Here is a 45,659-nt window from a genome sequence, read left to right as displayed (position 1 = left end):
CTTGATGAATGGGCCTGCCGAAGAGGAGTTCGATTGCAATTCATTCGGCCGGGAAAGCCGGTAGACAATGCACATATCGAAAGCTTCAATGGCCGGTTTCGGGAAGAGTGTCTGAACCAGCATGTCTTTCGGAACCTGCATGATGCCAAGCAGAAAATCGAAGCCTGGCGCCAGGATTACAACGCCGCTCGGCCACATAGTGCGCTGGGCTACCTGACCCCGGTCGAATACCGGGAGAAAAACCATCCACAACCAGTCCTGATTGCTAATTTATGACTGGGATACCGGGCGGGGGAAGGTCAAGGCCAGCCGTGGATCATCGGTGCTGGTCGATAACATTCGCTGGCAGTCGTATCTGGCCGGTATGACGCAGGCCGAGGCCGAGGAATGGGGTGTTGATGAAGGACAGCGGGGGTTCTTTGTCCGCTATGGCGTCAGCAAAGCAAACTACGGTGCACCTTTTCAGGAATGTTGGTTACGGCGGCACGAGGGCGGCGTACTCAAGCCGGCTGTACTTGAGCGACTGAAGCGCCAGTCGCCCGCGAAGCTGAAATTCGTAGCGAGGGGCGGTAATGACAACTGGTAATCAGGTCGCCCCGACCAGCACGGCCTTGCAGGCACGAGTGATGATCTATCAGCCCAGCCAGCGCCCACGGGAACGTGCCGGGCAGTGGATAGACACCGGTTTCGGTCGATGCCGTGTAACCGGCAGGCTGGGTCAACGTCATGCCGATATTGTGGAATCCATGTTGTATGTGGCGGAGCGCCGCCGCGAAATATCGGACGGCGGCATCGAGCTGCTGATTGATCCGGCGAAGCTGCGCCGGATGCTATCCGATCACCAGTACAGCCACGACCGCATCAAGAAGCTGCTGACCGACCTGCGGGCTGCCACGGTAGAAATCGTGACGCCGAAAATGGAGAGCACCGGTGACAGCATCATTGGCGGCCTGATTGATCACGTTAGGCCATCACCCATGACACGCCGTGATCCGCTTACCGGCGGCGAGCGCCATTTGTGGCGCGTCCGGCTGGGAGTTGCCCTAGTGATGTTGCTGGAAAGGGATTTGTCTTTGTACTACCCGCCTGCCCCCATTGCCCGGCTACAACACGGGATCAGTCAGGCGCTTGCACGGCATGTGCTCACCCACAGACACGATCCGGCAGGAGGCTGGCACCTGGACACCTTGATTCGTGCCGTAGGAGGCGAGGCGATCAACAGCATGATGCTGCGAAATTATCGGCGACGCTTGAAGGATGATGCCGTCGGGTTGATCGAAATCGGTATCGAAATAGATGCCACAGACAGGGTAAAGCGTGTCACAGCGGCCCGATAGCGTGCCACACCGGCCCGAGGGTGTGCCACACCGGCCCGAGGGTGTGCCACAGCGGCCCGAGGGTGTGCCACAGCGGCCCGATATTTTGCGGTTTTGGCAGGATATTCAGGATATTTCAGGATATCCAGGCGGTGTAAGCGCCCGCTTGAGGCGGGCGCTTACACCTTGTCGGTCAAGCCCCGATGGGCTTGATCAATCGGCCAGAGGCCGATAGTTGAACGCCAGGAAGTGAAGGTAGCCGCTAAAGGTCACTGAGTTTCACCTGCTCCCCTTTCTGTTTATGTCTAGCCTAGCGAGGCGAACACTAGACCGTTCAGGAAGTGGAACGGTGTTAGTTTCAGGTTTATAGCTGGGCCTAAACATGGGAAACCTCTCAATCTCCCATGTGCAAGTCCGTCATCAAATCATTCACACTGGAGAGCTTCTTACCCCTGCCCGCCTCCAGTTCAGCAATGGCTTTTTTCGTGACGGTGTTAGGCACCTTCACGTTGAAAGGCAACCGACGTTCATCGGCGATGTGCTGCATCAGAAGGCGGATGGCATCGGAAATCGACAAGTCCATCGCTTCGAGCACACTTGCGGCACTCTCCTTAATCTGGGTATCAACACGGGCGCAAATGTAGGTGTCGGCAATGGTGCCCATGACAATTCTCCTGGGGGCGATTCAGAACCCTGTATTGTGAGCCTCATTGAGGCCACATTCCAAATCTTTATCCGTACAAACCTGCCTCTTCAACTTTGAAAAAATAGGGTTAAAAATGCCAGAGCCAAAATTTTCAAGCGTATACGGATTTTTTACCAGAGATGCACTCTCGGCTAACACTTCGGCTAAACCTTCCTTTTGGCGTAAACCCAACCTTGACTGGACCTACAATATAGAAGCCCGCTTCTGAGCGCATGCTCAGAAAAATTTTAGCGGCTAAAATACCAAGAGACCAGGCATACCGAGCAGCAGGCTGATCCTGAGGACAGGGCCGGGCCTCTCAAAAAGAGAGAGGGGGGGGCGATTTATCTTCTATCAGGCAATGGAGCAATCTATCAGGTAGTGTGCCCTACCCCAACTCAGGCCAACGCCAGAAAATGTCGAAAGCATAAAATATCAAGAGCGCGATAGGATTTAAAAATGCTGCCGTATGACCCGATCTTTACCCAATCCAATCCAGCTTTGACGCGAGAATATCCCATCTATCCTCTGCCAGCATCCGCTCCCCCTGCATGCCTACCACTGCAGCCAACTCTTCCCAAACACCGTCGAGCACACCAAGTCGTTGCAGTTTTTCCGCGATAGTTTTCTCTTCAAGGCACAAGCGAACACATCGAGCGACACCAGCCCCATCCATTCCAAGAGGGATGATTGCGCTCATTTCACGGTGTAATCGGTAAAGTGCAATTGACTCCGTCAAGTGACGGAACACAGGTGTCACTCCATAGAACTCGGCCAAGAGAAACTCCCCCTCAAACTCGGCCATCGTCAGTAGAAAGTCTCTCTCACTGCCGCACCCATTTTCGATTTTTTCCCAGATTCTGTCATCTAGAACTGGCCCCGCACTGATCAGACGTGTACGACATAGCTGCCATAGCATATGCACGTCGCCCCACATTGCCCGCCATAGATCATCCGGTCCGTTCTGATGCAAGTGAACCACATCCGCGTCAACTCTGGCCAACAGATAAAGCTGCTGAGCTGACAGTGCCTTATCACCGCTAAAATTTAACCGCCATTTTCCCGTAGCCTGCGTTGTCATCATTGTCAGTCGATCAAAATACCCTGCAAATTGATGTGGGTTTTCCGCCCCCACACGCAAGGCCAATTCATGCATGACTGCCGCAGCGCGCATTCCGTCACGACGGCGCTCAGTTTCACTCCGTGTAGGTCGAGCCATAGGGCAATTTCTCCTAGTAAGAAAACAACCGATAATTTGCACTATCACTTTAACCCAGTTCAGCCAATAATTCACGCATCAACCTCAGTTGTTATTAAGCAGGTCCACGCAATGAACTCGGCATTTGAAATTTTGAAAGAGCAGTACGGCGCGGTAATGACACTGGAGCAGCTAGCCATGGCCTTGAGCAGGAGGCCGGAAGGCCTTCGGATGGCTTTGCTTAACCCCAAAGAGGCATGGGCACACAAGCTAAATGCTCATAAATTCTATGTGGGACGCCGGATGTACTTCCCGGTCGAGGTAGTAGCCAGTGTGCTTATCGGCCAGAGAACCTAGAAAGGACATTGCCCCCAGGCATCCAGAAGGGGCTACCAAGAATATTTTTCGTTTTCCCGATTTTTCCCCGATTCCAGGGCAAACCAACCCCGACTATCACGGTTTCATCCCGATTTTCTCGCAATTCTTTGCTTCACTGACAAATCGGATGTTGGTCTGATTTTATTCTTGGCGTAATCGACGCTGAAAGGCGGGCAGGATGTGTGAAGTAGGCCCACCGGAAAGCCGGTGTTCCTACTTCACATCCCCTTATTCGCGCCGGAGGCACTCAACGGGTCTCCTGCTCTGCGAGGCTACCGGCTACCGCCGACAGGAGAGCTAATGAGCAATGAGAGAAAAATTACGCGGAAGAGCAGTCCAGCCATCAAGGTGTACTGCCTCCCTGAAGAGCGCGAAATCATCGAAGAAAACGCCAAGAGAGCGGGCATTAGTGTCGCTCGTTATCTACGCGATGTAGGTCAGGGATATCAAGTCAAGGGCGTCATGGACCACCACTACGTACGAGAGCTGATACGCATCAATGGCGATCTTGGCCGGCTTGGTGGCTTGCTCAAGCTCTGGTTGACTGACGACGTCCGCACTCTTCACTTCGGTAACGACACGATCCTTGCCCTATTGGATCGCATCAAAAAAACCCAGGACGAAATGAGCCAGACCATGAAATCTGTAGTTCTACCGAAAGCCAAGTCTTGAATATTTTAGCGGCTAAATAAAGAAAGGTAAGTACATGAGAAACCAGAACAAGTATGACCACAGTCACGGAAAACATTTGCAGACTCAGAGGATTCCGTTAAAACACCGATATACCAAGCTGGCCGCATTTACCATCGTGGTAGGTTGGCTTGCTGCTTGCAGCAACAAGCCAACCCCAGCGTCCTTACCGGACGTGAACGATGAAAACTGCAAATCGGCGAACTTTGCCAAGATCGAGGACAAGGGGAATCAGCAGGCGTTTGCCTCCTTGTGCCTGCGCCGTGGGGGAGCCTCCGCCCCCAGCAAGCCGCGTAAGTGGTGACTGACATGAAGATGCCAGCCAACCTTAAAACCGTCACCGGGCTGCTGATCACCTGGCTGGCGCTCTTCGCCGTCGATGCGCACGCCGCACTTGAGAATGCCGGGGTATTCGACAGCGTGCTGGACCGCTACTCATCGGCCGCCAGCAGTTGGGGAGGCGTCACGACCGCCGCCGCCTCGTGGCTGTTCTGGACGCTGGTTCTGATCTCTATGGTCTGGACATTTGGCATGATGGCCCTGCGTAAGGCGGACCTGCAGGAGTTCTTTGCCGAGTTCCTGCGCTTCACTATCTTTACTGGCTTCTTCTGGTGGCTACTGAGCAACGGGCCTGCATTCGCTTCGTCCATCTACTCGTCCATGCGGCTACTCGCCAGCAAAGCCACGGGGTTGAGCAACAACATTTCGCCGTCAGGCATCGTTGATGTGGGCTTTGCGATCTGGGACAAGGTTGCGGATCAGTCCTCGGTCTGGTCTCCGGTAGACAGTGGGATCGGCATGCTCCTGGCCCTGGCGATCCTGGTCATTCTGGCCCTGGTCGGCGTCAACATGCTGCTACTGCTCTGCTCAGCATGGGTACTGGCCTATGGCGGGGTCTTTTTCCTCGGCTTCGGCGGATCACGCTGGACGTCCGACATGGCAATCAACTACTACAAGACCGCGCTGGGGGTTGGTGCACAACTGTTTAGCATGGTGCTGCTGGTAGGTATCGCCAAAACGTTCCTCGATAACTACTACGGTCAGATGAGCGAAGGCATCAGCCTCAAGGAGATGAGCGTGATGCTGATTGTCACAGTCGTGCTGCTTGGCCTGACAGATAAAATCCCCCCCCTCCTTGCCGGGATTATCACTGGTGCAAGCGTAGGTAGTGGCGGCATCGGTAATTTTGGTGCAGGCGCAGCTTTCGGTGCCGCAATGAACGGGAGCAGTGTCGTAGCTAATGCAGCAAGCATGGCAGGGGCAGCCGCGATGAGTAGCGCATCCAGCATTGGTGGAGGCGCCTCAGCAATTATGGCAGCGTTCTCGAAGGCCAGCGAGAACGTATCGGCCGGCACCGACATCATGTCGACGTTCTCGGGAGCTGGCGGCAGCGGTGATGGTGGGACCGGTTATAGCGACGGAGACAATGCCAGCACCGGCGACACACCATTTGCACAAGCCGCAGGATTTGCCGGGGGCGGTTCTGACAGCAGCGATAGCGGCGGCTCCAGGGGTGACGGGAAAGGCATGTTTGCCTCGGCTGCAGCAGCCATGAGTAAGGCGGGACGCATTGCGGCCGATGCTGGCGCGAACTTGGCCAAGGGAACGGCACAAGTCTCAGGGGAAAAGGCAGCCAGCATGCGCGAGGCGGCTGCAGAACGGATTGCGGATACCACTGGCGGGAAGATCGCCGCTGCGATCAATGCACAAGGCTCGCAGAACAGCACTCAAAACAGCGACTCTGACGCTGATCAGGAACCGCCATTCGACGGCAACAGCGCGCAAGGCAGCAGAGAGGGTGGTGTCACCCCGACTTATCAAGAACACCTATCTGGCCGAGCTGCTGCGATGAAAGCAATGCAAGGCAGCGCCTCTTCACAAGGTAGGGATGAATCGAACGTCGCCCCTGAAGTGGCGAACTTCGTGAATCGCTCAGCATCAGCGTGAAAAAGTGCATTAACCGGGCATGACCGGCCGGTACTTCCACTCAGTTCCTGAAAGGAAAGGTGAACCATGACACCCACACATGTAACAGAAGCAACACAAGCAGTGCAGCACGCAGCAGCACTACTCATTACCCTGGACTGGATTGACCAGGACACGGCACAACAACTCGGGCCACTGGCCGAGGCCGTCGCCAATGTCTTCATGGTTGTGTTCTACCAAGCGGAGACGGGCCGAGTGACACGAGATGACTTCAGCAAGGCCTTGGGTGCAGTACGGCAGTCACTCTCCGCTGAGTAGGCTGCACATCAAAAGCAACAAGGGCGGCCAGCGGTCGCTCTTGTCATTTCAGAAGCGACAACTTCAGGCTGCATGGCCAAACTCGCCGCGAGCAGCTCAGCCAAGAGGAAACGGAGTAAAAAAATGACACGTCGCACATTCAATGCGGATGGCACGCTTACGCTGAAATCATTTTCTTGTTTCGGGGAGGGAAACGTCGAAGAGACATTCCGGCAGGAAGTGGCACAAATCGATGCACACAACCGTAAAGCGCGAGCCATATGGCGCAGCCTGCCGCCAGAGGAACGAGAGAGGCGAATGGCCGAGTTCGAAGCACAAAAAGTAGCCCAACGTTTTGCCACCGGGGAAGCGTGGAGAGCTGCATGCCCCGAGCCAGATGACGGACAGGATGGAGGCGGTCCCACATTTATTTGAAACGTCGCGGGTAGCTCTCAACTAGATGGCGGCAGTGGATTACTACTACGGTCCAACAAACGGTGGTTTCCTAGACACCGCTGGACTGCATGCTAACGGGCCGCCACAAACACCTTGATCTGTTAAAATTCCCATCAATTTTTCAACGTCCGGCAACTGTCAATGAATCAACGGATCGGCTACAGGAGAACGCGATGATCAGACAACTCAAGATCCGGGGATTCAAGTCCATTACCGAACTGGACATCGAGCTGGGCGTGGTGAATTGCTTCATCGGAGCCAACGGGGTAGGAAAGAGCAATATCCTTGAGGCTGTAGGCGTCCTCGGAGCAGCTGCCAATGGCACTGTCGATGACGAGGCATTGCTGCGGCGGGGCGTACGCCCGGGCCTGCCACGCCTCTTCAAGTCGTCCTTTCAGGACTTCCGCAGCCTGCCGCATATCGGACTTGAAGCGATTGGCCAAGCCGGCGCTACCTACCGGGTCAGCTTGCTGAATCCACTGGAATCTCCTGAGCCAGCCTGGTCCTTCAAGACCGAGACCTTGACCGATGGCGTCGAGACCATCGTGACAGACGGTGTGCGCAGCCGAGGCAACCTCAATCCAAAGGCCGGTTTGGCCGCCGTGAGCATGGTGACCCTGCCCACCGACAGTTCGGCCACTCGCCTCTTACAGCAGTTGCAGCAGTTCGCGATCTACTGTCCCAATACGCCAACGCTCCGCGGCCTGGTACCTGACCCGCAAACACGCGAGCCGGTGGGCCTGGCTGGTGGGCGATTGGCCGAGGCCGTGGCCAACCTGCGGAAGTGGAGCGACGAAGCCCAGAACGAGGTCATGGACGATCTGCTGGGCCTGGCCGACTGGGCTGTTGATGTCACCGCATCGCGCAGCGTGCAGTCCTTGCTGTCCCCATCGGTGTCACGCAGCCAGGAAGTCCTGAAGTTCAAGGACCGCTTCATGGCGAGCAATCGCAATGAGCTGACGGCTTTTGACGCCAGCGAGGGCGTGTTGTACGTGCTGTTCACCGCTGCGCTTTGTCTGTCTGCTCGCGGCCCTGGTCTGATTGCCATCGACAACCTCGACCAGGCCTTGAACCCCAGGTTGGTGACCGCCTTGACTTCGCGTCTGGCTGGTTGGCTCGGCAACGCCGCCGCGCCCCGACAGCTGATGTTCACCGCTCACAATCCAGCGGTTCTGGATGGCCTGGACCTGGAGAACGACGACGTGCGGCTATTTGCCGTGGATCGAGACAGCAACGGGCACACCGTCTACCAGCGGCTGGTGCCAACGCCTGAGCTGAGGGCGCAGAACCGCGAGTACCCGCTTTCACGCCTGTGGATGATGGGCCACCTGGGAGCGGTGCCCAATGTCTAACCCGCTGCGGATTGCGCTTGTCGCGGAAGGCGCGACAGAACGCGAGGTGATCGATGCAGCGCTGAAGGTCATTCTTGCCCCACGTAGCTTCGTACTGACGCAGCTGCAGCCTGAAGCGACCAAGCCCGATATGGGTGCCGGCTGGGGCGGCGTCTTGAAGTGGTGCCACCAGCTTGCCGCACGGTGCCAACCAGGCGGTCGGCCAGTCGAAGCCGATCCCACCTTGTCGAACTTCGATGGCGTGGTGCTGCAACTGGACGCCGACGTGGCGACCTTCGCGTACAGCCAACTTCGCCCGCCCTTCACGGATGCCGAGGCTGCAGCCCGTGGCTGGGGGCCCTTGCCGTGCGCAACTGTTTGCCCACCGGCGTCGCTCCCTCAAGATGCCTTGTTTACGGTGCTTCTGTCTTGGTTGAGCCCCGCCACACCCGGCGCGAAGACCGTGGTGTGCATCCCAGCCATGAACACGGGTGCCTGGCAAGCCGCAGCCAAGTTGCCAGAGGGCCACCCGCTCCAGGCAGATCTGGAATGTTGCGCCGACATCGAAGACCGACTGCGACGATTGCCCTTGGCACTGAAAGTCGACAAGAAAAAGCGGGAGAGCCGCTTGAATGCTGCAGCAGCGGTGACCCAGCACTGGACTACTGTGACCGGACTCTGTTCGCGCGCCCATACCTTTGACCTGGCCATCCGAGCCGCCTTCCCTTGACAACACATGAGCATGCAAAGAATTGAACCCGGGGCACCTGAAAGTCAGAGTGCTGATCTGACGGCCGCCAACGTAGCCCAGCTCAAGACCCTGTTCCCGGAGCTGGTGACCGAGGGGCCGAACGGCCCGACCGTCAACTAGGACGTGCTGAAGGCGCTGGTGGGCGACGCGACGGTGACCGACGCCGAAGAGAAGTACGGCTTGAACTGGCACGGGAAGCGTGCTGCGCGGCAACTGGTGACCTCCTCCCGAAAAACCGTAGCGGTGAGAAGTAGAGATTTCTGGCAAATTTGAGCCCATCCGGGCAGGAGATTTGTCATGAAAAAATCGAAGTTCACGGAAGAGCAGATTGCCTTCGCGCTGCGCCAGGCGGAGTCGGGCACCACGGTCGCGGAGGTCTGCCGCAAGATGGGCATCTCCGAGGCCACAGGCCACCTTCTACAACTGGAAGAAGAAGTACGGTGGCCTCGGCGTCAGCGAGCTGCGCCGCTTGAAGCAGCTGGAAGAAGAGAATGCCCGGCTCAAGCGCATGGTGGCCGACCTGAGCCTGGACAAGCAGATGCTGCAGGAAGTCATCCAAAAAAGCTGTGAAGCCGGCTCGCAAACGCGAGCTGGCCAACTTCCTGATCGACGCGTACCGCGTCAGCATTCGCCGCGCCACCGCTGTCGTTCAACTGCGGCAAGGCACTTATTTTTATCGCCCTCACCCTCGTGACGATCGTGCGGAACGGCAGCGAATCCGCGAGATTGCCGCTACGCGCATTCGCTACGGCGCGTGCCGCATCCATGTCCTGCTGCGGCGCGAGGGCTGGCTGATCAATCACATGAAGACCTACCGGATCTACTGCGAGGAAGGTCTGAACCTGCGGCGCAAACGCCCCAGACGACGCGTGACCGCTGCGCATCGCCAGGCGCGGCCGGCCGTCTCCAACGTGAATGCGTGCTGGAACATGGATTTCGTCGCCGATCAGCTGTTCAACGGCCAAAAGATCCGGGCGTTAACTGTAGTGGATAATTTTAGCCGGGAAAGCCTGGCGATCACGGTGGATTTCGCCCTGAAAGCCGCGGACGTAGTCGCGACGATGCAGCATGTGCAAGCCTTGCGCGGGACGCCGCAACGGATTCAGGTCGACAACGGCAGTGAATTCATTTCGGTGGTGCTGGACCAATGGGCGTACGAACAAGGCGTCACGCTGGACTTCTCGCGGCCCGGGAAACCCACGGATAATGCCTTCATCGAGTCGTTCAACGGCAGTCTGCGGGATGAGTGCCTGAATGTGCATTGGTTTCTGTCGCTGGCTGATGCGCGTGACAAGATCGAGCGTTGGCGGCAGGATTACAACGAATTCAGGCCGCACAGTTCGCTGGGCGACCGGACTCCCAGCGAGTTCCGGCTAGCCCATCTTGAAGCCGGAAATCTCCAGCTTAGACCGCTCGGTTAGTCGGGTGGAGGTCATTAAATGATTGGATAGAAAAGATGATTGCTTCGCATAAGGGTAAGGTCGTCAGCCTGCTGCTTGATGCCCTCAAGGCAAAAACAACCGTGAGCTACAGTCAGTTTTACAAACTCTTTGACGACCTTAGCCCTAAAGAATTTGGGGGGGAGAATCTGTTTAAAGCAGACATCCATCGAACGCTCGAAGCTGCCGGAGAAAAACTTGCGGACCTTTCCGACGCCATTGTTACCTGTGTAATGAGGAACAAGGACGATATTCCCGGCATCGGTTTCTTCGATGTATATCGGAATCGTCGCCCGGTGGAATATGAGGCTGTAGCGGGCGAGACCATCTTGCAGCGACTGAGCATTGACCAAAAAAGAGAGATGCTCAAGCTCGAACGGTTGCGCACCTATGAGTACGCAGACAGATACCTGTAACAAAATGACCAAATCACACAAGGCACCTTTGGGTGCTGTTTTTATTGCCATGGACAAAACAGCAAACGAAAAATGCGACGTCACCCCGGATTCAGTAGCACTCAGCTTTAGAGCCCGGGGATTAATGTAGCCGGTTTTCCGGCTAACTGCTTCGCATAGGCTGACGGTGTCAGCCCACCCAAACACCTCTTTGGTCTCTCGTCGGGAATGCTTGATTTTGATGCCAAGAAGAAATTTTCTTAACATGGTGTTTTTCGTGGCATCGAAAGCAATTCCGTCTTTACTCATTGACGGATAATGGCTTTTGTTTCTCGTTGATGACTGAGTGGGAGTGAGGGTTTTTTATAACCACCTGATTTAAATAATATTTAACGTGCCATTGATGATGTTTTTTGCGTTATCAATGGCATTTTTTATGGCATCGAGTCAGGTGTCACAAGTTGGGTAACGCTGATGCCAAGAGCACATCCAGTGACTGGCATGGTATTTGTCAAAAGCCTGCAAATTGGGGACAATTTGCGCTGTGTCCTGCTGTTCTGTAAGTGGAAGGCACTGACTATTCTGCAATGTTTGCTGCCCATCGCCTCTGCAATATGAATGCCCGCTCTTTGCCGACGAGCAGTCCTTTTAGTGAAAGTGATGAAGCAACCGCGTGAAGTCAGAAATCATCTAGGAAATGAATCGACGAGCCTTTCCTAGACGGCACAGGATTACGTCTCTCGAACTCTATCGGAGACAGACCATCCGCAGACGAATGTCTGCGAATGAGCCAATCCGAACCTGCGCAGTTTGAGGCTGGCATATTCAAACTCATCATGCCCCCAGCATAGTGCTCTCAGATTACAAAAAGGCCCGCCAGTTGTTTTGGCAGGCCTCTTTATTTTGCATAGTGGCTTTCTGCTACTTGGGGCCGACCAGCTTTAGCACCAACTTTGATTTGTTTTGCTCGAACGTGTAAATCGCGGCCAAGGGGACAGCGGTGACAATCACCCCTGACAGGACTGAGGAGACTTGCGAGTTGAATTTATTCAGTAATGGCACTGCGGCAATGCCTTGGCTAATAACCCGTTGGGCGTAAATGCCGGCAACAGCCGATGCCGCGCCCATAATCACGACTTGCAAGGCCACCAATTTGTCTGGCTCATTGCTGGTAACGATACGGATTGCACGCACAACGCTGAGGGTGCTCTCACGAATCAGCGCAAAGACAAATGAAGGCATCTTCAATACCAAAGAAATGAGAATCTGAGGTATCACGCTCATGGCGCCTGCTACGCCAGCCTCGATGCCCAGCGATTTCGCACGCGACCAAATTTGACGTTCTTCAAAACGCTTGGCGAGTTCAGCGCTCAGGCGATTCTTGCTGAGCTTCATCTCCTCAACAATTCCTTCTTCGGAGACAAACTTCATGCGTTTCAGTTCGTCCATGAACACGTCAATGGTCTCCACCACAATCAGGCCCACGACCTGTTGTGCGGCCATGGTCGCGCCAGTGAGGGCAACAGTGGTACCGATCTCTTTGACGGCTTGGATTTTTGCAGAGCGGATAACCTGCTTGCTCTCTGCATAAATTTTATCGATCGCCTTTTTGTCGATGACATGCTCTTTACCTGTTCCCTTGACCGTCACGATCAACTTACCGTCATCGGTAGGATGTGGCTTGGAATTCGCGGACAGCCAGTCATACAGGTCAGCCTCACCCTTTTGGCTGTTGATGCTTCGGTGCATGTACTTCAGATTGCCGGGGTCGTTCACGACCTTACCCAACTGTTCATCGGTCAGGCCCATTTTCAACAGCTGAGAAGAGAAGATTTCTTTTCTTGATGTGATGTGATCGACCGAGACAATAGTAGCCTTATCTCGTTCATAGACCAAAGGTTCATCCGGGTTGTAGTCATTCTGGAAAACCGTGTCGTTCGGCGTTTTATCAGAGGGCTTTGCGTGGGAGTAGTCACCAAACGTGCCCTGTTTTTCGTGTCGATAGGTATCGTAGTCGTCAGTCAGCTTGCCATATTTAGCTGCACTTTTTTCATCTAGGATGCCTCCTAGCATAAAAGCAGCGATCGCGCGTCGAATTGATTCTTTGCGGCATTGCTCGTAGATGTCGTCCACGGAGCTCGCTGGGGTAGGTAGACGTTTTTTAACGTCGTTGACCATGTCGAACGTGGTCTTATCCAGTTCTAGCGTATCGCGGAACATGCGGTTGAGCTTGCTTACTGATTGCTTGGAAAGTTTTATAGCGGCTTCTGTTGTTTCGTTCAGGTCGAAATTCTGTACGGCATCGACTGCACTGTCTTTCATGTTCGCAACGCCATAGCTCGCCTTGACGGCCTGATCTGCAAGATAGTCACGAGTGCCCGCATAGTCATGTTCCATGACTGCATCGATAGCCTTTGTTGTAGCATTACCCGCCTGGTCCGCAATGTTTGACGCAGTCCGCTTAGCAGTTGCTTGCGCTTCTTGATAATCGAAGTCTTTGACCATTTGTGACGCGGCGGTTGCCGCCTCTGCGCCTTTGGCCGCAATTTCGCTTGCTGCGTCATCAAGCTTCTTTTTGGCAGCTGCAGCCGCATCTTTCAACTTGTCCGCGCTGAATTTATCGAAGAAACTCATGCTGCACCTATTCCATTATTTTACAATTTGAATCAAATATAGCATAGGACGCTGGCAATTAGATCCTTATCAAAAAGGCGTTGTTGCATAAATCGTTGCCCTTCAAGCGGTAGGCTTGCTGCATGAGTCAGCCCCGCAAGCCCTGCTATCGAGCTATCAACTGGAAACAGTACAACGCAGCCCTTAAAGCTCGGGGGTTCTTTGACAGTCCGCTACGATGCTGCTCATGCTCTGATGTGCTTTTTCTTTGCATGGTATTTTTAATGGCATTTGATAGTGGATTGTTTGTAACCTGTTGTTGTATAAGGGTTGTTACTGTTTATTTATCATTAAGTGGGAGTGAGGCTGTTTTCTAAGTATTTGATTTTAATTGATATCTATCGTGCCATTGATGATGCTTATTGCGTTATCAATGGCATTTTTTATGGAATCGAGTCAGGTGTCACAGGTAAGGTGGCGCCAATACCAAGGGCGTATGCATCAACTGGTATGGTATTAGTCCGAAGCCTACGAATTGGGGGCAATTTGCGCCACGCCCTGCCGTTCTTTCAGTGGAAAGGCACTGGCTGTTCTGCAGCGGATGTGATCTGTCGCTGTCGCGGAACGAACTCACGCTGACGGCCATCAAGCGGTCGCTGACAATCGTAAACAGGGGCGAGCGCGAACGCGACCTGTCGGCAGTGCATCGACTGAAGGCGACGCTCACGGCCGTCAGCGCCGCACTGGTGACCACGGATAGCCGGCTCGAACCGTCGCATTCCCTCTCAGTCCGCGGTGTGGAGCTCTAAGGTGTCTGCTGACCCCTGGAGCGATTTACCCTGAGTCCCACTGTCACTTTTCCCTGTTCTTGGGCTGCATGAACTGGAGCACCTGGTCGACGCAAGCCGGGTCGCCCAGGTCATCCAGCGCGGTATCGCGCAGCTTGCCCTCGCTCCCGGCCAACGCCCAGGAAACTCCCACACTGCCGGGGGGCAGCATCCGTCCAACGCGTTCTGCCAACTGCTGGTCCCGCCCCCGAAGCACCCAGATAGCGAGGAGCAACAGCACGCGCCGGCTCGAACTGGTTGAGAGCATCTCGGCGGCCTTGAGCATTGCATCCTTGTCCCCAGCGCGCGCCAGCAACAGCAGCAGCCTCGACACTACGCGCGGAATCTTGCCCGTCAGGACCTTCGGCGTGATGCGCTGCAGGACCGACGGCGCGACGTGCTCGTGCGCGGCTGCCAAAGCACGTGCTGCCAACTGCCGAATCCACTTGTCGCCAGGACTAAGCGCAATGTCCAGCAGTGCCTCTTGGAAGCGCTCCTCCGCCTGCTTAACGAGCAAGACGAAGATGGCGTAGCGAAGATCCGAGTCGCGGGTGTCGATGGCCAGGCTGTACAACTCATCGGCAGTCGCTGGGTCGAGTGCGCCCAGCTTGCCCAGCGCATCAACAGCGGCCTGCGCAATCGGGAGGTTCTCCTCCTCGCCGTAGTAGGCTGATCGAGTGGACCACTCGTTCTTGGAAAGCCGCAAAAGCGTAGTGTGATGATCCGGATGCGGCTTCGCGTCGAGCAGGGCAACCAGCGTTCGACAAACGCGGCTGCCCTTGTTCTCGGCAAGAGCAAGAATCGACGGCGGCAGCGGAGCCGGCAGTGGCGTCGCCACAGCAGTCAATGCCGGCGCGACGACATCTGCGAACCGATGGGTTAGGCCAGCCTGAACATCCTCAGTCATGCCGTGGCGAATGGCGAAGTCAATCGCGAGCTCTGCGGCCTTTTCGTCATCAGAATACGCCAGGAGCCACCGGGCGTCTTCCGCAGAGCCAACGGGAACGTACGCATCTAGCTTCATTCGAAAAACTCGCACATCCTCGCTGGACGAGCTGATTCGACCGACCAAAGACTGCGCTTCGGTGGAGAGAACAGGTACCTGCTTCTTCTCTAACACATAGGCAGCCTCGCTGACTTCGTCGAACGGGCTCAAGAGCGATGGAGCAGTCCAGGGCGTTGCGCTCTCCTTGTGATGCTTCTCGAAGACATCGCGCCGGTCGCGCAGGTCGCCAAGTTCCACCGCAATCTCGACCAATCGGGCCTCTTTGCCCTCCCGGACGAGCTGGGCAATCACGCCAGAAAAGCGATCGGCCGCGTTTTCAACCAAGCAAGTCAGTGCGCTGATCCGAACACCGGGGTCTTTATGGCCTGCCAACACCAGATCCACAAGATCCTGTTTGACCTCCGGCAGCCAATGCTTGGTCAAGACGAACCAAAGTGTGGCCTCGCCGGCTCTGTGGCGCGTAACCTGATAAACGCCCCTCAGCTCGTCGGCCGGCACCGGCGCGTCCCCACCAAGGCGATTCAGCCAGAGCGGAAGCAGTCGATCGCGGTGGCGGTGCTCAAGCAGTAGCTGATACCCGGACGTTGCACGCACCTTGTCGATGTAGCTAGAAAGAAACTCGCCGGCGGTCCAGCCGCTGTCATCCTCAGAGCAATGCTGGGCGTAGTCCTCGCTGAACTCCTCGTTCTTAAGACCGAGCGAAAACTCCGCCGCCCGCCGTAGCTTTTCCTCGCTCGGGGTGAGCTCTGCCACTGCCAGGTCGACGATTGCCTCAAAGCCTTGAAGATCCCTCAGCGCGCCCGTCGAAATGGCGTCCTCCGAGCTGATGTACCCAAAGTACACCGCCGTAGAGGCTGCATCAAGGAACGCGGGTGTCAAACTCGGAACCAGGCGCTCGATGGCCGCCACGAAGTCAGCGCTGAAGTCATCACGGCTATGGGGCAGCACGTCACGGATGAACGTCTCAACCACCATCCTGACCGATGCGTCTACCCGCATGCGTTCATACCAGGCCTCAGGGTGGGTGGGTTCTCCCCAAACAATGAGCCACCCGAAACTCAGGTCAGCCCGGTGCAGGAGGAAGCGTGCCACCTCCGCGACATTGCAGGCACTGGATCCGACGGACTCAGCAAGCCGGAGGTTTCGCTCGAACTCCTTGCCACCCTCGCAGACCGCGCCGACCAACCACGCGTCAATCTTTGCCTGAACCTCAGCCGAGGGCTTTGGCCGCAGTTCTGGCGTCCTATCCAGCGCGTAGAGCAACCTGGCGGAGGCGGCAATGCCCCACGATTCGTCTGGCCCATTTGAGGAAGAGAGCGTCTCAACGAGAAGCCGCAACGACTTGACCGTAACATTTTCGGCCCGCTTCAGCGCCTGTTCAATCCCGGCCTCAACCCGCGGATGGTAGTAGGACACCGTGCCGTCGGACTGGCGCAGGTTCCGCGCAGCTACGAAGAAGTTGACCAGCAGCATCGTCCCCTTCTCAAAGGCTTCGTGCGCGTCGGCAAGTACACCGTCGACCTGGCGCAACAGCTGTAACGCCACCTTGTCATTGGCCTTCAGCAGCCCCCACAGCACCGCCGCGGCGCGTACATCGTTGCGCTCCTCAATCTGGTCCACCACCGTACGTTCAATGGAGTCCTGATGGGCGCGCTGAATAGCGTCGCTTATGAACTGGGAGTCTGAGCGCTTTTTCCTGTCCGCAGGCGTGGCCATCACGTCGAAGAATTTCTGAATTTCGAGCGGCGTTGCAAGCTCAGCCAGCACGACCGCCTCGTTTTCCTTAGCCAGCGTTTGGACGTTGCGGGGCAAATTGCCGATGCGGGTACGGTAGAGGTGTTGACGCTCGCGCACGCCGTAATGCTCAGCCTCAAGGCTCACTTCCCAACGCTTGACCGTGTGTAGCGCGCCGGAGCTTCTGGCGACGTCCAAACGCGAGGTCGCAACGACCAGCCGATCGGGCCGGGCATGCGCGAAGTGCTGGGCGAGCTGATCGTTCCAAGGGCGACTTCTTGGATCGAAGTCGTAGCGCCCCCACGGGTCCTCGATGTCATACAAAACCGGCTGTGGCGTCCTGTCGTCCCGTATTTGTTCGGGTCCGAATTTGATGGGAACCCGTGTGAGCCCCGGAATTTCCTTGCGAAGCTCGTCGTAGAGCTTCAGCGTGGCCATCGTTTTTCCGGTGCCCGACTGGCCAGTGATCAATGCCGCATTGCGCTCGAGCATTGCCGCCTTGATCTCTCCCCAGTTGATTGGCTTTATGTAGTGCTCGAGCTCAGGAGAGCTGGCGATGTAGCCGTCGTGAGCGCGGATGATTTGCTCGAGCTCCGCGCGCGTCCAGCGGCCGCCACCGGCCCCACCCATGCGGGCCCGGGCTTCGTCCCGCAGCTTTCGCCGGCACTCTTCCAATTTCGCGTTCGGCACGCGTAGCTTCTCCGAGAGCAAGGCCTTGATGTCCCGCTCGAGCCGCTCGAAATCCTGGTTCCCGACGATCGCCACCCGCCCCGCTGAACCCGCGGGGATCGCATTCTGAATGGAGACGGCCATATCGGCGGCCTTTGGCCAAAGCCCCGCGCTGCGAACCTGCAAGCCCCGGGCCCCTCCATTCACAGCGGCGGAGGTAACCAGTAGGTATCGATTCCGGGGATCTGCCAACCGGCTCGCAGCGGAAGGACGGCTTGTTCCGTGCTCGAGCAGCCCTTTCACCCCTGCGACAGACCAAGCGTCGCCGCTGCGGAGCTTTGCCTGAACAATCAGTCGGTACTGTTCGACCTTAGCGGTCGTCACCACACGCCCAGGCTCGTCTTCGGCAAGATCTGCTTCGATATCCTCCTCAGTGGCCGGCTCAAGGACCACCTCCTTGGCGAACTCACTAGAAAGCACCAGGTCGAGCGCCAACCAGACGGAGACGTCGATCTGATACTCATAGCCGGTCATCGAATGACTGCCGGAGCCGGCCTTCGTCGTTCTCGGCGCTTTGGCATTCTTGTTGCTCACGTCTTATCCTCACCTATGAATCAACTGTCGTTCTCACCAGCGCCCTAAACGTCAGGGGCCAGCCAAATCCCTGAAAACTGCTAGCGGTCGACAGATTAGAAGAGATTTCGGTACGTCAACAGTACCTGGCTTGACCGACGGCCAGTTTTCCTAGCCGCGGGCGTCCGCAGTGCATCGAACTGAGCAAGTCAGCTCCGCCGAGTGCAGCCGTCCACGTATCGCCAACCTGTCATCCGCCCCTGAATGATCGGTGATGCGTGCATAACGACTGGTCGGCGCCGTCGAGATCAATGACTGGTGCCGGTCAGAGCCGCCGCTCGAGGCATCAACGACGAACGACCGCACCCAGCCTGGTCTGGACATTCGGGTCATGCGAGTTCCCGTCGGTGGCGAAATTGTGAGACTGGGCTCCATAAGGCACGATGGTCCGTTACGATGCTGCTCTTACTCTCATGTGCTTCTTCTTAGCATGGTATTTTTAATGGCACCAGATAGAAGTAAATTTGTAGCATGTTGTTTTACAATGATTTTTTCTAATTATTGATAACTGAGTGGGAGTGATCCGGCGATAGTTTTCAGCCTTTGGCCACTATCGTGAACAACGATGAAACCCCTGAATTTTCAGGGGTTTCTTTGTTTCTACGGTCGACCGCTATTGATGGAGGTCGGCTCATGCCGCCACAGCCACCTCCGCAAGCCGATTGCACCTGCAAATCCTTTGCCACCACCCGGCAGGCACCGTGCCGAAGACGATAATCACCTCAGCCCCCCGCCCGAGCCCCCTGACGCAGCAGATCAACATTCTGGTCGATGCGGCTCTGGATCATGTGCAGGGTGTCGTGGGTGATGAGCTGCGGATACTGCTTGTCGGCGATGACGGCAAACTGGCTGGCCACGTCGCAGATGCGGTCAACGATGCGGCCGGCTGTCTCCTCGGAAACCTCGGCCTCCTCGGCCAGTCGGAGCATCGCGGTGCGATCAATCTCCAGTGCCTCCCCCATCACGTCCATCTGGTGATACCCGCCGGGCCCCTCGCAGAAGGTCACGTCGTAAGCCGGCGCCAGCTTCCACTCGCCAGTTGGCGACATAAGGTAGGCGAAGTTCTTGGGGTGGTCGTCCCGGTTGTTGAACGCCACATTGAAGACGGCACGCTCGAAGGCGAATGCCTTCTCTCGCACGTCGTTGGTGCACATCTGGGTCGCGCGCAAGAAGTTGACGTAGTCCAGGACCCCGGGGCTCTTGTAGTCGCCCCCGGTAAAAGCGGCGAGGCTTTGCATGGGAATGCGCTGACCGTCCTGACGATCAAAGCGTTTGCTGGCGAACGCCGCCAGTCCATCGGGCAGACTGAAATACTGCGTGTCCGGGGTCTGGATACCGCACATGCGCAAACACGCGGCATAGACCATTTCGATAGTGCACACTTCTGCATGCTCGTCTTTGGCCGGGAACTTGACCAGCCAGGCTTCGAAGCCCGGCGTCACGGCAGTGGTAAATGCACCGGTTTGAGGATCGCGATAAACCAGCGCCTTTGGTCTGGCACCTTGGGGCGAGCCCCCTACCAGCAGCAGTCTCTGCAGGAATTCTCCACCGTCACCACGGAGCACTTCCTGCACTTCGGCGGCAAGCCGATCGAGCAAGAGATGCACTCGGGATCCCTGGCCCTCGGGCACCACTGGCTCGAACGATATGGCGCCCATCGCATTGCTGCCAATGTATGCCAGTCGCTCCAGGGGGCCGATACGCGCAGTGGCAAGACCACGGCGCCGGAACAAACGGTCCATCAACAACATGCCCCAGCCGTCAGGCAACGCGTCATAGACGGGTCCTGGCAATCCCAACTGGTGGGACGGGAAACCCCGGCGCAGCGGGGGCCCCGCCAGCGGCAGGGTGTAGGACGACAGCTCCAGGCCTTTTTGCCTGGCCTCATTGCTGTACTCAAACACGATCTGGGGGCGACCGGTCAGGGCGGTGGTGGAGATCAGCGTGCCCCATAGCCATCGCTCACCCCAGCCCTCGTAGTACACGTTTACTTGCTCAAGCATTGCCGGACTTCCTCCTGGCACGGTGACGACTGGCGCTGTTTTCGTAGCGCCGAATGTCTTCGAGGCTGTCCAGTTTTGGCAGGAACAGGTCTTCGAGCTCCCGGGCCCGGCCAAGGACCATTGCCACGCGGACCACGTTCTCGAACCCGACATTGCGCCCGGCCTCGAGGTTGGACACGGTATTGGCGCCGATGCCGGCGCGACCGGCCACGTCGGCTTGCGTCATCTGCAGCGCCAGACGCTCCGTGCGCAGACGCTCGCAAAGCCGTTTGACGACCTCATCCGGCTTGCTGAAGCTTAAATCCAGCATGGCGTGCATTCCTGTCGAGTCCTGCTTGTTGGCATCCGAAATTGCAGAATCAGCCAAAGCGCCGATCAAGCATCATAATTCCTGTATTTTGTGTCTTGTATTAAATGATAGTACTTTAGCCACAATATACTGGATTTAATTTTACCATGATCCGCGATCGTACCGGCTTTCCCGGTCACGCCGGTCAAGACACGAAAGCGATCAGGACTGCCGACAAGTAAAGGCCCAGTCCGAAGACAGTGTGCGTCATCACGCTGCGCAGGCAGTTCCTGCCGGGCGCCGGGGTTCTGGAAGACGCGAATCCCGCCCCCATGGCTGGCTGTATCAGGAACAGCGGCACAACCACGGTCGCGGCACCCACGATGATGGCGGGCGCCGGGGTCGGCGCCTGCAGCCAGGCCAGGCCCTGAATGCAGGCCAGGAGAACGGCGAAGGCAATGCCGGTGGCGTAGTGCACGATCCAGCCCAGCGCTGCTTCCCTGTGCACCGGACGGGCCTGGCCGATGCGGGTGTGTGAAAACCGGCCATGGCACAGGTGTCCCACCCAGCGCCCGACCAGGGCGAAGTTGAGCGTGGGAACGCCAAGCGCCCTCATGAGCATCAGCCAGAGATCCATGATGACCGTGGCGCCAATGCCCATCAGGACAACCCGTGTTGCCGCTTCCAGTAATGCCATGCCCGCCTCCCCTTTATTGACTGCCCGGATTGATGGACGGATCATAGAAGTTGAAGTCAACTTCAAGTCAATGGGTCGATGCATGGATATCGCGGAAGTCGCCAGGCGAACGGGGGTTCCCGCTCACACGCTGCGTTTTTATGAGAAAAAGGGGCTGATCTCGTCGGTCGGCCCGCGTGGAGTGCGCCGCCAGTTTGCACCGTCCGTGCTCGATCAGCTGGCCCTGATCGCGCTGGGTCAGGCCGGTGGTCTTTCGCTGGATGAAATACGCACCATGCTTTCCCCGAGTGGAGAGGCGCGCGTCGACAGGGCGATGCTGGTGGCCAGGGCTGATGAGATCGATGCGACGATCAAGCAGCTTCAGGCCATGAGCCGCGGATTGCGGCATGCGGCCGCATGTCCCGCCGCCAGTCATGCCGCGTGTCCGACCTTTCAGCGCCTGCTCAAGGCTGCGGCTGCCGGTGCCCTGAAACAGCAGCGCACCTGCCCGCACGGTTGAAGGATGGCTGACTGCCTGCACGACGGAGCGCCTCGAACGGGTGAGCGGCACGGCTTTGCCCTTGACCGCCGATACCCTTAAGATTGCAGAAGAACCACACTTCACCGGGGTTATCGTCATGCGCCATTGATGCCGCCGTCTTCATGACGGCCAGTCTCCACCTACCCCCACAAGCAGGGGGAGTACCTGGCATCCCTGGAGTGACACATGACGAGTCCCGGTCTCACGCTGGAAGGCGTATCCCATGTTCTGCCGGACGGCAGAACGCTTTTCACCGACCTCAACGAACAGTTTGATCTGCGCCGCACCGGTCTGGTCGGGCGCAATGGCATCGGCAAGACCGTGCTGGCACGCATGCTGGCCGGACAGGTTCCGCCGACGACCGGGCGTTGCATGCGCTCTGGCAGCGTGTATTACCTGGCACAGCAGGTATCGCTTCCGGCAATCCCGACCGTTGCCGGTCTGGCCGGTGTGCAGGCCACGCTCGATGCGCTGGAACGCATCGAGGCGGGCAGTACGGCGCCCGAAGATTTCGATGCCGTGGGCGACCGCTGGGATATGCGTCTGCAACTGCAGCACGAGCTGGAGCGCCATGGTCTGGACTATCTCGATGCAGCGACGCCAGCCTGCACGCTCAGCGGCGGCGAAGCCATGCGCGTGTCGCTGATCGGTGCCTGGTTGTCGGATGCCGATTTCCTGATTCTGGACGAGCCCAGCAACCACCTCGACCGGCCGGGCCGCCAGGCGCTGATTGCGCAGCTGCAGTGCTGGTCGCGCGGACTGCTGGTCGTCAGCCACGACCGCCAGTTGCTGGAGACGATGGCGCGCATCGTGGAGCTGTCTTCACTGGGACTGCGCAGCTACGGCGGCAATTACTCCTTTTACGCCCAGTGCAAGGTGCAGGAGCGGCAGAACGCCGTCCGGCAGCTTGAGCAGCGCAAGCACGAACGCCAGCGCGAAGAACAGTCCCTGCGCGAGCAGCACGAGCGCCAGCAGCAGCGGCAGGCGTGCGGCAACCGGCACGGGCACGAAGCCAATCAGGCCAGGATTCTGCTCGACCGTCAGAAAGCGCGCAGCGAAACTTCGGCGGGCAAGCTGCACCAGCAGCATGCGGCGGCCCGTGAACAACTGGCCCGGCGCGTGCACGAGGCCGCCCGGCAGGTCGAGGACGACATGGCCATCGTGCTGCACGCGCTGCCGGTCGCCCCGTCTTCACAGCGACGTGTCGCCGAGCTCGAAGCGGTGGTGCTGCCCTTCGTGCCGGCAGCCACGCGCCATGTCAGCCTGACGTTGGGCGGACAGCAGCGTGTGGGGCTGGTCGGGCCCAACGGCTGCGGCAAGTCGACCTTGCTCAAGGTGCTCGCCGGCCAGCTCCAGCCTCTGGCCGGGACATGCAGAACGCCGGTTAAGGGCATCCATCTGGATCAGCGGCTGGCCAGCCTGGCACCGCAGCGCTCCGTGCTGGAACAGATGCGTGACGCCAATCGCACGGCCACGGAAAGCGCGCTGCGCATGCGCCTGGCCCAGCTCGGGCTGGATGCCCGGAAAATCGTCGTGCCCAGCGATTCACTCAGCGGTGGCGAGCGCCTGAAAGCGGCGCTGGCATGCGTGCTCTATGCCGACCCGCCAGCGCAGTTGCTGTTGCTGGATGAACCCGGCAACCATCTGGATCTGCCTTCGCTGCAGGCGCTGGAGACCATGTTGCGCAGCTATCAGGGCGCGCTGGTCGTGGTCTCGCACGACGATGCCTTCATGGACAGGCTGGGTTTGACGCATCGCCTGGTGGCGACCGGACAGGGATGGCGACTGGAGCCGTGGTGAGGAACACGGCAGTCAGAAACGACACTCGAAAGTTGTCATCTGACACCCCCGTAAAACCCTCCTGATGCTGGAGATCACTGATGGCCCGTTCGTCTCATCCGGGCGGGGTGCGCCGGGCCATCCCTTGGTCACTCCCCCGCTTCCTCCATCACCCACTCCCTGAACGCCCGGACCGCCGGCAGCTCGGCCGCATCGGGCCGGGTCACGAAGTAATAGGCAAACCGGGCCGGCCACGGTTTGTCGAGCACCTGTACCAGATGCCCGGCGGCAATCTCTTCCTGCGCATGAATCCGGGGAACCAGCGCCAGCCCCTGCCCGGAGGCGGCCGCGCGGATCAGCAGGTAGTCGTCGTCGAAGCTCGATCCGCGCTCGGCACGCGGATCGTCCGCCACGCCATGCGCGGCCAGCCACAACGGCCAGTCAGCGCGATCGCTGCCGTGCAGCAGCGGATAGTCCAGGCAGTCCTTCGGACCGGACAAGCGCGGAACCCGTTCGGGACTGGCCACCGGCACCAGCACCGGGGCCATCAGCCGGGTGGTGTGCAGCCCGGGGTAATGGCCCAGCCCGTGGCGCAGCGCCACATCGACCCGGTCGCGCCACAGGTCCACCAGCGCGGAGGTGGTCTCGACCCGGACCTCGATACCGGGGTGACGCCGGGTGAAGCGGCCCAGTCGCGGCACCAGCCACGATGCGGCAAAGCTGGCGACGGTACTGACGGTCAGCGTCTGCCGGGCGCCGGTTTCGACCAGCCGGTCAACCGCGCGTTCCATCTGCCCGAAAGCTTCGAGCAGGTCCGGATGGACACTGGCGCCGGCCTCGGTCAGACGCAGGCCATGGCGCTCGCGGATAAACAGTGTCGTGCCGGTCCGCTCTTCCAGCAGCCGGATCTGCTGGCTGACGGCACCGGAGGTGACATGCAGCGCCAGGGCAGCGGCCTTGATGCTGCCGCGCTGGCCCACCTCGACGAAAGCGCGCAACGCAAGCAGTGGCAGGGGTTTGGTCATGGCATTCAGTTTTTCTAAACCTTGATGGCAAAAGCATCGTTTCCGCTTTGACAGCCGGAAGGCCACCATGCGCGTGCAATGACTCATTGTCATGAGTCACAAAAACCAAAGCAACCGGAGCGTGCCATGATCCAGCTGTACACCGACAGTTCCCCCAATGGTTTCAAGATCACCATTGCACTGGAGGAACTGGGCCTGCCCTATGTGCTGCATCACGTCGATATCGATAAGGGCGAGAACCGGCGCCCTGAATTTCTGCGCCTCAATCCCTTCGGCCGCATTCCGGTGCTGGTCGATGACGGCAGCGGCATTGCCCTGTTCGAGTCGGCAGCCATTCTGCTCTATCTGGCCGAGAAAACCGGCCGTCTGCTGCCGACGGAGGAAAAGGCGCGCTGGGAGGCCATCAAATGGCTGACCGTACATGCAGCCAGCGTGGGGCCGCTTGTCGGCCAGCGCGTTCACTTCGAGCTGTTCGCGGCAGAGCGCCATCCTGCGGCAATCGAACGCTACCGCCGCCTGACCGACGATGCCTTCTCGGTGCTGGATTCGCATCTGGCAAGCCGGCCGTATTTTGCCGGCGATGACTACTCGATCGCCGACATCGCCCATTTCGGCTGGACCCATATTGCGCAGATTATCCGGTTCGATTTCAGCGCCCTCCCTCACCTGAGCGCCTGGCATCAGCGCATCGCCGCCAGGCCGGCGGTGCAAAGGGGCGTCACCCTGCCGGCGCCCGCCACGGGAGCCTGATACCGTGCTCCGGAGCGAGCGGTGTTGATGCTTTCTCTTGCCAGCACCATCCAAACCGGCAAATCATGGCGTCATAACCCCAGTCTGCGGAGATCCATTCAATGCATGTACGGCCTGAAGCGCTGACCGCCATCGTCGCCAGCGGACGTCCGATCGAAGTCGGCATCCTGTTGTTTCCCGATGTGGAGATTCTCGATTTTGCCGGTCCGTTCGAAGTGTTCTCGGTCGCATCCCGCGTCGCCCGCCGCAATGGCGCGCTGGCGACGGTGCCGTTCCGGGTGTCCACCGTGGCGGCACAGCGGGAAACGGTCGTGGCGCGGCATGGGCTGCGGGTCGAGCCGGATCATGATTTTGCCGATGCGCCGGCCTTCGACCTGCTGATCGTGCCCGGCGGGGTGATGACCCAGCCGCTGGCAGATCCGGCGACGCTGGACTGGGTTGCCGCGGCCGCCCGTGCGGCAACGCTGACCACCTCGGTCTGCACCGGTGCCTTCGTACTGGCCCGGCTCGGTCTGCTGGACGGTCTGGAGGCCACGACCCACTGGGAGGACATTCCCGATCTGCGCGCCGCCTTCCCGGATGTGCGGGTGGTGGAGGACGTGCCGTTCGTCGATGAAGGGCAGATCGTCACGTCGGCCGGCATTTCGGCCGGCATCGGCATGAGCCTGCATCTGGTCGGCCGCGTGCTCGGCACCGAGCTGGCCAGCGCCACGGCAAGACAGATGCAGTACGACTGGACGCCGCGCGCCGCCTGAGCGGCATCAGGGCAAGGACTCCTGCTGCCCGGCCTCGGCCCGGGCACAGGCGCTGGTCGCGGACCCGGCCATGGGCGCCGTCCGGCTGGCCGGCCCGTTCCTTTCGCCGGCCAGGGCCGAAGCGCTGATCGGGCACAGCTTTCTGGCCGGCTATCAGGCTGCCATGCTGCTGTTGCTGGCGCTGTCGGTCGGCGTCCTCATGCTGCCTGGCTGGCTTGGCCGGCGCCAGGTCAGGCTGGTGTCTGCCGGGCGTGCGACACGCCTGGCCGGCATGGCTCGCCCGGTTCCTGCAGCCAGTCAGCCAGCGCCTGCGTCACCGCAGACGGATTCTCCATCGGCGCCAGATGACCGCTGTCGGGAATGACCACCAGTCGCGCACGCGGATTCAGTGCCGCCATCTCCCGGTGTGCCGCCAGCGGCGTCAGCAGATCCTGTTCGCCGCAGGCGATCAGCAGCGGGCAGTCCAGCGACTGCAGCACGGCGGCGCCATCCTCGCGGACCAGCCCGCTCTGGCGCAGGAACACCTCGCTGCCAAGCCGCGAAGTCATGGCGCGGATGCGGCCGATCAGCGCTTCGTCATGCCGATGCGCCAGCGCCAGATAGGTGTCGAGCATGCGGTCGCCAAAGGCATTGAAGGTACCCTGCAGGCGCACCAGCTGCTCGTGCGAGCGGCGCAGTGCGGCGCGTGCCGGCGTATCGGGCCGGATGGCGGTATCGAGCAGGGCCAGTCGTTCGATGCGCTGCGGTGCGCGCCGGGCGATTTCCTGTGCCACATAGCCGCCGAGCGAAAAGCCGGCCAGGGCAAAGGTCGGGGCGGCATCGGCAAGGACGCTGTCGGCCAGCGCCTGCATCGACTCGCCGCGCGTAATGTCGGCCACCCGGCAGTCGGCCAGTGCCGCGAGGCCGGCCAGTTGATCGCGCCACAGTCCGGCATCGTTCAGCAGGCCGGGGATCAGGATCAGTTGCGGACGGGAAGCGGGGTGCGGATCGGTAGACATGCAGGCATTCGGACTGGAAGTGGCCCGACTTTAGTTCCCGACTCGAAATATGTCCAATATATGATAACGTTAACTTCAATACATTTTGGAGATACCAGATGGAACTGCGGCATATCCGTTATTTCCTGGCCGTGGCCGACGAGCGGAACTTCACCCGCGCCGCCACCCGGATCGGCATCGGCCAGCCGCCGCTCAGCCAGCAGATCCGCGATCTGGAGGCGGAAGTGGGCACCGCCCTGTTCCATCGCGTGCCGCATGGTGCCGAGCTGACCGATGCCGGCCGCGCATTCCACGATATCGTGCAGGGCTTCCCGGCCCAGGCGGCGCGCGCCATCCATGCCGCACGGCGGGCCGCCCGTGGCGAAACCGGCGTGCTGCGCGTCGGTTTTACCGGCACGGCCGCCTTCGATCCGGTGGTGCAGGCCGCGATCCGTTCGTTTCGCGGTGACTATCCCGAGGTGGAACTGACACTGGAAGAAGCGAACACGACCCGGCTGGTCGCCGGTCTCAGTGCCGGCGAGCTCGATGCGGTGTTCCTGCGCGCGACCTCGGCCGAGAGCGAAGCGCTGCAACTGCGCCAGGTGTCGGCCGCGCCGATGATCGCCGTGCTGCCCGAGCATCATCCGGCCGCCGCCTCGTCGCGGTTGCGACTGGAGGCGCTGCGCGACGAGGCGTTTATCCTCACCCCGCGCCCGGTCGGGCCGACCCTGTTCGATACCGTGATCGCCGCCTGCCGCGATGCCGGCTTCGAGCCGACACTCGGTCAGGTCGCGCCGCAGATCAGCTCGGTGGTCAGCCTGGTTGCCGCCGGACTCGGCGTCTCCGTCGTGCCGGCCTCGATGCGCCAGTTGCAGCTGGCTGGCGTGGTCTACCGCGAAATCGACGGCGACGGACCCGTTGCCAGGCTGTCGCTGGCCTGTCGTCGTTCGGACAGCTCGGGCGTGGTACGGAACTTCATCCGCCACGCGGTCGGCTGAGCGCGCGGCTCAGCCGGAATAGTTCGAGATCTCGATCAGATTCTGGTCCGGATCGCGCAGGTAGACCGAACGGATCGGCCCGCAGGCCCCGGTCCGCTCGACCGGGCCTTCCTCGATCGCGATGCCCTGCCCGTGCAGTTCGTCGATCACCTGTTCCAGCGGCGTGTCGGCAATAAAGCACAGGTCGGCCGAACCGGCGGTCGGCAACAGCGCCTTCGGTTCGAACTCGCGCCCGGTCTGGTGCAGATTGATTTTCTGCCGGCCGAACACCAGCGCCTTGCGGTCGCCGCGGAAGGTCACGACCTCGAAGCCCAGCACCTGCCGGTAGAACTGGCAGCTGCGCTCGATATCGGCCACGGTCAGGACCAGATGGTCAAGCCGGTTGATCTGCATGATTGCGCATCCCTGATGAGAAAGTGCCGGTACTTATTCGCCGCGACGCCGCAGGACCAGCGCCGCCACCAGTGCCAGCGCCAGCAACAGCAGGGCGAAGGCCGCCACCGCCGGCCAGCCGGCATGCTCCCAGAACCAGCCGCCCGAGGCGCCGAGCACGCTGGAGCCAAGATAATAGGCCAGCAGATACAGTGATGCCGCATGCCCCTTGGACTGCCCGCCAAGCCGGCCGACCCAGCTGCTGGCCACCGAGTGGGCAACGAAGAAGCCGATGGTCAGCAGCACCACGCCGCCAATGACCAGCACCACCGATGCCGACAGCGTCAGCAGCACACCGAGCGCCGCCAGCGCAATGCCGGTCAGCAGTACCGGCGCCCGGCCATGGCGGTCGGCATGGATGCCGGCGGTGGACGAGGCGACGATACCGAACAGATAGGCGCTGAAAATCAGCCCGATCGCGGTCTGGCTCAGGTTGAACGGCGCCTGCATCAGCCGGAAGCCGGCATAGTTGTAGACGGTGACGAACATCCCCATCACCAGAAAGCCGATGGCGAACAGCCACGGCAGCCCGCGATGGCGGAGCTGCTGGCCCCAGGTGCAGAAATGCCCGGCCAGCCGGAACTGGCGGCGACGCACGAAGTGCCGTGACGGCGGCAACAGCAGCAGGAAGCCAATCGCGGCCAGCAGGTCCACCACGCTGACCACGGCCAGCGCGGTGCGCCATGAATACAGGTCGGTCAGCATGCTCATGCCGACACGACCGATCATGCCGCCAAAAGCCGTACCGCCGACATACAGCCCCATGGCCCGTCCGAGGCCGGCCGGGTGGATTTCCTCGGCCAGATAGGCCATCGCCACCGCCGGCACCCCGCCCAGCACCAGTCCTTCCAGCGCGCGGGCGACCAGCAGCCCGTGCCAGTCCGGCGTCATCGATGCCGCCAGGTTCAGCCCGGCGGCCAGCGCCATCGATGCGAACATCAGCGAGCGCCGGCCAAGATTCTCGGACAGGGCCCCGGCCACCAGAATGGCAAATGCCAGACAGCCGGTGGACAGCGACAGCGCCATCGCACTGGTGGCGGCACCAATATGAAAATCGGCCGCGAACAGCGGCAGCAACGGCTGCACGCAGTACAGCAGCGAGAAGGTGGCAAAGCCGGCCAGAAACAGCGCCAGACTGATGCGCCGATAGGCGCTGGTGCCCGCTTCGGCCCAGCTCGCCGGCGCGGCGGCCGGTGACAATGCCGGATCGGAACAGGCGGGAGGAAGGAGGACGGCGGTGTCGGTACTCATGCCGCGAGTATCGACCGGCGATTTTCATTCGTCCAATATATGAAATAGTAGTATTTCATCTGTTTTACAGATGGCAGCCCCCCTGCTTACTCCCCGCGCGCCGCCAGCTGGCGCAGCTTGTCCTTCTTGCTCGGCCGCTTGCCCTTGATGCCGCCATTGGACGGCGCATCGGCCGGCGCGGTCGCGGTCTCTACCGGCTCGAAACCGGGAATGCGTTCGCGCGGCACGCGGCAGTGCTGGCGTTTCTCGATCAGGCGGAAATGCGCGTCGGTATCCGCGCTGACAAAGCTGATGGCCAGACCGGTTTCGCCGGCGCGGCCGGTGCGGCCGATACGGTGGGTGTAGTCGACCGGCGAGCGCGGCAGGTCGTAATTCAGCACCACCGGCAGTTGTGAAATGTCGATGCCGCGTGCCGCCACATCGGTGGCGACCAGCACCTGCAGGCGCGAGGCCTTGAAGTCGGCCAGCACCTGGCTGCGCATGCCCTGGCTGCATTCGCCGTGGAACGGCGCGGCGTCGATGCCGGCCCGGTACAGCTTGGTGGCGACCCGGTCGGCGGCCAGCTTGCTGGCGACGAACACCAGCACCCGCTCCCAGCCGTTTTCGCGCAGCAGATGACGCAGCAGCAGAGTGCGACGGCCGGCATCGACCTCGATCGCCCGCTGGCGGATGGCCGGCTCGTCGGTGGCCGTGGCCGGCACGTCAATGCGCAGCGGGTCGTACAGCAACTGTCCGGCCAGCGTCCGGACCGCATGCGGGAAGGTCGCCGAGAAGAACAGGTTCTGCCGCCGGACCGGCAGCAGGTCGAGAAGGCGGCCGATTTCATCGGCAAATCCCATGTCGAGCAGGCGGTCGGCCTCGTCCAGCACCAGCGTTGTCGTCCCGCCGATATCGATGGCATTGTGGTCGATCAGGTCCAGCAGCCGCCCTGGCGTGGCCACCACGAAATCGGCGCCGCCGCGCAACGCCTGCATCTGCGGATTGATCGACACGCCGCCGAACAGTGCGGCGACCTTTACCGCCGCCGGCAGAGTCTGCGCCAGCGCCTGCAGCGTGTCGCCGACCTGCGTCGCCAGTTCGCGCGTCGGCACCAGAATCAGGGCGCTGACCGGACGCGGACGCTGGTCGCGGCGCCCTTCCAGCCAGTATTGCAGCAGCGGCAGCGCGAACGCCGCCGTCTTGCCGGAACCTGTCGGCGCCGAGGCCAGCACGTCATTGCCGCGCAGGATGGCCGGGATGGCCTCGACCTGGATCGCGGTCGGGGTGACATAACCCTGTTCGTCGACGGCGCTCAGCAGGGCGGGACACAGTCCCAGGGCAGAAAATGACATGAAGAAGCCTTGAAATGACGGGAAAGCGCACGAAAACTGGCGCCATCCCGGGGGCAGAACCCCGGAAAGGCGCCAGTTTAAGGGCTCGCGTCACCAAGTCCAAGACCGGTGACCGGCGGTGGCTCAGGCCGACCGGGCTTTCGACGGCTTCAGCGCATGCGCACCATCACCGATCAGTGCCAGCGCTGCGGCGGCCACAGTCAGGAAGATCGGGTATTCCCAGCCACCGTTCGGGTTGGCAAAGCTCCAGCCGTTGCCGAAGTGGACGGTCGAGGCGGCAAACAGCTGCACCACGGCCAGCAGGGCGACCCAGCGCGTGAATACGCCGAGGACCAGCAGCACGCCGGCGCCGATCTCGAAGGCGATCACCGGATAGGCCAGCCAGCCGGGGAAGCCGACCGAGGCGAAGAAACCGGCGGTGCCGGCCGGGGTGAACACCAGCAGCTTGGTCAGGCCGTGGGCGAGAAACATGATGCCCAGTGCCAGGCGAAGCAGCAGGGCGGCATACGGGGTGGTGCGGGAATCGGTCATGACGGTATCTCCGGGGTAAGGGGTCAGATCAGGGAAAGCGGCTCGGCGAGCCAGTGTTTGAAGTCGTCGACCACGGTCAGGCTCAGTTCGTGGCCAATCGGGTACAGCTGCGTGCGATGCGGCACGCCGAGCGCGTCGAGCCACTGGTCGGCCCGTTCGGCCCAGGCGACCGGCAATTTGTCGTCGAAGCGCCCATGGGCAATAAAGCCGTTGCTGCCGGCCAGTTCGGTGCGCGGCGCAAGGTACGGTTCGAGCTCGGGCAGGATGCGTCCGCTGAGCACGGCAAAGCCGGCGACGTCGAGCGGCGCGCTCAGACCGACGCTGGCGCTGAGAATGCCGCCCTGGCTGAAACCGGCAACCACGGTACGGGCCGGCGTCCCGCCGTCCTGCGTTTGCAGCCCGCGCACCAGCGTCAGCAATTGCTGGCGGCTGCGCTCGGCCTGCACCGGATCGATGACCGGGCCACCAGCGCCGAAGCGGACCTGGAACCAGGCGAACTGCTCCGGACCGAGCGCCAGCGGCGCCCGCACCAGCACGACCTGCACGCGCGGATCGATGGCGGCGGCCAGCATGGCCAGATTGGTTTCATTGCCGCCGACGCCGTGCAGCAGCAACAGCCGCGCCGACACCGGACCCGGCCTGCCCTGCTCGCGCAGCCGGTAATGCAGCCCCGATCCGGGGTCTTGTTGCAGCGGACCGAAGCCGCTGTCAGGGCGGATATTCATGTGGATCTCCTTTACAGCTGGGGAATGGCGGGTTCGGCACCATGGCCGATCAGGTACGATTCCATCGACAGCACGCCATCGGTAATGCCGCCGTCGATCACCGTGACCGGGGCGTCGCTGCCGCCGGCCCCCAGCGCCACCAGCAGTGGCAGAAAATGTTCTTCGCTCGGATGGGCGCGCGCGGCCTGCGGTGCCAGCCGGCGATAGTCGAGCAGGCCCGGTACATCCCCGGCCAGCACCGCGGTGCGGACCCAGCGGGTGAAGTCCCCGACATAGCCGGCATCGTCACCGTGACGGCGAAACTCGAACAGGTTGTGGGTCATGCCGCCGGAGGCGACGATCAACACGCCCTCGTCCCGCAGCGGCGCCAGCACTTGCCCCAGCCGCAGTGCGCCGGCCGGATCGAGCGGATGCGGCAGCGACACCTGGAACACCGGCACGGTGGCCTGCGGCAGCAGATGCATCAGCGGCACCCAGGCACCGTGATCGAGGCCGCGCACCGGGTCGGCTTCGGCGGGAATGCCCGCCTGGCGCAGCAGTGTCAGCGTCCGCGCGGCCAGCGCCGGGTGCCCGGGGGCCGGATAGCGCAGCGCATACAGCGCATGAGGAAAGCCGCCAAAGTCGTGAAGGGTTTCCGGCTCGGCCGCATGGCCGACCCGCACGCCGCCGGCGCTCATCCAGCACCAGCACGGCGCTGACCGGCGGCAACCGGCGACCGATGTCCGCCAGCAGCGCCCCGGCCCGGCCGGGTTCGAGTGCAAAGGTCGGTGCACCGTGGGAAACGAACAGAACGGGGAGCGGCATGGCGGTGTCTCCAGTGTCGGGGGCCGGATCAGGCGGCCTTGGCGATCCAGGTCGGGGCGATGGCGGTGCCGAGGCCGGCGCCATAACCGAAGTAAATGTTCAGACCGGCCAGCGGCTCCAGGTAGCGGGCGTTTTTCAGCGGACCGGCATCGACGGCCCTGAAGCCGAGGCTGTCGATCAGCGCCTTCACCGTCTGTCTGGCACGCTCGCTGTCGCTGGCAAAGAACACCGGCGCGACCTGTCCGTCGGCAAATTGCGGGCCATCAGCCAGCACCGGCGCGAACAGGGTGTTGAACGCCTTGACCAGTTCGATGCCGGGCACGGCGCGGGCGATTTCCTCGGCCGCCGAGGTGTCATGGCCAAGGGTCAGGCCCATGTAGTCGGCGGTCAGCGGATTGGTGATGTCGATGACCACCTTGCCGTCCATCTGGCCGAGCGCACGCAGCGCCGGCACCGCATCGTCAAAGCCGGTCGCCAGCACGATCACCTCGCTGTCGCCAAGCGCTTCTGCAGCCGGCGCGGCGGTGGCGCCCGGATAGGTGGCGGCCAGTGCCTGCGCCCTGGCCAGATCGCGGCCGGTGACGCGGACGACATGGCCGACCCGGGTGAGTTGCTTGACGAAGGCCGAACCCATGTTGCCGGTACCGATAACGGTGATGTTCATGCTGTTGCCTCTATGCGTTGCTTGATCAGGAGCCCCCAGTTTATTGACCCTGACCTTGATGATAAACACGTAAAATAAAGACTTACCATCCCGAAAAATGGAACAATATGGATCGCGCTCTGGAAATGACCGTGTTTACCGCCGTGGTCGATGCCGGCAGTTTTGTCGGTGCGGTCGAGCCGCTGCGCATGTCGAAAGCTGCGGTGTCGCGCCATGTCGACGCGCTGGAGAAGCGCCTGGGCGTGCGCCTGTTGCAGCGCACTACCCGGCGGCTGTCGCTGACCGAGGAAGGGCGACTGTTCTACCTGCGCGCCCGCGAGCTGCTGGCGGCGCTGGACGAGGCGGAATCGGAGGTCAGCTCGCGTGCCGCCGAGCCCGGTGGAACCATCCGCATCAATGTGCCGGTCACGTTCGGCATCCTGCACCTGGCGCCATGCTGGGCAGCCTTCCTGGAACGCTACCCGCGGGTGTCGCTGGACGTGACGCTGAACGACCGGCTGGTCGACATGGTCGACGAGGGCTACGACCTGGCGGTGCGCATCAGTTCGCTGCCGAATTCGACCCTGATCAGCCGCCAGCTGGCGACCACCCGCATGCAGTTGTGCGCGTCACCGGCCTACCTGGCTGCGCACGGCACACCGACGCACCCGCAGCAGCTGGCCGATCATCGCGTGCTCGCCTACACCAACTGGGCCGACCGCGACGAATGGCACTTCGACGGACCGGACGGCCGGGTCTCGATCCACCCGCACTCCTGCGTCGACTCGAACAATGGCGATACCTGCCGCGCCATCGCGCTGCGCGGCGGCGGCATCATGCTGCAGCCGAGCTTCCTGGTCGACGACGACCTGCGCCGCGGCGACCTGGTCGAGCTGATGCCCGACTACCGCGCGGCCACGCTCGGCGTCCATGCCGTCTATCCGAGCCGCAAGCATCTGCCGCCAAAGGTGCGCCGGCTGGTCGATTTTCTGGTCGATGCGTTCCGGGATGCACCGTGGAGCAGCCCGGCCGCCGACTGAGCGCGATCAGGCGATGGTGTCGACCACTCCGCCATCGACCCGCAGCGCCGCGCCGGTCGTGGCCGAGGCCTGTGGCGAGCACGCATAGACGATCAGATTGGCGACTTCGTCGACCGTAGCCAGCCGCTGCAGGATCGACGATGGGCGGTGGGCCTTGACGAAGGCCGTACCGGCCTGGGCAATGGTCTGGCCGGCCGCCTCGGCATCTGCCTTCAGCATTGCGGCGACACCTTCGGACAGGGTCGGACCGGGCAGCACCGCATTGACGGTGACGCCGGTGCCGCTCATGCGCTTGGCCAGCCCGCGCGACACCGACAGCAGCGCGGTCTTGGTCATGCCGTAATGGATCATGTCGGCCGGGATGTTCAGCGCCGATTCCGAGGACAGGAACACCACCCGCCCCCACTGCTGCCGGGCCATGCCTGGCAGATAGGCGCGTGACAGCCGCACCCCGGACATCACGTTGACATCGAAGAAGCGGGTCCATTCGCTGTCGGGAATATCGAAAAAATCCTGCGGGCCGAAGATGCCGACATTGTTGACCAGAATGTCGCACGCCGGCTGCGCCGCCAGCAGCGTCTCGCAGCCCTCGGCCTGGCCGAGATCGGCCGCCACCCCGTACACCTTTGCCGCCGGCACCGCGGCCATGATCTCCTGCAGTGCGCGGTCGACTGCCTCGCGGGTCCGGCCGTTGACCACGACCGTGGCGCCGGCCGCCGCCAGCCCGCGCGCGGTCGCCAGGCCGATGCCGGCGGTAGAGCCGGTGACGATGGCGGTCCTGCCGGAAAGTTCGATATGCATTTCTGACTCCTTGTCTGACACGGGAATGGCCGCTGCCGGCCTTCACCCTAGCCATGACGGAAGCCGGAATCAATCCCGGCACGGGAACCTCGTGCCGGTTATGCATCTGGCAGATTAACTATGCAGTTTTAATCAGTTCTCCGGCTCCGGGGCACTTTCTACAATCGTTCATCCCTTTTGTTGTTATCCGCCGCTTCCGTTCCGGAACCGGCCACAAGGAATGAACGATGAGTCTCGACATTTTCTGGTTCCTGCCCACTTCCGGCGATACGCGCTATCTTGGGGAATCGGCCTCCGGCCGCAGCGTGACCAACGAGTATCTGCGTCAGGTGGCGGTGGCGGCCGATACCCTCGGCTACGACGGCATCCTGATTCCGACCGGCAGCGGTTGCGTCGACCCGTGGGTGACCGCCGCGTCGATTGCACCGGTGACGCGGAAGCTGAAGCTGCTGGTCGCGGTGCGGACTGCGCTGACCCGTCCGGCCGCCGCAGCGCGGATGGCCGCCACGCTGGACCAGGCGCTGCACGGCCGCCTGCTGATCAATGTCGTCGCCGGCGGCGATGCGGCCGAACTGGCGGCGGACGGCATCTTCCTCGACCACGATGCCCGTTATGCGGAAGCCGGCGAGTTTCTGACCATCTGGCGCCAGCTGCTGGCCGGCGAGACGGTCAATTTCGACGGCAAGTACCACCAGATTCGCGACGGGAAGAACTACTTCCCGCCGGTGCAGAAGCCGTATCCCGGCGTGTACTTCGGCGGCTCGTCGCCAGCGGCGCACGAGCTGGCGGCGGAACAGGTCGATGCCTATCTGAGCTGGGGCGAGCCGCCGGCGGCTGTGGCGGAGAAAATCGCCGACGTCCGCGAACGCGCGGCCCGTCATGGCCGCAGCGTCCGCTTTGGTGTACGTCTGCACGTCATCGTCCGCGAGACCAGTGACGAGGCCTGGGCCGCCGCCGAACGGCTGATCAGCCACCTCGACGACGAGACGATTGCCAAAGTCCAGCAGCGCTACGCCAGCATGGATTCGGAAGGGCAGCGGCGCATGGCCGCACTGCACGGCGGCCGGCGCGACCGGCTCGAAGTCAGCCCGAACCTGTGGGCCGGCGTCGGTCTGGTGCGCGGCGGCGCCGGCACCGCGCTGGTCGGTGATCCGCAGACCGTTGCCGCCCGGCTGAAGGAATATGCCGACCTCGGCGTCGACACCTTCGTGCTGTCCGGCTATCCGCATCTGGAAGAAGCCTTCCGCTTCGCCGAGCTGGTGTTTCCGCTGCTGCCGGGCAAGGAACACACCGTGTCCGGCGCCCAGGTCATCACCGGCGGGCCGTTCGACGCCAGCACCGTCCGCGCGAAAGTGGCCGCATGACGACGCCCGTGATCGACATGCGTTGCCGGCCGGCCTTTCTGCATGATTTCTTCGGCGCCACGCCGGGCACGGCCGCCTTCGAGACGGCACGCTGGCTGAACCGCCGTGTCGGTTCGCATGACGACAGCCATTTCACCGCCTCGCTGACCCGCGACGGCTTTCTCGACGTGGTGCGCCAGGCCGGCCTGTCCCGCGCGGTGGTGGTCGGCCGGCAGATTCCGTCGCAGCGGCTGTCCAACGACCTGATCCACGACATCGTCCACCAGCACGAGGTGCTGATCGGCATCGCCGGCGTCGACCCGGCCAGCGACGGACTGGCTGCCGTCGACGAGGCCGAACGGGCCATCGGACAGCTGGGGCTGGCCGCCATCGATATCGAGCCCGGCTTTGGCGAGCCGGCACGACGGGCCGACGACCGGGTGTTCTACCCGGTCTACGAGACCTGCACCCGACTCGGCGTGCCGGTGTGCCTGATGACCGGGCCGACCACCCCCGACCCGGCGTTCAACGACCCGGCGCCGGTGGCACGGGTTGCGCGCGATTTTCCGCAGCTGCCCATCGTCTGCTACCACGGCTTCTGGCCGAACGTGGATCAGGTCGTCGGCCTCGCCTTCCGCCACGAGAACATCCACGTCATCCCGGACATGTACCTGTTCGTGCCCGGCAGCCAGCGCTATGTCGACGCGGCCAACGGCTTCATGGCCGACCAGTTCCTGTTCGGGTCATCGTATCCGTTCCGCCCGATCTCGCAGTCGATCGACGATTTCATCGCGCTCGGCTTCAGGGAATCGGTGCTGGACAAGGTGCTGCACGGCAATGCCGAACGCCTGCTCGGGCTGCGGCACTGACGCTTTCTTCCCCTCTCCCCGGCCGCCTGTCGCGGCCCTGATTCAGACAAAGGCTCCTGATGACACCGTTTACTCCCCGCCGCCGCACCCTGATCGGACTGCTGGCCGCCATCGGCCTGTCCATCGCCCTGCCGGGCCTGGCCTCCGCCGCCGACAAACCCGATCCGCTGCGCATCGGTTACCAGAAATACGGCACGCTGGTGCTGCTGAAAGCCCGTGGCACACTGGAAAAGCGCCTGGCGCCGCTGGGCATCGAGGTCAAGTGGGCCGAGTTCCCGGCTGGTCCGCAACTGCTGGAAGGGCTGAATGTCGGCAGCGTCGACTTCGGTACCACCGGCGAAACCCCGCCGATCTTCGCCCAGGCGGCCGGCGCCGACCTGCTGTATATCGCCACCGAACCGCCGGCCCCGGCCGGTGAGGGCATTGTCGTGCCGAGGGATTCGGCCATTCACAGCGTGAAGGAACTGAAGGGCAAGAAGGTGGCGCTGAACAAGGGCTCGAACGTGCATTACCTGCTGGTCAGGGCACTGGAGAAAGCCGGCCTGAAATACAGCGACATCACCCCGGTCTATCTGCCGCCGGCCGATGCCCGTGCCGCGTTCGAGCGCGGCAGTGTCGATGCCTGGGCGATCTGGGACCCGTTCTATGCCGCTGCCGAGAAGCAGACCGGCGCCAGACGGATCGCCGACGGCCGCGGCGGCGTGGTCGACAACAACCAGTTCTATCTGTCGTCCGGCAGCTATGCGAAGAAGAACCCGGCCGTGATCAAGGCCGTGATCGAGGAACTGGCCAGACTCGATGCCTGGAGCAAGACCCACCTCGACGAGGTCGCCGATGTGCTGTCGGCACAGATCGGCCTCGACAAGTCGATCGTGCAGCTGGCGGCCAACCGCGCGTCGTATGGCGTCAAGCCGCTGGACGGCAAGATCATCGCCGGCCAGCAGCGCATTGCCGACACCTTCTACCAGTTGAAGCTGATCCCGAAGAAACTGGTGGTCAGGGACATCGTCTGGCAGGCACCGAAATAGGCGCGAGCCCGCCCTGTCCCGACGGCCCGGTCAGAAACCGGGCCGTTGCCGTTTCTACCGCATCCGCGGTGCTAAGCAGCAAATCAATAGTTATTTTTGAAATATAAAACACGCCAATATCATGCATCCGGTTATTAGCAATCAGGCCGGGCCGGCCAGACCGGTGCGTGGCCTCCAACCGATATGGCAGGTTTGGCATGAATTTCCAGCAATTACGCATCATCAGGGAAACGGTCCGGCAGCATTTCAATCTGACCGAGGTCGCCAATGCCCTGTTCACGTCGCAGTCCGGCGTCAGCAAGCACATCAAGGATCTGGAAGACGAGTTGAACGTGGAGCTGTTTGTCCGCAAGGGCAAGCGCTTTCTCGGTCTGACCGACCCGGGCAAGGAGCTGCTGGTCATTGTCGAGCGCATGCTGCTCGACGCCGGCAATATCAAGCGTCTGGCCGAGCAGTTCAGCCAGCGTGACCAGGGCCAGCTGACCGTCGCCACCACCCACACCCAGGCGCGCTACGCGCTGCCGCGGGTCATTACCGCGTTCAAGGCGGCTTTTCCCAGGGTCCATCTGGTGCTGCATCAGGCCAGTCCTGACGAGCTGGTCCGTCTGCTGCTGGATGGTCAGGCCGATATCGGCATCGCCACCGAAGCCATCGCCGACGTGCCGGAACTGGCGTCGTTCCCGTTCTACAGCTGGCATCACTCGGTGATCGCCCCGGTCGATCACCCGCTGCAGCAGGCGCAGACCCTGAGCAAGGAAGCGATCAGCGAATACCCGATCGTCACCTATCACCATGGCTTCACCGGCCGGGCCCAGATCGACCGTGGCTTTGCCGAGGCCGGCCTGACGCCGGACATCGTCATGACGGCGCTGGACGCCGATGTCATCAAGACCTATGTCGAACTGGGGCTGGGGCTGGGCATTGTCGCGTCGATGGCTGTGGACCCGTCCCGCGACCACGGCATCACCGAGCTGAAGGGCCCCCCGCTGTTCGGCAGCCAGACCACCCGGCTGGCCATCCGCCGCGGCCATTATCTGCGCAGCTACGCCTATCGCTTTATCGAGCTGTGCTCGTCCAGCCTCGACGAGCAGACCGTGCGCCAGGCGCTGCAGCTGTCGCGAGCACCGGAATAGTCCCGTGTGGCCGGGGCAGCCCCGGCCACACGCGGAACCGGCATCACGATGCCCCGGTATCCTGCCCCAGCACCCGGGCCAGCACCCGGCTTTCCAGCGCCACGAAGCGCGGGTCCGCACGGTCGCGCGGGCGCGGCAGATCGACCGGCAGATCCAGTCCGACCCGACCGTTTTCGATCAGCACCACACGATCGGCCAGGGCGACCGCCTCGCCGACATCATGGGTGACCAGCAGGGTCGTGCAGCGATATTGCCGCCACAGGCGCTCGATCAGTTGCTGCATGTCGATGCGGGTCAGGGCATCGAGCGCGCCCAGCGGTTCATCCAGCAACAGCAGGCGCGGCCGGTGCACCAGCGCCCGCGCCAGTGCCACGCGCTGACGCTGACCACCGGACAGCCGTACCGGCCACTCATGGCCGCGATCGGCCAGCCCCACCTCGTCGAGTGCCTGGCGCGCGCGGTCCTGCCTGTCGTCACCGTCCAGCCCGAGACCGACATTGTCGAGTACGGTCTTCCACGGCAGCAGCCGTGCATCCTGGAACATCACCCGCACCTGGCCGGCATCATGGCGATTCAGTTCACCGTCATCGAGCTTGTCCAGCCCGGCCACCAGCCGCAGCAGCGTGCTCTTGCCGCAGCCGGAACGACCGACGACCGCAATGAACTGGCCGACCGGCACATGCAGGTTCAGCCCGTCCAGCACCGTGCGCGGACCAAAGCGCTTGCCGACCGCGCGCATGTCCAGCGCGGCGCCATTCAGGTTTTCTCGTACACTCATTTCAGATTCCTTACTGCGCGGTCTGGTAGGACGGATGCCAGCGCAGGCTGTAGCGTTCGATCGCACGCGCCAGCATGTCCACTGCCTTGCCCAGCAGGGCATACAGCAGGATCGCCAGCACCACGACATCGGTCTGCAGGAATTCGCGGGCATTCATCGCCAGATAGCCGATGCCGCTGCTTGCCGAGATGGTTTCCGCCACGATCAGGATGATCCAGGCAATGCCCAGTGCGTAGCGCACGCCGACCAGAATGGACGGCAAGGCCCCCGGCAGCAGCACATGGCGGAACAGCGCAAAGCCCTTCAGCCCATAGCTGCGCGCCATTTCCAGCAGCGCCGGATCGATGGTGCGGATACCGTGGAAGGTATTCAGATAGATCGGGAACAGCACACCGAAAGTCACCAGAAACACCTTGGCCGATTCATCGATACCGAACCACAGGATGACCAGCGGAATCAGCGCCAGCGGCGGAATATTGCGCAGCATCTGCAGCGAGGTATCGAACAGCCCCTCGCCCAGCCGCGACAGGCCGGATACCAGCCCCAGCACCAGCCCGAGGCTGCCGCCAATGGCAAAACCGACGCTGACCCGCCAGAAGCTGATTTTCAGGTGTGCCCAGATATCGCCGCTGAGCGTCAGCTCGATGCCGGCCTTGAGTACGTCCAGCGGCGCCGGCAGTACCCGGTGATTGATCCAGCCCAGCCCGGACGCCAGTTGCCAGATCGCGATCAGCAGCGCCGGTACCAGCCACGGCAATGCATGACGCCCCAGCGCCCGGGCGGGCCTGGTCAGGGAAACAGACATGGAAGCCCTTCGCTTTTCTTGATGAACGGACCCGACTCACGCTTCGGGATGCGCAGCCACGATAACCGGGGGCCCGGCGGGGCGGAAATGCGAAAAAATGGCTATCAATGCAGAAATCGAGATAAGCCGAATGCGCCAGACAGACCTTGTCCTCCGGCTCAGAAACTGCTGTTGATGCTGAAACCGCCCGTGGTTCTGGCGGTCCGGAACCCGGTCGGCTTGCGCAGCGGCCAGCCGGCGAACAGGTCCCAGTTCAGCCGGCTGCTGCCACCGCGCCAGCCGATGACCGCACCGCTCAGTTCCCGGCCCAGCAGCCGCCGGGCGGACGGGCCGCCGACGCGGCCATGGTCGAGACCGAGATAGAGCTCCTGGCTGCCGCCGCCGGGGCTCAGGCCAAGCTCGTTGCGGATCAGCCAGCCCCGCTCGCCGGTCAGCGACAGTTCGCCATCGAAGCCACGCACGCTGTAGCGTCCGCCAATGGCAAAACGGTCCTGCGGCGTCAGCGCGACATCGCTCCACTGCCCGCGCAGCGTGCCGGCATAGCGCCAGCGTTGTCCCGGCCACGAAAACGGCAGGGTCAGGCCAAGGTCGGCGCGCAGCAAACCGCCGCGCGCATCCTCCTCGCCCAGCCTCTGCCCCGGTGCCGGCAAGGCATTGAACGCGCCCGTGCCGCGCCGCCAGGTCAGTGTGCCTTCCAGCAGGCTGCCGGCCAGGTGCGCCCGCTGGCCCAGTGACAGTTCCCAGCCCGCGGTGCGGCGGCGTTGCGATGCCATCGCGTTGTCGTCGACGTGGTTGCTCGACTGCCGTCGCCAGCCGCGCAATGCCAGGGTGGTCTTGCGTTCGGCGCTGCGCAACAGCACCCGGGACAGGCTGAGCTGGGCGTTGCGGCTGTTGCCACGGTACACCCGGCCGGGAACCGGGCTGGCCACGGTCTGGAAATAGTCGTAGTCGCTGGCATTGGCACCGAGCAACCAGTAACCGAAAGGCAGGGAATAATGGACCGCACTGTTGCGCGTACCGTGGCGCGGCCCGCCGTCGCCGCCGAGGCTGCGGCCGGTGCTGAAATAGAACAGGTCGCTGAGGGTCAGCAGATTGTCGATCGACAGCGTCACCGTGCCCTGGTAGCGGCCGGTCGAGCGCGAGCCGCCATCGTCGGCGGACAGGGTCAGCCGGTACGGAAAGGCCTCGTTGCCGCTGAGTACCAGGTCGCTGATGCCGGGTTGCTCGGCCGGCTCGATGCGCAGCGCGGCTTCGATCGACGGTACGCGCTTGAGGTTTTCCAGCCCCTGCTCGATATCGCGCAGGTTCAGCAGGTCTCCGGGGCGGACCGGAATCGCATTGCGATGCGCCGGGCGCAGGCGGGAAGCGGTCTCGTCGCGGATGGCGCGCAGGCGGCCGGGCAGCACGGTCAGTGTCAGGATTCCCGTATCCAGATGCTGGGCACCGACCAGCACCCGGGTGGTGACATAGCCGTCGCTCGCGATCGCCTGCTGTACCCGGCGGGCGGCGGCAGCGATGCCCAGCGCGCCGAGGCAGCGACCAGCAGGATCGCCGATGGCCGCCAGTGCCCGCCGGAAGCGTTCGGCCTGTTCGCCGTCGAGGCGGACGGTATGAATGGGAAAGCACGGGGTTTCGTCCGCCGGCCAGTCGGCCCCTCCTCCCGTTTCCGGGGGCGGCAGGCGCAGCGCGGGGAGGGCCTCCAGCCGTTCACGCTGCGCCTTTTCCCGTTCCTGCTGACGAATCAGTTCCTGATCCGGGGTGTCGGCAAGGCTGACGGGCGGCAGTTGCGCCAGCCCCAGGGCCAGGCTGGTGGTCACGAGGCGGCGGAGAAGGAACGACATGTCATCGCGGGCAAGGAGGTCGCAGGAGCCCGTACGCTACGCGGCCAGGCTGGCACTGACATCGCGACGAATCTTTAATTTCATACGGAAAAAACTGATTTTTTACGGCTTGCCAGGCAGGATAAAGAAGGAAAGAAACCCTGCTCCCCGCTTGGCCCAGCCCCGGATTCCGGACTTTTTCCCACGACTGTTTCCCGAGCCATCGATGACCCGGGGCTTACAAAAATTGCCCGCGCGGGGCAGACTGGGGCCCATGACCGCACGCTGGATAAAAATGCGTCATCAGCTGGAAGTCCGCTCGCTGATTACCAACAAGACCCACCAGGGCGAATGTACGCATCTGTCGGTCGAGGGCATGGTCTTTCTGGCTGACTTCGTGCCCCAGCATGCGGAGCGGCTGGAGGTCACCATGCTGCCAGCCGATATCGGCGCCTACCGCGCCACGCCATTCGTCGCCGAGACCGAGGTCCGGCACTGCTACCGGCACACGGATGGCGAACGTTATGAAATCGGCGTGGTCATCCGGGAACGCAAGCGCTGACGCGTGTCCCGGCGAGCACGCCCATGCAAGGACACCTCATGAGCGCTCCCGTCAAACCGGTCGTCACCCTGGACGATCTGGACAAACTCGATATCCGTCTCGGCCAGATTCTTGCCGTCGACGATGTGCCGCGCAGCGACAAGCTGGTGCAACTGACCGTCGACTTCGGCGATTTCCAGCGCACCATCCTGTCCGGCATGAAGCAGGAACGCGATCCGCAGGAGATTGTCGGCAAGCAGGCGCTGTTCGTGGTCAATCTCGCACCGCGCAAACTGTCCGGCGTGGTGTCGGAAGGCATGGTGTTCGACATCGGCTTTGCCGATGGCGTCGCCAAACCGGCGCTGGCCCAGCCCGAACACCCCCTGCCGAACGGCTCGCGCGCAGGCTAGCGCAGCCTCGCACCCGACAAAAAGCCACGGGTTTTCGCCCGTGGCTTTTCTGTTGCTGACGAAGCGGGAAGCCGGACTCAGAACATCCAGCGCGCCTTGACCGAAGCGGTCTGGTTGGTGAAGCCCTCGCGGAACTCGATGTCGTAGCGTGCAGACAGTTCCAGCGTGTCGTTGACCCGGTTCACCAGCCCCAGCCCGCCGCGACCCAGCCACTTGCTCGGCTCGATGCCCTTGGTCGTGAACGCGGCCGACGGCGTGCCGGCAAAGGCGGCGACAATGCTCGACTGCTTGCCGAGGAAATCGTAACCGGCGCCGATGTTCGCCACCAGCGTCGTGCGCTCGTTCAGTATCTGCGACAGCTTGCCGTCCACGCCGACGATCAGTTCCTCGGCCCGGTTGCTGTCCACGTTCAGGTTCAGCGCATCGGCGCCGGTTTCGCGGTAGCCCTGGTCGCGGATCACCGCGTAGTCGGCGCGCAGCGACGGGGTGAACGAGGTGCGCTCGCCCAGCGCCAGGGTATGGGCCACCGCCACGCCAAGACGGCTGGATTCGTTCAGCCCGGTGTCGGCCCCGACCACCATGCCGTAGGTTCTGGCCGTGTAGCCGCTGGCACCGTTGCTGTCGGCCTGATCGGCCCAGCTGCCGAGCGGCCTGGCCCAGACCCGGCGGTCGGTAAAGAACTCGTCGCCGGACGAGCGGCCGTGCTGGCCTTCCTGACGCGCCTGCACCACGCGGTTGGTGCCGTGCAGCGCGCCGCTGGTCGCCTGGGATGCGCCAGCGGTCAGCAGCGGCAGGGTCTGGCTGACGGCGTTCGATACTTCGCGCTCGCTGCCGAGCTGGCCCAGTGCGGTGATCACGGTCCCCATGTCACCGCCGGCATTGCCGCCAGCGATCAGGCGGTCAAAGACCCGGGCAGCCCCCAGGGCCGGGCTGTTGCCATTGCTGATGGCGGCCTGGCTGGCGCTGGTGCTCTGGCTCTTGACGATCTCGAGGTCGATGCGGCCGCCTTCCCCGCTGTTGATGGCCAGGCTCCTGAAGTCGAACAGGGCGCTGTTGTCAGTGACTTTGCTGAAGTTGCCACTGAGGCCGCCCCCGGCCATGACCACGCCGACGAGCTTCTGGCCGACGGCGAGGGTGTTGGCGGTCTTGACGTCGACATCGGCGCTGCCGGCGAGGCTGACGACACCGTCCACGGCCAGCTGGCTGTAACCGCCGGTCAGGCTGCTCTGGGCGGCAA

The 45,659-nt window shown here is 62.0% G+C and carries 46 protein-coding genes (1 of these 46 cut by a window edge); 24 read left to right on the top strand and 22 right to left on the bottom strand.

The window, feature by feature from the left end; all coding sequences use genetic code 11:
- The 3 genes from Q352_RS22600 to Q352_RS0101820 all read left to right on the top strand — a co-directional run.
- A partial coding sequence (locus tag Q352_RS22600) for an integrase core domain-containing protein (RefSeq protein ID WP_156952450.1) occupies positions 1-276 on the top strand: 276 nt, incomplete at its 5' end.
- Between the two features lie 46 nt (positions 277-322).
- On the top strand, positions 323-586 hold the full coding sequence (locus tag Q352_RS19485; RefSeq protein WP_244879551.1) for a P-loop NTPase family protein: 264 nt from the start codon (positions 323-325) through the stop codon (positions 584-586).
- Positions 573-1,337, top strand: coding sequence for a hypothetical protein (locus tag Q352_RS0101820; protein ID WP_028497851.1), 765 nt, complete (start codon positions 573-575; stop codon positions 1,335-1,337). Before Q352_RS19485 ends, Q352_RS0101820 begins: the two co-directional genes overlap by 14 nt.
- Positions 1,338-1,710: 373 nt before the next feature.
- Here Q352_RS0101820 and Q352_RS0101815 read toward each other — a convergent pair whose 3' ends face one another.
- Together Q352_RS0101815 and Q352_RS0101810 are read right to left on the bottom strand one after the other, a co-directional pair.
- Positions 1,711-1,980: a type II toxin-antitoxin system RelB/DinJ family antitoxin gene (locus Q352_RS0101815; RefSeq protein ID WP_028497850.1), complete on the bottom strand. Its 270-nt coding sequence runs from the start codon at positions 1,978-1,980 to the stop codon at positions 1,711-1,713.
- 502 nt (positions 1,981-2,482) lie between these two features.
- The gene (locus tag Q352_RS0101810) at positions 2,483-3,220 is read right to left on the bottom strand and encodes a hypothetical protein (RefSeq protein WP_036384735.1); all 738 of its coding nucleotides are present in this window, start codon (positions 3,218-3,220) and stop codon (positions 2,483-2,485) included.
- A gap of 657 nt (positions 3,221-3,877) precedes the next feature.
- On the opposite strand from Q352_RS0101810, the gene traJ reads away from it, so the two are divergent.
- The 9 genes from traJ (at position 3,878) to Q352_RS0101760 (ending at position 10,449) form a co-directional block, all read left to right on the top strand.
- Entirely contained in the window at positions 3,878-4,249 is a 372-nt protein-coding gene (traJ, locus tag Q352_RS0101800; protein ID WP_028497847.1) for a conjugal transfer transcriptional regulator TraJ, read from the top strand.
- A 34-nt stretch (positions 4,250-4,283) separates the two neighbouring features.
- A complete protein-coding gene (trbK, locus tag Q352_RS22595) occupies positions 4,284-4,571 on the top strand; it encodes an entry exclusion lipoprotein TrbK (protein ID WP_028497846.1) in 288 nt (95 codons plus the stop codon).
- Between the two features lie 5 nt (positions 4,572-4,576).
- The gene (trbL, locus tag Q352_RS19480; RefSeq protein WP_211249584.1) at positions 4,577-6,214 is read left to right on the top strand and encodes a P-type conjugative transfer protein TrbL; all 1,638 of its coding nucleotides are present in this window, start codon (positions 4,577-4,579) and stop codon (positions 6,212-6,214) included.
- Positions 6,215-6,280: 66 nt separating this feature from the next.
- Positions 6,281-6,511, top strand: coding sequence for a type I toxin-antitoxin system ptaRNA1 family toxin (locus Q352_RS0101785; protein WP_028497845.1), 231 nt, complete (start codon positions 6,281-6,283; stop codon positions 6,509-6,511).
- 123 nt (positions 6,512-6,634) lie between these two features.
- Positions 6,635-6,925, top strand: coding sequence for a hypothetical protein (locus tag Q352_RS23175; RefSeq protein WP_156952449.1), 291 nt, complete (start codon positions 6,635-6,637; stop codon positions 6,923-6,925).
- A 194-nt stretch (positions 6,926-7,119) separates the two neighbouring features.
- Complete coding sequence (locus Q352_RS0101780; protein WP_028497844.1) at positions 7,120-8,298, top strand: AAA family ATPase; 1,179 nt, start codon at positions 7,120-7,122, stop codon at positions 8,296-8,298.
- On the top strand, positions 8,291-9,007 hold the full coding sequence (locus Q352_RS0101775; protein ID WP_028497843.1) for a hypothetical protein: 717 nt from the start codon (positions 8,291-8,293) through the stop codon (positions 9,005-9,007). Before Q352_RS0101780 ends, Q352_RS0101775 begins: the two co-directional genes overlap by 8 nt.
- Positions 9,008-9,325: 318 nt before the next feature.
- Positions 9,326-9,598, top strand: a complete 273-nt coding sequence (locus Q352_RS24555) for a transposase (protein WP_505757333.1) — start codon at positions 9,326-9,328, stop codon at positions 9,596-9,598.
- Complete coding sequence (locus Q352_RS0101760; RefSeq protein ID WP_036384732.1) at positions 9,595-10,449, top strand: IS3 family transposase; 855 nt, start codon at positions 9,595-9,597, stop codon at positions 10,447-10,449. The genes Q352_RS24555 and Q352_RS0101760 overlap by 4 nt, the downstream gene beginning before the upstream one ends.
- A 14-nt stretch (positions 10,450-10,463) precedes the next feature.
- On the opposite strand, the gene Q352_RS23170 is transcribed toward Q352_RS0101760, so the two are convergent.
- From Q352_RS23170 to Q352_RS0101725, 6 genes are all read right to left on the bottom strand, one after another.
- Entirely contained in the window at positions 10,464-11,171 is a 708-nt protein-coding gene (locus Q352_RS23170; RefSeq protein WP_156952448.1) for a hypothetical protein, read from the bottom strand.
- Positions 11,172-11,783: 612 nt separating this feature from the next.
- Complete coding sequence (locus Q352_RS0101750) at positions 11,784-13,496, bottom strand: hypothetical protein (protein ID WP_028497839.1); 1,713 nt, start codon at positions 13,494-13,496, stop codon at positions 11,784-11,786.
- An 831-nt stretch (positions 13,497-14,327) separates the two neighbouring features.
- Entirely contained in the window at positions 14,328-18,305 is a 3,978-nt protein-coding gene (locus tag Q352_RS0101740; protein WP_036384730.1) for an nSTAND3 domain-containing NTPase, read from the bottom strand.
- Positions 18,306-19,066: 761 nt separating this feature from the next.
- On the bottom strand, positions 19,067-20,347 hold the full coding sequence (locus tag Q352_RS0101735; RefSeq protein WP_028497836.1) for a type II toxin-antitoxin system HipA family toxin: 1,281 nt from the start codon (positions 20,345-20,347) through the stop codon (positions 19,067-19,069).
- Positions 20,340-20,726 (bottom strand): helix-turn-helix transcriptional regulator, encoded by a 387-nt coding sequence (locus Q352_RS0101730; protein WP_199489737.1) that lies wholly within the window; start codon positions 20,724-20,726, stop codon positions 20,340-20,342. Before Q352_RS0101730 ends, Q352_RS0101735 begins: the two co-directional genes overlap by 8 nt.
- Positions 20,727-20,841: 115 nt before the next feature.
- Positions 20,842-21,333, bottom strand: a complete 492-nt coding sequence (locus tag Q352_RS0101725) for a DUF2938 domain-containing protein (protein ID WP_028497834.1) — start codon at positions 21,331-21,333, stop codon at positions 20,842-20,844.
- Between Q352_RS0101725 and Q352_RS19475 the strand changes: the two genes are divergently transcribed.
- Positions 21,332-21,832 carry a helix-turn-helix domain-containing protein gene (locus Q352_RS19475; RefSeq protein WP_211249583.1) on the top strand — a complete coding sequence of 167 codons (501 nt, stop codon included), beginning with the start codon at positions 21,332-21,334 and terminating at the stop codon, positions 21,830-21,832. The two genes, Q352_RS0101725 and Q352_RS19475, sit on opposite strands and share 2 nt — an antisense overlap.
- A gap of 207 nt (positions 21,833-22,039) precedes the next feature.
- Complete coding sequence (locus tag Q352_RS0101715) at positions 22,040-23,653, top strand: ABC-F family ATP-binding cassette domain-containing protein (protein ID WP_028497833.1); 1,614 nt, start codon at positions 22,040-22,042, stop codon at positions 23,651-23,653.
- Between the two features lie 128 nt (positions 23,654-23,781).
- Here the strand turns inward: Q352_RS0101715 and Q352_RS0101710 are convergent, their stop codons facing one another.
- The gene (locus Q352_RS0101710; RefSeq protein ID WP_028497832.1) at positions 23,782-24,657 is read right to left on the bottom strand and encodes a LysR substrate-binding domain-containing protein; all 876 of its coding nucleotides are present in this window, start codon (positions 24,655-24,657) and stop codon (positions 23,782-23,784) included.
- 126 nt (positions 24,658-24,783) lie between these two features.
- Between Q352_RS0101710 and Q352_RS0101705 the strand changes: the two genes are divergently transcribed.
- Positions 24,784-25,407, top strand: a complete 624-nt coding sequence (locus Q352_RS0101705; protein ID WP_028497831.1) for a glutathione S-transferase family protein — start codon at positions 24,784-24,786, stop codon at positions 25,405-25,407.
- Between the two features lie 101 nt (positions 25,408-25,508).
- A complete protein-coding gene (locus Q352_RS0101700; protein ID WP_051528610.1) occupies positions 25,509-26,162 on the top strand; it encodes a DJ-1/PfpI family protein in 654 nt (217 codons plus the stop codon).
- A gap of 230 nt (positions 26,163-26,392) precedes the next feature.
- On the opposite strand, the gene Q352_RS19470 is transcribed toward Q352_RS0101700, so the two are convergent.
- Positions 26,393-27,160, bottom strand: coding sequence for an alpha/beta fold hydrolase (locus tag Q352_RS19470; protein ID WP_051528609.1), 768 nt, complete (start codon positions 27,158-27,160; stop codon positions 26,393-26,395).
- Between the two features lie 98 nt (positions 27,161-27,258).
- On the opposite strand from Q352_RS19470, the gene Q352_RS0101690 reads away from it, so the two are divergent.
- Positions 27,259-28,137 (top strand): LysR family transcriptional regulator, encoded by an 879-nt coding sequence (locus tag Q352_RS0101690; protein ID WP_028497829.1) that lies wholly within the window; start codon positions 27,259-27,261, stop codon positions 28,135-28,137.
- A gap of 9 nt (positions 28,138-28,146) precedes the next feature.
- Here Q352_RS0101690 and Q352_RS0101685 read toward each other — a convergent pair whose 3' ends face one another.
- From Q352_RS0101685 to Q352_RS0101655, 7 genes are all read right to left on the bottom strand, one after another.
- Positions 28,147-28,530, bottom strand: a complete 384-nt coding sequence (locus tag Q352_RS0101685; RefSeq protein ID WP_028497828.1) for a VOC family protein — start codon at positions 28,528-28,530, stop codon at positions 28,147-28,149.
- Positions 28,531-28,563: 33 nt separating this feature from the next.
- The gene (locus tag Q352_RS0101680; RefSeq protein WP_028497827.1) at positions 28,564-29,820 is read right to left on the bottom strand and encodes an MFS transporter; all 1,257 of its coding nucleotides are present in this window, start codon (positions 29,818-29,820) and stop codon (positions 28,564-28,566) included.
- Positions 29,821-29,906: 86 nt separating this feature from the next.
- Entirely contained in the window at positions 29,907-31,151 is a 1,245-nt protein-coding gene (locus Q352_RS0101675) for a DEAD/DEAH box helicase (RefSeq protein WP_028497826.1), read from the bottom strand.
- A 123-nt stretch (positions 31,152-31,274) separates the two neighbouring features.
- Positions 31,275-31,682, bottom strand: a complete 408-nt coding sequence (locus tag Q352_RS0101670) for a DoxX family protein (protein ID WP_028497825.1) — start codon at positions 31,680-31,682, stop codon at positions 31,275-31,277.
- A gap of 23 nt (positions 31,683-31,705) precedes the next feature.
- Positions 31,706-32,407 (bottom strand): alpha/beta hydrolase, encoded by a 702-nt coding sequence (locus Q352_RS0101665; RefSeq protein WP_028497824.1) that lies wholly within the window; start codon positions 32,405-32,407, stop codon positions 31,706-31,708.
- 11 nt (positions 32,408-32,418) lie between these two features.
- Entirely contained in the window at positions 32,419-33,084 is a 666-nt protein-coding gene (locus Q352_RS19465) for a DODA-type extradiol aromatic ring-opening family dioxygenase (RefSeq protein ID WP_244879550.1), read from the bottom strand.
- A 155-nt stretch (positions 33,085-33,239) separates the two neighbouring features.
- The gene (locus Q352_RS0101655; protein WP_028497823.1) at positions 33,240-33,875 is read right to left on the bottom strand and encodes an NADPH-dependent F420 reductase; all 636 of its coding nucleotides are present in this window, start codon (positions 33,873-33,875) and stop codon (positions 33,240-33,242) included.
- 107 nt (positions 33,876-33,982) lie between these two features.
- On the opposite strand from Q352_RS0101655, the gene Q352_RS0101650 reads away from it, so the two are divergent.
- Complete coding sequence (locus Q352_RS0101650; RefSeq protein ID WP_028497822.1) at positions 33,983-34,894, top strand: LysR family transcriptional regulator; 912 nt, start codon at positions 33,983-33,985, stop codon at positions 34,892-34,894.
- Positions 34,895-34,900: 6 nt separating this feature from the next.
- Here Q352_RS0101650 and Q352_RS0101645 read toward each other — a convergent pair whose 3' ends face one another.
- Positions 34,901-35,695: an SDR family NAD(P)-dependent oxidoreductase gene (locus Q352_RS0101645; protein WP_028497821.1), complete on the bottom strand. Its 795-nt coding sequence runs from the start codon at positions 35,693-35,695 to the stop codon at positions 34,901-34,903.
- A 227-nt stretch (positions 35,696-35,922) separates the two neighbouring features.
- Between Q352_RS0101645 and ssuD the strand changes: the two genes are divergently transcribed.
- The 4 genes from ssuD (at position 35,923) to Q352_RS0101625 (ending at position 40,068) form a co-directional block, all read left to right on the top strand.
- Positions 35,923-37,059, top strand: coding sequence for an FMNH2-dependent alkanesulfonate monooxygenase (gene ssuD, locus Q352_RS0101640; RefSeq protein ID WP_028497820.1), 1,137 nt, complete (start codon positions 35,923-35,925; stop codon positions 37,057-37,059).
- Positions 37,056-37,907, top strand: coding sequence for an amidohydrolase family protein (locus tag Q352_RS0101635; protein ID WP_028497819.1), 852 nt, complete (start codon positions 37,056-37,058; stop codon positions 37,905-37,907). The genes ssuD and Q352_RS0101635 overlap by 4 nt, the downstream gene beginning before the upstream one ends.
- A 59-nt stretch (positions 37,908-37,966) precedes the next feature.
- Positions 37,967-38,935 (top strand): sulfonate ABC transporter substrate-binding protein, encoded by a 969-nt coding sequence (locus tag Q352_RS0101630; RefSeq protein ID WP_028497818.1) that lies wholly within the window; start codon positions 37,967-37,969, stop codon positions 38,933-38,935.
- A 197-nt stretch (positions 38,936-39,132) separates the two neighbouring features.
- A complete protein-coding gene (locus tag Q352_RS0101625) occupies positions 39,133-40,068 on the top strand; it encodes a CysB family HTH-type transcriptional regulator (protein ID WP_028497817.1) in 936 nt (311 codons plus the stop codon).
- Between the two features lie 43 nt (positions 40,069-40,111).
- Here Q352_RS0101625 and Q352_RS19460 read toward each other — a convergent pair whose 3' ends face one another.
- The 3 genes from Q352_RS19460 to Q352_RS0101610 all read right to left on the bottom strand — a co-directional run bounded on the left by Q352_RS19460 (position 40,112) and on the right by Q352_RS0101610 (position 43,492).
- Complete coding sequence (locus Q352_RS19460; RefSeq protein WP_051528608.1) at positions 40,112-40,846, bottom strand: ATP-binding cassette domain-containing protein; 735 nt, start codon at positions 40,844-40,846, stop codon at positions 40,112-40,114.
- Between the two features lie 10 nt (positions 40,847-40,856).
- A complete protein-coding gene (gene ssuC, locus Q352_RS0101615; RefSeq protein WP_036384724.1) occupies positions 40,857-41,651 on the bottom strand; it encodes an aliphatic sulfonate ABC transporter permease SsuC in 795 nt (264 codons plus the stop codon).
- A 158-nt stretch (positions 41,652-41,809) separates the two neighbouring features.
- Entirely contained in the window at positions 41,810-43,492 is a 1,683-nt protein-coding gene (locus Q352_RS0101610; RefSeq protein ID WP_036384722.1) for a ShlB/FhaC/HecB family hemolysin secretion/activation protein, read from the bottom strand.
- Positions 43,493-43,766: 274 nt separating this feature from the next.
- On the opposite strand from Q352_RS0101610, the gene Q352_RS0101605 reads away from it, so the two are divergent.
- Positions 43,767-44,033 carry a hypothetical protein gene (locus Q352_RS0101605; protein WP_028497814.1) on the top strand — a complete coding sequence of 89 codons (267 nt, stop codon included), beginning with the start codon at positions 43,767-43,769 and terminating at the stop codon, positions 44,031-44,033.
- A gap of 38 nt (positions 44,034-44,071) precedes the next feature.
- The gene (locus Q352_RS0101600; RefSeq protein ID WP_028497813.1) at positions 44,072-44,422 is read left to right on the top strand and encodes a tRNA-binding protein; all 351 of its coding nucleotides are present in this window, start codon (positions 44,072-44,074) and stop codon (positions 44,420-44,422) included.
- Positions 44,423-44,499: 77 nt separating this feature from the next.
- On the opposite strand, the gene Q352_RS0101595 is transcribed toward Q352_RS0101600, so the two are convergent.
- Positions 44,500-45,659, bottom strand: partial view of an autotransporter outer membrane beta-barrel domain-containing protein gene (locus tag Q352_RS0101595; RefSeq protein ID WP_028497812.1) — the 3' portion only. Its footprint extends 10 nt past the window's final position; the window shows 1,160 of its 1,170 coding nt (coding positions 11-1,170); its start codon lies off the right edge, out of view; the stop codon is at positions 44,500-44,502.

It is taken from the genome of Microvirgula aerodenitrificans DSM 15089 (assembly GCF_000620105.1).
Classification (GTDB): Bacteria; Pseudomonadota; Gammaproteobacteria; order Burkholderiales; family Aquaspirillaceae; genus Microvirgula; species Microvirgula aerodenitrificans.
Note: the sequence above shows the minus strand (reverse complement) of the source record. Positions and strands in the feature narration are given on the sequence as shown.

Bases quoted from the DNA above. Each gene is read 5' to 3' on its own strand.
- ssuC (WP_036384724.1), bottom strand. From the start codon at position 41,651: ATGTCTGTTTCCCTGACCAGGCCCGCCCGGGCGCTGGGGCGTCATGCA.
- Q352_RS0101605 (WP_028497814.1), top strand. From the start codon at position 43,767: ATGCGTCATCAGCTGGAAGTCCGCTCGCTGATTACCAACAAGACCCAC.
- Q352_RS24555 (WP_505757333.1), top strand. From the start codon at position 9,326: ATGAAAAAATCGAAGTTCACGGAAGAGCAGATTGCCTTCGCGCTGCGC.
- Q352_RS0101665 (WP_028497824.1), bottom strand. From the start codon at position 32,407: ATGAATATCCGCCCTGACAGCGGCTTCGGTCCGCTGCAACAAGACCCC.
- traJ (WP_028497847.1), top strand. From the start codon at position 3,878: ATGAGCAATGAGAGAAAAATTACGCGGAAGAGCAGTCCAGCCATCAAG.
- trbK (WP_028497846.1), top strand. From the start codon at position 4,284: ATGAGAAACCAGAACAAGTATGACCACAGTCACGGAAAACATTTGCAG.
- Q352_RS0101655 (WP_028497823.1), bottom strand. From the start codon at position 33,875: ATGAACATCACCGTTATCGGTACCGGCAACATGGGTTCGGCCTTCGTC.
- trbL (WP_211249584.1), top strand. From the start codon at position 4,577: ATGAAGATGCCAGCCAACCTTAAAACCGTCACCGGGCTGCTGATCACC.
- Q352_RS23170 (WP_156952448.1), bottom strand. From the start codon at position 11,171: ATGAGTAAAGACGGAATTGCTTTCGATGCCACGAAAAACACCATGTTA.
- Q352_RS0101705 (WP_028497831.1), top strand. From the start codon at position 24,784: ATGATCCAGCTGTACACCGACAGTTCCCCCAATGGTTTCAAGATCACC.
- Q352_RS0101775 (WP_028497843.1), top strand. From the start codon at position 8,291: ATGTCTAACCCGCTGCGGATTGCGCTTGTCGCGGAAGGCGCGACAGAA.
- Q352_RS0101815 (WP_028497850.1), bottom strand. From the start codon at position 1,980: ATGGGCACCATTGCCGACACCTACATTTGCGCCCGTGTTGATACCCAG.
- Q352_RS0101750 (WP_028497839.1), bottom strand. From the start codon at position 13,496: ATGAGTTTCTTCGATAAATTCAGCGCGGACAAGTTGAAAGATGCGGCT.
- Q352_RS0101725 (WP_028497834.1), bottom strand. From the start codon at position 21,333: ATGGCATTACTGGAAGCGGCAACACGGGTTGTCCTGATGGGCATTGGC.
- Q352_RS0101820 (WP_028497851.1), top strand. From the start codon at position 573: ATGACAACTGGTAATCAGGTCGCCCCGACCAGCACGGCCTTGCAGGCA.
- Q352_RS0101630 (WP_028497818.1), top strand. From the start codon at position 37,967: ATGACACCGTTTACTCCCCGCCGCCGCACCCTGATCGGACTGCTGGCC.
- Q352_RS0101780 (WP_028497844.1), top strand. From the start codon at position 7,120: ATGATCAGACAACTCAAGATCCGGGGATTCAAGTCCATTACCGAACTG.
- Q352_RS0101650 (WP_028497822.1), top strand. From the start codon at position 33,983: ATGGATCGCGCTCTGGAAATGACCGTGTTTACCGCCGTGGTCGATGCC.
- Q352_RS0101715 (WP_028497833.1), top strand. From the start codon at position 22,040: ATGACGAGTCCCGGTCTCACGCTGGAAGGCGTATCCCATGTTCTGCCG.
- Q352_RS0101645 (WP_028497821.1), bottom strand. From the start codon at position 35,695: ATGCATATCGAACTTTCCGGCAGGACCGCCATCGTCACCGGCTCTACC.
- Q352_RS0101635 (WP_028497819.1), top strand. From the start codon at position 37,056: ATGACGACGCCCGTGATCGACATGCGTTGCCGGCCGGCCTTTCTGCAT.
- Q352_RS0101600 (WP_028497813.1), top strand. From the start codon at position 44,072: ATGAGCGCTCCCGTCAAACCGGTCGTCACCCTGGACGATCTGGACAAA.
- Q352_RS0101685 (WP_028497828.1), bottom strand. From the start codon at position 28,530: ATGCAGATCAACCGGCTTGACCATCTGGTCCTGACCGTGGCCGATATC.
- Q352_RS0101625 (WP_028497817.1), top strand. From the start codon at position 39,133: ATGAATTTCCAGCAATTACGCATCATCAGGGAAACGGTCCGGCAGCAT.
- Q352_RS19475 (WP_211249583.1), top strand. From the start codon at position 21,332: ATGCCCGCCTCCCCTTTATTGACTGCCCGGATTGATGGACGGATCATA.
- Q352_RS0101735 (WP_028497836.1), bottom strand. From the start codon at position 20,347: ATGCTTGAGCAAGTAAACGTGTACTACGAGGGCTGGGGTGAGCGATGG.
- Q352_RS0101700 (WP_051528610.1), top strand. From the start codon at position 25,509: ATGCATGTACGGCCTGAAGCGCTGACCGCCATCGTCGCCAGCGGACGT.
- Q352_RS19470 (WP_051528609.1), bottom strand. From the start codon at position 27,160: ATGTCTACCGATCCGCACCCCGCTTCCCGTCCGCAACTGATCCTGATC.
- Q352_RS19460 (WP_051528608.1), bottom strand. From the start codon at position 40,846: ATGAGTGTACGAGAAAACCTGAATGGCGCCGCGCTGGACATGCGCGCG.
- Q352_RS23175 (WP_156952449.1), top strand. From the start codon at position 6,635: ATGACACGTCGCACATTCAATGCGGATGGCACGCTTACGCTGAAATCA.
- Q352_RS19465 (WP_244879550.1), bottom strand. From the start codon at position 33,084: ATGAGCGCCGGCGGCGTGCGGGTCGGCCATGCGGCCGAGCCGGAAACC.
- Q352_RS0101675 (WP_028497826.1), bottom strand. From the start codon at position 31,151: ATGTCATTTTCTGCCCTGGGACTGTGTCCCGCCCTGCTGAGCGCCGTC.
- Q352_RS0101690 (WP_028497829.1), top strand. From the start codon at position 27,259: ATGGAACTGCGGCATATCCGTTATTTCCTGGCCGTGGCCGACGAGCGG.
- ssuD (WP_028497820.1), top strand. From the start codon at position 35,923: ATGAGTCTCGACATTTTCTGGTTCCTGCCCACTTCCGGCGATACGCGC.
- Q352_RS0101680 (WP_028497827.1), bottom strand. From the start codon at position 29,820: ATGAGTACCGACACCGCCGTCCTCCTTCCTCCCGCCTGTTCCGATCCG.
- Q352_RS0101710 (WP_028497832.1), bottom strand. From the start codon at position 24,657: ATGACCAAACCCCTGCCACTGCTTGCGTTGCGCGCTTTCGTCGAGGTG.
- Q352_RS0101610 (WP_036384722.1), bottom strand. From the start codon at position 43,492: ATGTCGTTCCTTCTCCGCCGCCTCGTGACCACCAGCCTGGCCCTGGGG.
- Q352_RS0101785 (WP_028497845.1), top strand. From the start codon at position 6,281: ATGACACCCACACATGTAACAGAAGCAACACAAGCAGTGCAGCACGCA.
- Q352_RS0101810 (WP_036384735.1), bottom strand. From the start codon at position 3,220: ATGGCTCGACCTACACGGAGTGAAACTGAGCGCCGTCGTGACGGAATG.
- Q352_RS0101670 (WP_028497825.1), bottom strand. From the start codon at position 31,682: ATGACCGATTCCCGCACCACCCCGTATGCCGCCCTGCTGCTTCGCCTG.